This window comes from Campylobacter concisus (genome assembly GCF_002165775.1).
Taxonomy (GTDB): Bacteria; Campylobacterota; Campylobacteria; order Campylobacterales; family Campylobacteraceae; genus Campylobacter_A; species Campylobacter_A concisus_E.
This window is the reverse complement of the sequence record NZ_NDYP01000006.1, coordinates 1-56796: the sequence shown is the minus strand read 5'-3', so window position 1 is coordinate 56796 and position 56796 is coordinate 1. Positions and strand designations below refer to the sequence as shown.

Here is a 56796-nt window from a genome sequence, read left to right as displayed (position 1 = left end):
TAGAAAGTGAGCTAAAAATACCACTTTCTTACGCTAAATTTCTAAATTTCAAAGAAATTTTTGAAGCTAGGATAAATTTCCTACTTCGTGAAAAATATCTAAATTTTAAGCCAGCAGATCGCTTTTGTATTCCATCAAATATCATCATAAATGCTTATTTAAAAGGCAACTTTTCAAAGATAAAATTTATAGCAAAAGAGCCGAAAATGGCGACTGCAAAGATGATAAAAATGCTTTATGCAAGTGGAAAATTTGAGTTTTGTATCGATGCGGCACAGATGTTTTGTCAATTTGTTTATGATAAAATACGCCTCCGCCATCAAGATAAAGAGGTCGTGCTAAATGGTGGTGTCATCTCAGTCAAAAAAGATGGTAAAAATTTACTCAGTGTCATGCCAAGCTTTAAAAAAGTGAGCTTTGATGATATGAGAAATTTAAACGACGATATAGATAGAGCTGTCGGTGTGCTTGGGCAAGAGTGCGAGATGGTTTATATCGTTTTTCCTAGAAATGAGGAATTTAGGCGACACGTTGAGGTTAGGCACTGTTATGCGAGAGGTTTGATTAAGCTTGTGCCTTATACGATTATTAGTAAAATTTTTTAAAAAGGATAAAAATGATAGGTATAGTTTATGGAAGCAGCATGGGAAATACCGAAGATGCAGCGAAACTTATAAGTGAGGGTCTAGGCCTTGAAAATGAGCTTTTAAACGTTGCTGACGTAGATGCAGCGAAGCTAAATAGTTTTGATAAGCTCATCCTTGGTACATCAACCTGGGGCAGTGGTGATCTTCAAGATGACTGGGATGCGTTTAACTTTAAAGCGTTAAATTTAAACGGCAAAACGGTTGCTGTTTTTGGTATGGGCGATAGCGAGAGCTACTCTGATGAGTACTGTAACGGCATGGCAAAGCTCTATGATGAGGTCGTAAAAGCTGGCGCAAAGGTAGTTGGTGAGGTTAGCACCGATGGATATACATTTGATGGCTCTGATGCTGTAAGAAATGGAAAATTTGTAGGCCTAGCACTTGATGCTGATAACCAAAGTGACAAAACTGAGGGTAGAATTTCAGCTTGGATAGAGCAGATAAAACCTCACTTTGCTTAATGTAATTTTAGCTAGATTTTCTAGCTAAAATTTTCATATATCCATAGCTGAGATGAAGCTTTTTATTCTTTCGTTTTGGTTATTGAAAAACTCATCCACCAAGCCATCAAATGCGATCACACCTTTATCTAAAAACAAAATTCTATCAGCTATCTTTCTAGCAAAATTCATATTATGAGTGACAATGATCATAGACTTTTTCTCTTTTGCAAGAGATAAGATGACCTTTAAAACTTCAGCCTCAAGCTCTGGATCAAGCGCGCTTGTAGGCTCATCAAGCAGTAAAAAGTATGGGTTTACAGCCATGGCTCTAGCGATGGCTACACGCTGTGCTTGACCGCCAGAGAGCCTGTTTGGATAGGTATCTTCTTTGTGGCTAAGCCCCACTTTAGCTAAAAGCTCTTTTGCCTCTTTTATTGCTTCGTTTTTATCCTTTTTTTGAACGTAGATCGGAGCTTCTGTGACATTTTGAAGCGCTGTTAGGTGTGGAAAGAGGTTAAAGCTTTGAAAGACCATACCTGTTTTTTTGCGAATTTCTAAAAGCTCTTTTGAGCTAAGCTTATCTTTAAATTTTACACTCCTATCATCTACCTCTAAAGTACCACTTTGCGGGGTCTCAAGTAAATTTATGCATCTAAGAAGTGTTGATTTGCCACAACCTGATGAGCCAACTATCACGGTTGTTTGCCCCTCTTTGAAGCTTGTGTTTATGTTATCTAGCACCAAATGATCGCCGTAAGATTTGCTTATATTTTTAAAATTTATAGCCATTAGACATACCTTGAGACAGCTTTTTCAAGCCTTGATTGAAGATAGGTTAAGAGCGTGCAAACCACCAAATAGATAAGTGCTGCTAAGATGTAGAGGATGAGTGGCTCAAAGGTCCTTGCTGCGATCCTTTGAGCGACCATAAACATATCAACCATCGTTATAGAAGCTGCTAGTGAAGTGTCTTTAACAAGGCCTATAAATGTATTAGAAAGCGGTGGCAACGAGATCCTCACTGCTTGGGGTGCGATGATACGTTTTAAAATTTGATAGTGCGTCATGCCAAGCGATGTGGCAGCCTCCCACTGACCTTTTGGCACAGAAAGTATGGCGGCCCTTACGGACTCAGACGCATAAGCACCCACGTTTAGACTAAATGCAATAGTCGCCGCGCTCCAAGTATCAAGCGTGACGCCGATACTAGGAAGCCCATAAAATACGATAAAAAGCTGCACAAGAAGTGGCGTGCCGCGAAATATCCAAACGTAGGTGGCAAATATAAATTTTAAAATTTTTATATTTGAAAGCCTTGCTACTGCTGTGATAATGGCGATGACAAGCCCTAGCGAAAACGAGAGTAAAGTAAGCGGGATCGTCACTTTTAAAAGCGCGATGATCATCGGTAGTGTCGAGCTTGAAACAAGTTCGATCACTCTATCTAAATTTTCCATTTTTGCCTTGTTGGTTTATAATTTTATTTTGAGACGTCTTTGCCAAAGTAGCTTTTAGAGATAGCTTCTAGTTTGCCCTCTTTTGAAAGCTCAGTTAAAGCATTTGAAATTTGCTCTGCAAGCTCGGCGTTATCTTTTTTAACAGCTGCTGCTGTGTAGTCTTTCTCATCAAGTGAGGCGGCTATCTTTACAGGTGCGTTTGGACGCTCTTTTATGAAGTCGTAAAATACGATGTTATCTCTTACAACAGCATCTACACGTCTTGATATAAGAAGCTCCATACTTTTAGCAAAACTGTCTGTTACGACGTGCTCAGCACCGTATTTTACGGCGACTTTCGCCCAGTTGCTCGTAGCTGAGTCGGCATTTCTTTTGCCTTTTAGATCAGCAAAGCTTTTTATATTGTTATTATCTTTTCTAGTGATGATGGCACCAAATGTTACAGTATAAGGCACCGAAAAAGCATATTTTTTCTTTCTCTCATCAGTTATGCTTACTTGATTAAATACAACATCGGCCTTACCAGCGTCAAATGCTGCTAGCATCGCATCCCAAGGAGCTGTTAGAAACTCAACTTTTAAATTTAGCTTTTGCGCTACCGCTCTTGCGATATCTACATCGTATCCCACTAGCTCATTTTTGTCATTATAAAATGTAAAAGGAGCGTAAGTACCTTCAGTTGCTACTGTTAGCACGCCGTCTTTTATAGTTTTTGCCTGTAAATTTAAAGCCATCGCAAGCACGGCTACTACTTTTAATAAATTTGTAAATTTCATTTTAATCCTTTATTTTGAAATATCTTTTCCAAAATATTTCATCGAAATTTCACTTATCTTGCCCTCGGCTTTTAGTTCATCAAGCGCTTTGTTTATCGCTTCTAGTAGCTCAGTATTTCCTTTTTTAACGATTGCAGCTGTTGGCATCGGCTCGTTGCTTGTGTATGCGATTTTTAGTGGCGCATTTGGGCGTTGTTTGATATAGTCATAAAAAGTGACGTTGTCGTTTATCGTATCATCAGCTCTTTTTGAGATGATAAGCTCCACGCCTTTGCTAAAGCCATCAGCCACAACCACTGTTGCACCGTTTTTCTCGGCTATCGCCGCCCAGTTGCTAGTCGCAGAGTGTACGCTCTTTTTGCCCTTTAGATCAGCAAAACTTTTGATGTCGTTATTGTCTTTATGCACGACAATTACTGGATATGGCATAGTGTAAGGCACGCTCATACCATACTTTTTCTTTCTATCTTCGTTTATACTTACTTGATTAAATACAACATCGGCCTTACCAGCATCAAATGCTGCTAGCATCGCATCCCAAGGAGCTGTTAGAAACTCAACTTTTAAATTTAGCTTTTGCGCTACTGCTCTTGCAATATCTACGTCATATCCTACTAGCTCGCCCTTTTCATCGTAAAATGAGTAAGGCGAGTAAGTACCTTCAGTTGCGACGGTAAGTTCGCCTTTTTTGATAGTTGAAGCATTTAAATTTAAAGCTAAAAAAGCACCTGCGATCAAGCCAAAAATGGGCTTAAAATTCATTAATTCTCCTTATTTAAAATATCTTTACCGAAGTATTTAAGCGAAATTTCGCTTAAAGCTCCTTCCTTGCTAAGCTCATTTAGGGCAAGATTTATCTCATTTAGAAGTTTAGTGTTACCTTTTTTAACAATCGCAGCCGTATACATCGGCTCATCGCCAGCTTCGATTATCTTTATAGGGGCGTTTGGATGTTGCTTGATATAGTCATAAAACATCACCGCATCATCTATCGTATCATCTGCTCTTTTTGTGATGATCAAATTTATCTGATCGCTCAAGCTATCGGCCACAACTAGCTTGGCGCCATACTTTTCAACGGTTGGTATCCACATGCTATTTACTGAATGCACGCTTCTTTTGCCTTTTAGATCAGCAAAGCTTTTGATGTCGCTGTTATCTTTATGCACGACGATGGCTGAGTAAGAGAGCATATATGGCACGCTGTAGTCATACTTTTTCTTTCGCTCATCGGTTATGCTAACTTGGTTAAATACCACGTCAGCCTTGCCAGCATCAAATGCCGCAAGCATCGCATCCCACGAAGCTTCGATAAATTTTGGCTTTACGCCTAGTTTTTTAGCCACAGCTCTTGCTATCTCTACGTCATAGCCCATTAACTCATCTTTTTCATTGTGAAACGAAAATGGTGAATAAACACCCTCGGTCGCTATCCTTATGGCGCCATCTTTCTTGATCTGCTCGTAAGAATTTGCTAAGGCAGAATTTAAAGAGAACAAGCAGCCAACTACGAAGGTTGCACCAAATTTAAAAGCACTAGAAAATTTCATACAAAACTCCTTATTAAGAAAAATAAAATCAATAATGGAATTTGCAAAAAAATTTTAAGATTTATGCAAATGTCAGTCGCAACTGCGACCTAGGTAATATTTTGGCGCTATTTTATCACAAAAATAAGAGAGCGGCGGCTCACTCCGCTAAAAGTGAGACCGCTAGAGCTTTAACACCCTTAAAATCAACCTTGCCACTTGCAAGTGTTGGGATATCATCAACGATGAATATATAGCTTGGCATCATTATCGGAGCTAGGTTGCTCTCTTTTAAAATTTGCTCGATATTTTCAGGCTCTATGCCACTTTTTACTAAAAGCGCGATCGCTTCGCCCTTTTTACTATCTGGCACGTTTGCACTGCTAAAGACAACGTCGCTTCCAAGCACCTTTGCTAGCTCCTCTTCGACGCTTCCAAGGCTTATCATTTCGCCGCCTATCTTGGCAAATCTCGAATACCTATCGACGATAAAAACAAAACCATTTTCATCGATATGGCCTTTGTCACCTGTTTTATAGTATCTTACGCCGTCTATATGTGTGATGACGTCGTTTGTTTTAGTTTCGTCGTTTAGATAGCCCTTCATCACCTGCGATCCGCCGATCACTATGAGGCCGTCGGTGCCAGTTTCTAGCTCTTCAAGCGTTTCTGGATCAATTATCTTGATGATAGTGCCAGGCAGAGGCATACCAACGCTGCCAGGTCTATTAAATGTAAGCTCTTTTAGGCTCTCTTTTTCTAAGATATTTGGCATATTTACAGCAGCCACCGGCGCCGTTTCTGTTGCGCCATAACCTTCATAAATTTCTATGCCAAATTTGAGTCTAAACTCATCTTTTATCTCAGGTTTTAGCTTTTCAGCCCCAGCTACGACCATTCTGGCACTTTGAAACATCAGCGGATGAAGCTTTTTGTTTCTGGTGTAGAGCCTAAAGAAGGTCGAGGTACCAAAGATGATGCTGGCGCTGTGTCTTGCAGCCATTTTGCCGATAGCCGCTCCGTCTGTTGGGTCAGGCACGCTCACCATTTTTATCCCCTCGCAAAGTGGCATAAGCGTGGTGACTGTTAGGCCAAATGAGTGAAAAACTGGGAGCGAATTTAAGATCACGTCATCTTTTTTGAAATTTAGAAGTTCGCTTATTTGCTTAATGTTTGCGAGTAAATTTTTGTGGCTTAGCTCGATGCCTTTTGGTTCGCCTTCGCTGCCGCTACTAAATAAAATAGTAGCCGTATCTTCTAAGCTCACTGGCTTAAAATAGCAAAGCTTAATGAGCCAAGCTGGAGCAAAAAAGGCAGTTAAAAGCGCTAAAAATTTCTCTTTTTTTGAGACGCTAGCTGAGAGATCTTCTGCAAATTTTGCCCTGCCACTCATCGCATCTTTTAGATCAAAGCCTTTAAGTGCGAGCTTTTCAAGAAATTTGCTAGATGTGATAACTGTGTTTATATTTGCCTTTTTTAGGGCGTGATTTAGTGAGGTTTCATTAAGTGTGTAGTTTAAATTTACACTCACTTTGCCCATGGCAAGAAGCGCCATATTTACTATCGCTGCGATACTTGAGCTAGGTAATAAAATGCCTATATTTTTCTCATCTTTTATCTCGCGTTTAAAAATTTTGATAAAGACTAAAACGGCTGTTATAAATTTCAAGTTGCTTAAATTTAGCCCTGTGCTGTCGCTCACACACTCTTTAAATTTATCCTCTTTTGCGTTGCTTAGCCACTCCTCGGTTAGTGGTTTTTGTCTTGAGATAAAGCTCTCCCACGATGAAAAGCTAAGCTCAAGCACCTTTTGCTTCATCTTTGCAGCGTTTATAAATGTGGTTATTGGCTTGCCAAAGGCAACGATGATATCGCGTCTGCCGTTTTTAGAAGTGAGGTCTTTGTAAAATTTACTAGCTCTTGAAAAGCTCGAACCCCAAAGGCCACGAAGGTAAAATGGCACTATGCAAATTTCTTCTAGATCTCTGATGATAAGCTCAAAGCCCTTTTGAAACTCATTTATCTGGCCGTTGTAGCTGATGTGACCCTCTGGGAAAAGTGCGACTACTTCGCCATTTTTTAGGCACTCTCTAACTAGCTCGATCGACTCTTTGCTTGCCCCTGCGCCTATTGGGATCACTTTGAAAAATTTAAAAATTTGCTTTAGATACCATTTGTTATAGATCGTTCTATACATTACAAATCTTATGCCCCTTGGGCTTGCAGCTTGAAGTACGAGCCAGTCGATCCAGCTGATGTGATTGCCTAAAAGTAGCGCGCCACCACTTTGCGGTAAATTTTGAAGTCCTTCAACGAAAAAGCGGTACTTTGTCTTTAAAAATGGCAGCAAAAGTAGCCTTGTAAAAAGATGTGGAAGCTGCAAAATGGCGTAAAAACTACCGATCAAGCAAACAAGTGCTGTAAAGACAAAGAGTCCAGTGGTTGAAATTTTAAAATATACTAAGCCTATGCCAATAGCCAAAAATAGCAGCATTGAGACGTTTTGTAAGAAGTTGTTTGCCGCCATTATCTTGCCGGTGGTCTTTTGCGGGGCAAAGTACTGGATCATCGCATTTAGTGGCACTATAAAAATTCCACCAAAAAATCCAAATGCAAATGAACTAAGGCTCACTACGCCGATATTTGAGCCAAATGCGAAAAATAAAAGTGAGAAAAATATACCCATGGCACCCATTGGCACGATACCAAGCTCGATGTGTAGCTTTGACATAGAGCCAGCCACGTATGAGCCAAATGCGATGCCTATTGCGCTTGCTGCAAGTATGGCTTGCACCGCTAGCGAGCTGTCGTCGTTAAAAACAGCCTTATAGTGAGCTGGAAAAGCTGCGATGATGATTTGAGAAATTCCCCAAAATATGCTAAGTCCAGCAATGCTTAACCAGATATTTTTATCTGACCTTACTTCCTTTAAATTCTCTCTTAAATAGCTAAGGCTGATGTATTTTTTCAAATCAAATTTCTCGTTATCTTCGTTTATTTCGCTGATATATGGCAGCTTGTAGGCAAAGTAGGCTTCAAGCGCGCTAAAGATCACTAAAAAGATACCAATAGGATAGACGCTTTTTAAAATTTCTTCTGAGTTTCCACCTTGAATATATAAATTTTCAAATATAAATGAAAATAAAAAGGAGCTTGATAAGATGGCAACGATGGTTAGTGCTTGGATGACGCCGTTTGCTCTTCCAAGGCGCTCAGGGCCGACGAGAGCTTTGATGATTCCATATTTTGCTGGCGAGTAGATAGCACTTTGGGCTGCTAGTATGAGCGTTAAAGCAAAGGCTACGCCAAAAGCGCCCGCAAGATAGCTAAAAAGCACTGCGACACTAATGATAAGGCCAAAAATAGCACAAATTCTTATGACTTTTGTCTTTGAGAATTTATCATTTATAAAGCTTGATGGCGAGAATAAAAATATAAAAGGAAGCAAAATCATCGCATTTATAACTGCTGTTAATATAAAAAGTATGTCACCATCATATGTTTTTAAAAGAACATTTTGGATAGTGATTTTGTGTGCTAGATCGACGCTTGCATTTAAAAATGCGATCGCAAGGTAGGGCAAAAAGCCAGCAACTTTTAATAAACTCATCATAGAAAGACCTTTGTGATTTTAAAAATTTTGTAAATCTAACAGCAAAACATTTAAAATATTATTAATAAAAACTCTATATTTAAATTCAATAATAAATTTTTTAAGAAATTTAAATTTTATATGCTTTTGGATAAAATCACACAATCAAAAATTAGGAAAAATTTATCATGAACTATGAAATAATCGTCATTGGCGGCGGACATGCAGGCATTGAGGCAAGTCTTGCGGCTGCTAGAATGGGCAAGCAAACTTTACTTATCACGATCTTAGCCGAGCAAATAGGCGCTGCAAGCTGTAATCCGGCCATTGGAGGCCTTGCAAAGGGACATCTTGTAAAAGAGATCGATGCGCTTGGTGGTCAAATGGGTCTTACAACCGATGCTGTTGGCATCCAGTTTCGCGTGCTAAATGAGAGCAAAGGTCCAGCAGTACGTGGTAGCCGCGCTCAGATCGATATGGATAGATACCGTGTTTATATGAGAAATTTGCTTTTAAACACGCCAAATTTAGAAATTTCTCAAGAGATCGCCACTGAAATTTTAAGCGAAAATGGCGAAGTAACGGGCGTTAAAACCCACCTAAATAACACATATAACGCAAAAAAGGTGATAATCACAACAGGCACATTTTTAAACGGGCTAATTCACGTTGGATTTAACAAACTAGAAGCCGGACGTGTGGGCGAGCTAAGTGCAAAAGATCTAAGCTCTAGTCTAAGAGAGCTTGGGCTAAATTTAGGTAGGCTAAAGACTGGAACATGCCCAAGGATCGACGCGAAAACGATAAATTTTGAAATTTTAGAGAAGCAAGATGGCGACGCAAAGCCGGTTGCATTTAGCTTTAGAACTAAAAATTTCTCCCCAACGCAGCTACCATGCTACATCGCCTATACAAACGAAACCACGCATGAAATAATTCGCTCAAATTTCGACAAAGCACCACTTTTTACAGGCCAGATCGAGGGCATCGGACCAAGATATTGTCCAAGTATCGAGGATAAGATAAACCGCTTTGGCGACCGCGACAGACACCATCTTTTTATCGAGCCTCAGACTCTTGAAGCGACAGAGTATTATATAAACGGCTTTTCAACTAGCTTGCCTTATGAGGTGCAAGTGCAGATGTTACGCTCTGTAAAGGGGTTTGAAAATGCAAAAATCGTAAGACACGGATACGCCATCGAGTACGATTACGTCGAGCCAACACAGCTAAAACATAGTTTGGAGACTAAAAAGGTAAAAGGTCTTTATCTAGCTGGGCAGATAAACGGTACGACTGGATACGAGGAGGCTGGTGCTCAAGGGCTAATGGCTGGCATAAATGTAGCGCTTTCACTTGATAATAAAGAGCCACTTGTCTTGCGCCGCGATGAGGCGTATATTGGCGTTTTGATCGACGATCTTGTGACAAAAGGGACAAAAGAGCCATATAGGATGTTTACGAGTAGGGCGGAGTATCGCTTGCTTTTGCGTGAGGAAAATGCCATTTTAAGGCTTGGCGGATATGGCCATGAGCTTAGGCTGCTTGATGATGAGACTTTTAATAAAATTGAAGCTATTAGGCAAAATTTAAAAGATGGACTTGCATACCTCAACAATACTCAAATTACGCCGAGCAAGCAAAATTTAGAGCTTTTAGCTAGCCTTGATGAAGAGCCAATAAGTCAAAATGTGAGCCTTCAAAAGATTGTTGCACGCAAAAGCTTTACAGCTGAGAAACTAAGAAAGCTTGATCAGAAATTTGTAAATTTAGATGATGCGAGTGTGGATCAAATTTTAACCGAGTGTAAATATCAGCACTACATAAATGAGCAAAAAAATCAAATAGAAAAAATGAAAGATATGATGGATGTAAAAATTCCTGAAAATTTTGACTTTAGAGGTGTGAGTGGTCTTAGTAATGAAGTGGTCGAAAAGCTTGAGAAATTTACACCGCCTACGCTTTTTGCTGCGAGTGAAATCTCAGGTATCACGCCAGCTGCGATTGATATCTTACATATTTATATAAAGATGAATGAGAAAAGGCTTGGCTGATTTTGATTTTTGGTTTAGTTCAAAAAGCCATAAAGCTTAAAATTTTTATCTTAAAATCAAGATTTACGTTTAAGCTAAAATTAACATTATTTTTGCAGATTATATTTAGAAATTATACTTTTTTAATTTTTTGAGAGTATAATCGTTAAGAATTTATTTATAGAAAGGAATTTAATGTCAGTAAAGCAAGAAAGACGTAGCTTTATCGGCCTTGCGTTTGGTGCTGTGGCAGCTGTCGGCGGCGCTATGTCACTAGTGGCTGTTAAAAAGACTTGGGATCCGCTTCCAAGCGTAAAAGCTGCTGGTTTCACAACAGTTGATCTAAGTCCGATCAAAGATGGAGAAATGAGGCAGGTTGAGTGGCGTAAAAAGCCTATTTTCATACTCAAAAAAAGTCCTGATATGGCTAAAAATGACAAAAGAGATGTTGTCGTAGGGGATGCTAGATACGTAGTTCTTATCGGACTTTGCACGCATCTTGGTTGTATACCTGAGTATAAAGCAAGCAAACAAATGTTTGTATGTGCCTGTCATGGCGGCGAATTTAATGCCGACGGAATGCAAACATACGGACCTCCTCCAAGACCACTTGATATACCACCATTTAAGATCGATGGAACCAAGCTAGTTCTAGGCGAAACAAGCCCAGAATACGAAAAATTAGTAGCAAAAGCTTAGGAGGATAGCAATGTCTTTAGCTCATAAATCAACTGGCGTTATTGACTGGCTTGATCAACGCCTAGCTTTTACAAAACTTATAAAGGTTCTAGTTAGCGAATACTGGATTCCAAAAAATATAAATTTCCTTTGGGCAATGGGCGTTATTTTAACAACGCTTTTTATGCTCTTAATCGTTACCGGTTTTTTGCTTTTAATGTATTACAAACCAGATGTAAATTTGGCATTTGATAGTGTAAATTATACTATCATGCAAGAGGTCGAGTATGGCTGGCTTTGGCGTCACATTCACGCAGTTTCAGCTTCTACGATATTTCTTATTATGTATATTCACTTGCTTACTGGACTTTACTATGGTTCATACAAAAGAGGCAGAGAGGTCATTTGGATAAGTGGTATGGTGCTATTTATCTGTTTTTCAGCAGAGGCATTTAGTGGTTATATGCTCCCATGGGGACAGATGAGCTACTGGGCGGCGACTGTTATCACTCAGCTTTTTGGCGGTGTACCAGTTATTGGTGACGCTTTAGTTGAGTGGATTAGAGGTGATTACGCAGTTGGCGACTCAACACTTACTAGATTTTTTATGCTTCATGTTTGTTTATTGCCACTTGTAACGATAGCTGTTTTGGTTATTCACTTCTACTCTTTAAGAGTTCCGCACGTAAATAACCTAACAAGCGAAGATATAGACTTTGAAGTAGAGGCACAAGAGTATCTACACGGCGATAGAGCGAAATCTAAAGTTATACCATTTTGGCCAGGATTTTTAGCAAAAGACTTTATGTATGTATCATTCTTTATGATATTTGTCATCTATCTTGTTTGCTATCACTTCAACTTTGCGATGGATCCTATCAACTTTGAGCCAGCAAATCCGCTAAAAACTCCACCACACATCTATCCAGAGTGGTACTTCTTGTGGCAATATGAAATTTTACGTGGCTTCTTCTTTGATATAGCTGGAATTTCTGCTTATAACATCGGTCTTATCGCGTTTGCGTTTGCAGGTGTTGCATTTATGCTTATACCTCTTCTTGATAGAAGCGACCTTGTAGCTCCAGCTCACAAAAGACCACTATTTTTTATATGGTTTTGGGTCTTAGTTGTCGATCTTATCGTTTTATCTATATATGGTAAGCTCCCAACAGGTGGTTATAATGACTGGATAGGATTTTATTCATCATTGCTATTCTTGTTCTTATTTATAATTGCATTGCCAGTTATAACAATACTTGAAAGAAAGAGGGGCTAATCATGAAAGAGCTTAAAATTTTTGCCATTGTTGTTATTCTTTCAGGTGTTTTATATTGGGGTATCGAGCCTTATGCTCATACAAAGCTTCACCCTCATACTGCAAATGCTGAGTATAACTTCTCAAAAGAAGATACTGACTATGCAAAGCACTTTTTAGAGCAAAAAAAGACAGCACTTGAGACTGCTAAGGCTAGTGGAAATAAGGCAAGTATAGACGCGGCTACAAAAGATGTAGAAGTAGCACAAAAAATTCTTGATGACTATACAGCATTTTGGAATGACATTAACTCTATTGATCTTACAAAAGGTGACGCTACAAAGGGTGCTGACACTTTTGTAGCAGCAGGATGTACAGGATGCCACGGTATAGAAGCAGCAGGTATGCCAGCTGGTATGGATGCTGAGACAGCTAGTCAAAGCTTTGGTGTAGTGCCACCAGATCTTAGTACCGCTGGTAAAATTTATGATGATAAATTCTTAGCCGCACTCATTAAAAATCCAAATATAGCTTTAAAGCTAACTCATAAATTTAACGACGAGCATCCATTTCCGATGACCGCATTTATGGGTGCTGGTGGTGATATAAATGCTGAGACTGCCGATATAGTAGCTTATTTGAAAAAGGTATCTGCTGATTATGAAAAGGCAAATAAGATCACTGAAGAAAAGGTTTTCGCTGATGCATGTCAAAGATGTCATGATATAAAATATGATAAAAAATATGCATTTAGCAACAAAGTAAGCCTTGCTGCTTATATGGGCTCAAATCCACCTGATCTATCGATGATGATTCGTTCAAAAGGCGATGAGTATTTACATAAATTTATAAATGATACTCAAAAGATGCTACCAGGTACTGCAATGCCAAGAGTTGGTTTAAATAAAGCTGCTGAAGACGATGTGGTAGCTTATATCCAAAAAGTAGGTGACAAGAAGAAGGCTGAGCGCGAGAGCACAGGGCTTTATGTCATGATCTACTTCTTTATCTTAGGAATTTTTGCTTGGCTTTGGAAACGCAAAGTTTGGAGCGAACTACACTAAAATTTAAGAGCCTCTTTGGCTCTTAAATCCTCTCTGGTAAATTTATATATAAATAGGTATTCTTTAAATTTATTCTTTTACAAATTTAATCAAGCTGTCTTTGTAAATTTTAAAATTTCATTCACTCGTAAGAGCTGACTACTAAAATCTAGCTTCGCTTACCGCTTAGCTCAAATTTTAGAACCGAAATTACTCATTAAAGTTTGATTGAAATTAACAAAACTGCATGCAGTGCTTTAGCACTAGAGCATGCCCTTTGAACGTGTCAGGGAAGAGGGATTGTTAAGGGAGAAGGGAGTGACTTCGTAATTTAAGCTCCCTTCTCCCTTAATAAAAGAATAGGAGTTGTATGGTCTATATGCTTTGCAAATTTTAAAACTTTCATTCACTTGCAAGAATTGACTACTAAAATCTAGCTTCGCTTACTGCTTAGCTCAAATTTTAGAGCCGAAATTACTCGTTCATGAAATTTAAAAATTTGCCTAAAACCTAAAGCAGTAATATGCCTATGCCGCCATGTAAGCTATGAATACACAAGCGTTTCGGTAGAAAATAGAAATATATCTGAGTTTTAACGGTCGCTATTTAAATAAATTTATTTTAAGCAAATCACTCACTAAAACCCACCAAATTTTACAGAAATAGTAAAATTTAGCTCCACATCAAGCCTATTTAAATTAAATTTCCTTGGCGATCTTGCTCATTTTATTGAGCAGTTTTTCACGTTCATTTGGCTTTAGGTTGCCGTATTGAAGCTTTGTTATCATCTGCATGAAGTCAAATTGTTTAAACATTTGCGCATCGCTTTTTAGTTCTTTTTCTAGCTTTTTATAAATTTTTTCAGTCTCTTTATTTGCTTTTTCTAAATTTTGTAAAAAGCTTCCAGTTGCGCTCATATCAAGGTCGTTTTTTGCAGCTTTATCGATGGCATTTTTTAGATTTGCTAAATTTTCAGAAATTTTCATCAGCATTTCCTTTTGGATTTTAAAATTTAGAGCAAATTTTATTCCTAAATTTTCTCCCACCACTTTTTTCTAGGCGGATTTTGTGCGGTGAAAACTTCTCCAATCATCGGCATTGCGTAGTTTAGCTCAAGTTTTGTCGCTGCCTTTTCAAAACGCTTGATCGGCTCATCCCAAGCGTGATAAGATAGATCAAACTTGCCCCAGTGCATCGGCATACCAAGCTTAGCTCCAAGATCTTTTAGTGCTTGCGCTGACTCCTCTGGCTTCATATGCACGTAAGGCCAGCCATCGCCGTAAGCGCCATTTTCTATAAAAACTAGATCAAAGGCGCCAAATTTCTCATTTATCATCTTAAAGTGCTTGCCATATCCGCCATCTCCGCTAAAATAAAAGCTAAAGCCAGCCTCTTTAACCGCCCAGCCACCCCAAAGCGTCGTATTTCTTTTAAATGTGCGCCCACTAAAGTGCCTTGAAGGACAAAACGTGAAGTTTAAATTTCCTATTTTTTGATCACCAAACCAGTCAAACTCATAAATTTTGTCTTCATCAACGCCCCATTTTACAAGGTGAGCTTTTACGCCAAGCGGCACTAGAAATTTACAAATTCTATCCTTTAGCTCAAGTATCGTTTTATGATCAAGATGATCGTAGTGATCGTGCGAGATGAGGGCGATATCGATCGCATCTGGGTAGTCGCTAGCGGTGATAGCATGCTCGTAGGCAAAGGGCTTGCCGCCAAGTGGGAGTGGGAATGCTCGGTGCAAAACTGGGTCTGTGATGATGATTTTATCATCAAGCTTGCAGATGAGGCTAACGTGCCCAAGCCAGATAAACTCACCATTTTTGAGGGCATTTGCGTCAAATTTTAAATTTGGCAAAGGCTTAGTTGGTAGCTTGCCTTTTGGTGGAAAGAGTGCTTGCGGAATGTAATTTAACATAGATGCTTGTGGATTATTTTTTACCATATCAATCGTTGGCTCTAAATTTATAAAAACTTTGCCGTTAAAATTTGGCGAAGCCTTTATCAGCTTTTGGCTTTTAATATCTGGCACGCCACCAAAAACTGGGGCAAATCTCATAAAAAGAAATACTGCAACAATAAGCAAAAGTATAACTATAAAAATTCCCATAAAAAGCCTTTTAAATTTAAAGGTCGGATTATATTTTAGATTTTTAAATTTCAGCTTTATTTAATTAACCCGAGCTTAAATAATTAACTTGTAAATTTAAACTTAATTAAGATATTTTTACTCTTTATAGGAAAATTTTATTAATAAATATTATCCTTTAGCAGATAAATATATCTAAAAATCGACATTAAGTAGATAATCTTAAAGATATATAAAATAAAAATTTAATTTTAAAAATACAAAATTTGTCAGATAGATGACGGAATTTATTCATTGTAAGTTATAGAATTATTACAAAAATTAGGAAGGAGCGTTTGAGATGTTAAATAAAAATTTAACTATCTCTATTTTGGTGACTAACCATCACTTTAAAAGTGAGCAGGGCAGTTTAGCCTTGTTTAATGGGAGGAATTTATGAAAAAACATAAATTTGTAATTGCCGATTATAAACGCTGTATAGGATGTGCAACCTGCATGGCTGCATGTTTTAAGAGCGCTTATGAACGCGGCAAGCTGTCACGTGCAAGGCTAAGTGTGCTAAGAGAAGCTACTGGCGTTATGCCAACTCAGTGCAGACAATGCGACGATGGCCCTTGTGCGAATGTGTGTCCAACTGGAGCATTGCGATTTAATGATAATTGCATCGAGCTTCACGAGGAAATTTGTATAGGCTGTAAGATGTGCACGATCGCTTGTCCTTACGGTGCGATAAGCTCAAGTGCAGAGCTTATGCCTTCAGTAAATTACGCTGTCGAGCCAAAGTATAACCTTGAGATAGAGTCACAATCAGGTGCAAAAAATATCGCTGTTAAATGCGATATGTGCTTTGGTCGTGAGAACGGACCAGCCTGTGTTGATGTCTGTCCAACGAGTGCTCTTGTTATGATTGATCCAGAAGAGGGTAAACATAAACTTGGCAAGAGGATAGATTATGAAGCAGCGAATAAATTTGCTACTAAAATTTTAAACGGACAAGGAGCATAAGATGACTACGGTTTATATGCTATTTCTTGTAAGTGCCGTCGTTAGCATTTTGCTTTATTGTGCTCCAAAGGCCGCTGTAAAGGTTGGTTTTGGACTAAGCGCTTTAAGCTGTTTTTATGCGATGTGTCACTTTGTTGCAAATATGGGAGTAAGCGATAGCTTTGCTCTTATGGATGGCTTTTTGTATTCTCCAAAATTTGCTCTAAATCCACTTGGAAATTTCTTTAGCTTTGTCGTTGTTTTCATCGGATTTGCAAGCAGCGTTTATGGTATGAGCTATGCAGATGAGTACATCAAAAAAGCAAATGTTGGCGTGTTTGCATGTTTATTTAATACATTCATCCTTTCAATGCTTCTAGTAATTAGCGCTGATAATGTTTTTTGCTTTGTTGTTTTATGGGAGCTTATGACTCTTATCTCATCATTTCTTATCATCGTCAATGATGGTAAAAATACACTTAAAGCAGTTATGGTATATCTTGGCATCGCACAAATCGGTGCATTTTGTATCACCTGTGGCTTGCTTATCACAGCTTACTACGCAGGAAGCTTTGACTTTAGCGCATTTATGGGTGTTAAGATGCCATTTGGCGCTTCTGCTGCTGTATTTGCACTATTTTTGGTCGGCTTTGGTAGTAAAGCTGGTATGTGGCCATTTCACGTTTGGCTTCCGCAAGCTCACCCAGCAGCACCATCAAACGTTTCAGCCCTTATGTCAGGCGTTATGATTAAAGTTGCTCTATTTACACTAGTTAAATTTACACTTTACTTACCACTTAGTACATATTTTGGACTTACAATACTCGCTCTTGGTGCAGCTAGCTCACTATTTGGTGTTTTATACGCTCTTTGCCAACACGACTTTAAAGCCTTGCTTGCTTATCACTCAGTTGAGAACATAGGCATCATTTTACTAGGTCTTGGCACAGGAATTTACGGCGTTGCAGCTGGAAATTTAACACTTGCAGCAGTAGGTTTTCTAGCAGGTTGCTACCACGTAGTTAACCACGCTATATTTAAAGGTCTACTTTTCCTTTGCGCTGGATCAGTCATCCACGCTACTCATACGCAAAATATGGACATCCTTGGTGGTCTTGCTAAAAAGATGCCATGGACAAGCCTTGGTATGTTTATAGGTATCATGGGTATCGCAGCCTTGCCTCCAGTAAACGGTTTTGTTTCAGAGTGGTTTACATATCAAGGTATGCTTCAAGGTGCGATGGGCGAGGGAACATTAGTTAGATATGCATTTACGCTTGGTGTCGTAGCTCTTGCGCTAACTGGCGTTTTGGTCGGTATGCACCTCAAACTTTACGCTGTTATATTTGCAGGTACTCCAAGAGATCAAAAAATTTGGGAAAATGCTAAAGAGAGTCCAATAGGCATGGTTCTTGGCATGATCATCCTGATGATAGGCTGCGTTGGCTTTGGTCTTGGCGCAAACTATATAGTTGATTACATCATGCAAGCTGTAAATTCTATCGCTATAAGCGACTATAAAGCTAGTCTTGGTGCTATAAATGTAACTTCACCAATAGGCAGTATGATCTCAACTCCGCTTATCGCTTTAGTTCTATGTGCGACTATGATTTTGCCATTTATCATCCTTGCTGTTATGAAAGCAAATAGAGATAAACCACGCGAGACTGATCCTTGGGCATGCGGCTTTAAATATAGCTCACGTATGCAAATGACAGGTGGACCATTTACAGGCGATCTTAGAAAGATCATGCAATGGCTATTTAGAGCTGATAAAAAGATCGTTACTAGAAATTATTTTGACGCGGTTGAATATCACAACCATCCAAAAGATATCTGGTGGGGAATGTTTTATGAGCCAGTCATCAAATGGTGTATGAAATTTGCCGATAAACTAGGCATTGTTCAAAGCGGATATACAAACATATATACACTTTATATTCTAGTTTATTTATGTGCCATACTTGCTGTGGGCTACTTTTTAGTTTAGGAGACGAAAATGCAAACTATACTTTTAATGATATTTCAAGTAGTCGTTATCGTTTTGGTAGCTCCTTTGTTTGATGGTATGGCAAGAAAACTAAGGGCTAGACTTCAATCAAAACAAGGTAGCGATTTCTTTCAAACATATCGCGATATTATAAAACTCTTTAGAAGAGGAAGAACTGTGCCTGAGTGCTCACACTGGGTATTTAGATGGGCTCCATTTTTCCTTTTTGCAACTTCAGCTGCAGTTCTAGCTGCTATACCTATAACATATAGCAAAGATACTGTTTTTGGAGCATATTCAGATATATTTGTGATCCTTTATCTTGGCGCATTGCTTAGATTTGTATTTGGTGCAGCTTCAATGGATAGCGGCAACCCATTTGCAGCAACAGGCGGCGGCAGGGAGCAAATGCTGGGCGTATATGTTGAGCCAGTCATGATCATGTGTCTAATCGTCGTAATGCTTGCAGCTAAAACATCAAATTTAATTGAGATCCAAGAGATGGTAAAAACTGGCGTTATCGGATATCAGATCCCAAGCTTTGCCGTAGCTTCTATCGCATTTTTATGGTGTATGTATGTTGAGACTGGTAGAAAACCATTTGACGTAGCTGAAGCTGAGCAAGAGCTTCAAGAAGGCTTGCTTGGCGAGTACGCAGGTAGCGACCTTGGTTTGGTTCAAGCATCACTTATATTAAAACAGTTTGCTATGATCGGACTTTTCCTAACTATATTTGAGCCATGGAATTTTAGCAATCCTTTCTTAGCTATCATCATTTTTGTGATAAAAACTGGAGTATTTTACGTAGCGGCTGTCTTTATAGACAACTTTGGACCACGCTTTAAAATGACTTCATCTTTACGCAAAAATGCGCTTGGTGCACTTGCTATCTCGTTTGTTGCACTAACACTTTATGTAGTAGGAGTGTGAGATGCAAACACTTGATATTTTAGCCATTTGCATGATCGTAACTTCGCTTGCGGTTTTTGGTCTTAGAAGCTTGAAACTCTCAATCATCGCTTATGCGATTGAGACACTACTTTTAGTTAGCATATTTTTCTTGCTATCTGAGAAATTTAACGCTGAGCAGCTCAAAACTTGGGCGATCGTTGCCTTTTTTACCAAAGTTTTGCTTGTGCCAGGAATTTTATTCTGGCTTATCAAAAAACTTGGCGTAGTTAGCGAAGATGAGCCAGTTGGTGGATTTTTTGTAAGTCCTGTTATTGCTATGGGATTTTCTCTAGCTCTTTCAATGAGTATCTACCCTATATTTTTAAAATTCTCTCTTATCAAAGAAGAGATCATGCTAATCGCAGCTGGAACAGTCTTTATGATGGGAATTTTTGGCTTCATGCTAAGAAACTCATTTATAAAACAAATTCTAGCTTACTGCTTATTTGAAAACGGTATCCATCTAAGTCTTGCTCTAATGGCTTATAACTCACATGAGTTAGTCGAGCTTGGAATTTTAACAGATGCGATATTTGCCGTTATCATCATGAGCATTCTAGCGATTAGATTTTATAAAGCTTATGATAGCTTAGATACTTCTAAAGCTTCAAATTTAAGGGGTTAGAGATGGATAGTTTAGCTTTAATACTTATCTTACCGCTCCTTGGCGCTTTGGTCTTGTTTTTGAGTCCTAAAAATTATGCGGTATTAAGCGGACTTCATGTTTTGTTTTCTGCTGCGACATCGGTGGCTTTACTTAACAATGTTCTTAAAGTCTTAAGTAGCGGAACTTTTTATAGTTTTGATAAATTTTTATTTTTAGATAGCTTAGGCTGTGTTTTCTTGGTACTTATAGCAGTAACTGGATTTATAGTAAATTTCTACTCTATCCACTACATGAGATGGGAGCTTGAAGACGGACACATCCACCTAAGTGATCTTAAAAAATATTATGCACTAAGCCATGTATTTATCTTTACAATGACTTTAAGCGTTATTTGTAACAACGTTGCGTTTATGTGGGCTGCTATCGAGGCTACAACACTAGCTTCTGTGTTTCTTGTCGCTATCCACAAAGATCAAAAATCAACAGAGAGTGGCTATAAATACATCGTTCTTTGCTCAATCGGTCTAGCATTTGCACTTTATGCGACTGTTCTTTTATATTCAGCCACATTTAGCACTCTAGGAGATGGCGAAGCTTCTATGCTATTTTCTGGAATAATGGCAAATGCTAAAAATTTAAACCCAGATGCGGCAAAACTTATCTTTGTATTTGCTCTAATTGGTTTTGGTACAAAAGCTGGTCTTGCTCCAACTCACACTTGGCTACCTGACGTTCACGCTGAAGGTCCAGCGCCTATCTCAGCTTTGCTTTCAGGTGTGCTTTTAAAATGTGCGATGCTAGCACTTTTAAGATACTACGCTATCACAGCTCAAGCAGTTGGATTTAGCTTCGTTGAGGGCATAATGATCGTTTCAGGAACTATCACTCTTTTTGTAGCAGGATTTTTCCTAATCAGACAACACAACGTAAAAAGAATGTTTGCATACCACTCAATCGTTCACATGGGTGTTATCGCATTTGCACTTGGTGTTGGCGGTAAATTTGGTCTATTTGCAGCGATATTTCACTGCTTAGCTCACAGCTTTACAAAAGCTTTGGCATTTTGCTCAACAGGCAATATAGCAAGAATTTATGGCCACAAAGATATGAGTAAGATGGGCGGTATGGTTAAGATCGCACCGATTACCACTATAATGTTTGGCGCGGCTGTTTGTTCACTTGTTGGTGTTCCAGCGTTTGCTATATTTGTTAGTGAGTATAACGTCTTTGTAGGAGCTATCACAAGCGGTCAATACATCGCAGTTGCGCTATTTGCTATTGCACTTGCAGTTATTTTCATAGCTGACTTTGCACACTTTAACATGGCAAGCTTTGGTGAGCCAAAAGGTGTGGTTGTTCATAATAAAGAGATGAGTTTGTTAGAGAATTTACCTCTTATAGCACTTTGTGCCCTTATCATAATCTTTGGCGTATGGCACGTAGATAGCTTTTATACGCTAGTAGATAACGGTGTTAATATAATGATGGGAGCTTTAAAATGAGAGGCGATAAATTTATAGAAATCCTAAAAACCAAGGTAAAAATTTTAGAGGTAACTCGTCAAGCAGACGATCAGATCACTGTGTTAGTCGATAGAAATGACCTCCCTTTAGCTGTTAAAACGCTCTACTATGATATCGGTGGCTTTATAAGCACTATGATACCAAACGACGAGCGCCAGATAAATGGCAGCTATGCGCTTTACTACGCTATCTCAATGGAAGGTAGCAAGATGACTGAGGCGGATGATTTTGCGGCTGAGGATAAGTGCTTTATCACTGTTAAAACGCTTATTCCAGGAAGTGATCCGACATTTCCATCTGTTACTCCGCTAGTGCCAGCTTGTGTTTGGTACGAAAGAGAAGCTTATGATATGTTTGGTCTTGTAGCCGAAGGTTTGCCTGATAAAAGGCGTCTAGTTTTAAGTGATGACTGGCCAGACGGGCTTCACCCACTTAGAAAAGATGCGATGGATTATCGCTACCGACCTGATCCGGTTGATCATAGAGATGAGCCTGATTCTGAGTTTTTGTTTCCAACAGGCGATGCAGTAGTTGATGTGCCACTTGGACCACTACATATTACTTCAGATGAGCCAGGCCACTTTAGACTTTTCTGTGACGGCGACGAGATCATCGACGCTGACTACCGCCTCTTTTATCAACACCGCGGTATGGAAAAGCTAGCTGAAAACAGAATGAACTATGATCAAATGGGCTATCTTGCAGAGCGCGTTTGTGGAATTTGTGGTTATGCTCACGCTATTGCTTGTATCGAAGCAGCAGAAAAAGCTATCAAGCTTGAAATTCCGCTAAGAGCTCAAGCTATACGCGTCATCTGTCTTGAGATCGAGCGTCTTCACAGCCACCTTTTAAATATCGGTCTAGCTTGTGAGGTCACTGGTAACTACAACGCTTTTATGCACATCTTTAGGGTTCGTGAGTACTCTATGGAGCTAGCTCAGCTAGTAACTGGCGGACGTAAAACATACGGCAACGTCGTTATGGGTGGCTTAAGACGTGATATGACAAACCAAGAGATTAAAAAAGGTATCGAGATCATAAATAAACTTGACGTTCAAATTTCAGAAATTTGGGACGCAGTTATGGAGGATAAACGCCAAATCGGACGCTGGAAAGGTGTGGGTATCTTAGACCGCCAAATAGCACGTGACTTTAGCCCAGTTGGTCCAAATATGAGAGGCTCTGGCTTTAAACGTGATAACCGCTACGATCACCCATACGACTTTTTTAAACAGATAGAATTTGAAGTAGCAGTTGAGCATGGTTGCGACGTTTTTGCTCGCGAGATGGTTAGATATAAAGAGCTAAAAAGCTCTATCCACATCATCCGCCAATGCTTTGAGATGATGCCTCAAACACCTATCATGATCGATCCTGTGACTATGATCAAACCTGAAAATTTTGCACTTGGTCATGATGAAGCACCACGTGGCGAAAATGTTCACTGGATCATGCAAGGCAGTGCTCAAAAAGTATATCGCTGGAGATGCAGGGCAGCAACATATAACAACTGGCCAAGCCTAAGGTATCAATTTAGAGGAAACAACATAAGTGATGCTGCACTTATCGTTTGCTCACTTGACCCTTGCTACTCATGTACAGAGCGTGTTACATTAGTAGATGTAAGGACTAAAAAGAGCAAAATTTTAACAGAAAAAGACCTTAAAAAATTCTGTCAAGATGGCGGGGTTAGTAAGAAGGATTTAAGATGATGAAGTTATTTGACATCACAGAAAAATATGGAAAAGCGACATACGCCTATCCATTTGAGCCATATATTGTTCCTGAAAATTTCCGTGGTCAGCCAAACTATACATACGATCTCTGCATAGGTTGTGCAGCTTGCGGTATCGCTTGCCCTAGTAACGCAATAGAGCTTAAGATGAACGAGGAGCAAACAAAGCTCGTTTGGGAATTTGACTGCGGGCGCTGCATATTTTGCGGTCGCTGCGATGAGGTTTGCCCAACTGGAGCCGTAAGACTTAGCGATAGCTTTGAGCTTGCGGTTAAATTTGACAAGAGCGCTCTTATACAAAGAGGCGAGCTTGAGATGCAAACTTGCAAATGCTGCGGCAAGCCATTTACGCCAAAAAGGCTTATAAATTTTACTCTTGAAAAGCTTGGCACAGCAAATTTACTCCCAGGCAGACTTGAAGAGGCAAAAGACTACCTTTATATCTGCCCAGAGTGCAAGAAAAATCAATCTGCTGAAAGGCTAACAAAAGGCATTGAGGAGGCTATAAAATGAGTCTATATCAAGTCCCAGAGGACATAAAAACAGCAAATGATCTAACTGCAAAGCTAGAGCATCTAAAAAATATCAAAAGAAGCTTTAGCGTTTATAGGATCGACTGCGGAAGCTGTAACGGCTGTGAGATAGAAATTTTTGCAGCTATTACACCTATGTGGGATCCTGAGCGTTTTGGTTTTAAACTTGTTGCAAACCCAAGACACGCTGATATTTTACTTTGTACTGGTCCTGTAACAAGACAGATGTATTATCCACTCCTTCGTGCTTATGAAGCGACTCCAGATCCTAAGATCGTGGTTGCTCTTGGTGCGTGCGGAAGCAGTGGCGGAATTTTCCACGACGCCTATAGCGTTTGGGGCGGCATCGATAAGATAATCCCAGTTGATGTCTATATCCCAGGCTGTCCTCCACACCCAGCAAGCATTATTTATGGTCTTGGTATGGCTCTTGGTATCATCGATCAAAAACTTCATAAAAAAAGCTATGAGGAAGATAATACATTGCCACCTTCAGTTGAGAAGTCAGTCATAGGTGATATTTTGTTCGAGCGCGACTTGCAAGCTGAAAGCAGAAGGCTAATGAGCTATATCTTTGGTAGAATCCTTTTTGAAAAATATATGAGTGCTATCAAATGTTCAAAAGATGTCCATGACCCAAGCATTTCAAGAGAGGCTGTGCTTACAGCTATCAAAAAAGAGGAAGATCCTAGATATGCTGAGTGCATGGGACTTTTGCATAATGATGTCTATCTAAAATATGCAAAAGCTGATAAAAGCTTTGCGATAGATGTTGATAGCGAGGTTTGGAGTAAGAGATGATACAAGTTTATAAGCTTATAAAAAGGCATATGGACGACAACGATAAGCTTCCACGCGAGCTAAAGGAGATAAAAATTTTCTCCACTTGCGTGGGACATGGCGTTGGCACGATTGATTTTAGCGAGAAAATTTTAGAGCTAAGCGATGAGGAATTTGACGAGATGATCAAAAACTCAGGCGAATACGTGAAATTTAAGATCGGAAATTTAAGCAAATATTTTGAAGTTGAAATTTTTGCCGAGCATATCGCTAAACTCTTGCCGCAGCTTTGTGAGTGTAAGCTTAAAGAAATTTTGGCAAATTTAAAAGAGGGATATATCGTGCTTAGGAAGGACTTTTGATGAAAAAGGCCATCCTTTGCATCGGTAATCCTATGCGTGGCGATGATGATGTGGGCAATGAAGTAGGTCGCATCGTAGAAGCTGAGCTAAAAGAGTGGAAGGTCTTTTTTGGGCAAGATGTGCCTGAGAATGAATTCTCGGCCATTAGAGAATTTGCGCCTGATATCTTGATAGTAGTCGATGCGATGAGCGGCTTTGATAAGGATAAGATAGAGTTTTTTGACCTAAGTGACGATAGAGACTACATCTACTCGACTCACAATCTACCAACTCCAGTTCTTTTGAGCTATTTGCGTAAAATTTGTCCAAAGACGCTTTTTCTTGGCATTAGCGTCTTGCTCGAAAATGTCTTAAATTTTGAGGAAGGACTAAGTGAGCAGGCTAAAAAAAGTGCAAGAAAAGCATTTTTAAGAATTGTAGAGATTGATAAAAATTTAGTCGGTTAAATTTAGTAAATAGCTAAATTTAGTCTTTTTGGTTACTAAAGGCAAAATTTGCTTTTAACCGCAAGCAGTGATTTGACTTTAGTGATTTTGCAAAGTGTTAAACTTTGGTCGCAAAGATGAGCTTGGCTCATTTGCGAGATTGAAAATAAAAAGGAGAATGTGATGTTAAATCCGGCAGAAACCGCTCAAGCGGTCTCAAGCTCTATGGAGCATAAGGCTCATATGCCGCTTACTAGTATTGTTTTTCTTGCTATCATGTCTGGAGCTGCTATTGCTATGGGTGATATTTTTTGGGCTCACTCAACAGTTGGTATGGCTGAAAATCAGTCAATTGGTCTTTCAAATTTTATCGGCGGTATCACATTTAGCTGTGGCCTTATGATGGTTGTCTTTTATGGCGGACATCTTTTTACAAGCTCAGTTTTAAGTGGTGTTAGCGCATATGAAGGAAAGCTAAAACTAGGTAAGACTATCGGATACTGGGCTATCGTTTGGATATTTAACTTCGTTGGCGGCGCATTAATCGCTTATATGTACTACTACTCAGGCTTGCCACTAAAGTATGATGGCTACATCTTGCAGCACTTTATACCAGCTGGTATTGGCAAGATCACAGCACCATTTCATGAGCTATTTATCCGCGGAATTTTTTGTAACGTCTTTGTTTGTATGTCTATTTGGACTGCGACAAGTGAGAGCAATCTATCTGGTAAATTCTTTGCCATTATGTGGATGATAGGCGCATTTGTGGCTTGCTCCATGGAGCACTGCGTGGCAAATATGTTTATCATCACTGAAGCCATCATCTCAAAAGCTCACTATATAGCAGCAAACGGCGGAGATATCGCTGCTGCGGCTACGGCTCTAGGACATGGCATTACGGCTGAAAAACTAGAAGTTTTAAACTGGGGAAATTTTATCGGTAAAAACTTAGTTCCAGTTACACTTGGTAATATCTGTGGCGGACTTTTCTTTGTTGGTTTAGTTGGCTTTATGGCTAATAAATTTGATATGAAGAAAAAAGCTTAAAAATTTTTAGTCTTTGCTTCTTGGCAAAGACTAATCCTCTAAGACTACTCTTTGCTAGCTATTATAAAAATTTTTGATTTTTAGTTTGTGTAACTTTCAAGTTTTTCATAATCAATTATTAAAAACTCGTGTGGTGTGATCTTTCTTATGATGTCATCTTTTATAAGCTCATTAAAAGCAGTTGAAGCGCTTTGGCGTTTGAGCCCCACAAAGCTTGAAAGCACTTTTAGAGAAAATGGCAAAAATATGTAGTGATATCCATTTTGCTTTAGATCCTGCTCCTTTGCAAGCTCGATCAAAAAATTTGCAATCCTACCTTTTGCATCTTCAAAAAGTATGGATTTTATGATTTGGCGTTGCACGATGATGGCGTTTAACGCCGCTTTTAAAATTTCATCTACAACATTTACATTTGATAAAATTTCACTTATTTCGCTTAAGTTTATGGAGTAAATTTTTGCGTCTTCTAAAATTTCAAAAGCGCAGTTATCATCAAGAACAGCAATGTTATTTGCTTCCAAACGGTAAAGGATAAATTCTTCCCCGTCTTCAAAAAACGAAAGCTTTGCACAGCCACTTTTTAAAATGATGATTTTGATCTCTTCTGCGTAGATGATGCTTGTTTTTGGAAGGTTTTTGTACTCAAATTTATCAAGCTCGGATTGAGTTAGGATATCTAAAATTTGTGTTTGCAAAAGGCCTAAACGTGACTTTTTCATGATTCTCCCAAAAAATGTATAGGGCCTGATTTTACTTCACAAAGCATTTAAAGAAGTTGAAAAATATTGCTTTTAGTTTAAGAATCTCAATAATTTTTAAAAGTAGTATTAATTTTTTAATTTGGTTGCATAAATCGCAACCAAATTTTTAAAATCCATGAAGCTGTTTTAACTTCTCATCGATTGGCTTTTTAAGTCCATCTTTTGTTACGCTTACGTAAGTTGCTGTAGCGCTAGTAACGTGTATAGTTTCTCTAAAGCCACCGTCATTTAGCCTAAGAGCGGTTACTTCTATTTGCGTTGTTATTGAGGTTTTACCAACAGAGATGATTTTAGCGTAGCAGCTTAGCACATCGCCAACAAAGACAGGTTGCTTGAAAATGATCTCTTTCATAGAAATCGTCACAACGCGCTCGGGAGAAATTTCTCTTGCAGCTTGTGCACCTGCAAGGTCGATCTGACTCATTATCCAGCCACCAAAAATATTTCCAGCCGAGTTTGTGTCCTTTGGCAACATAACTTGTTTGATACGTGGCTCACCAAAATCCTTTAAAATATCCATTTTTTGCCTTTTAGATGTTAAAATTTTTGGTTGATTGTAGCAAATTTTAAGGCTTTATGCTAAAATCTTGCAACTTCAGGGGATGAAAAAATGAACGATTTTAAAAGATTAAATGAGCTTACAAAAGAGCAAAAAAATAAGTTAAATGCTATTTATAAAAATTTAGACGATGATATCATAAACGAGGCTGTTAAAATTTGTGGCCTTGCTGGCACACCAAGTCAGAAACTAGCCCTTACAAGAAGGATAGTAGATCTTAAAGTTGATCCGCTTCAAAATGAGCTAAAAAAGCTAAAATTAGGCGAAGATGAGCAAAAACGAGTACTAAATTTAATGTATGTCTACGTTAGAAATTTATATGAAAATCTGCACGCCAAGCTTTTAGAAAAGGCCAAAGAAGAGGAAATTTTAGATCAGTTTAATCAAGCTTTTGTGCAGGCTATGCACGAGCTTGGTCTAAGCCTAAATGCGTGGCAAATTTCATGGCAAGATAAGATAATAGACACTACAAACAAAGAGTTTGAGGCTAAATTTAAAGATTTAATCCAGGCAAATGGGTTTATCACTAAAAACGCTTTATTTCAGTGCGACGCTAGTGGCGCTAGGGCTGATAGAACGTATGGCGCAGTTTGCAAAGATGGCGAGAAATTTAGCTTTTTGCCTTACGCGCTTGCCTTTAAAGATGAGGTTAGTGAGCTTAAAAAAGTCTTTGCAAAAAATCTTGAAATTTTAAGAAATTTAGCCCAAAATGACGAGCAAAAATCCTACATAAAATACCTTGAAAAGCTGCAAAACGCCTTTTGTGAAGAGGACAATGCAAAGGTGATAAATGCATGGCAAGAGGCCGAGATAGCGTGGATGGATGTCAAAGGTCCGCTTCAGCCGGGCCATCCACTAGAGTACTATGAAGATGCCTATACACATGCAGTTGCGCTAGAGTGGGATATCAGGCTTGTTGATAGCGAGGGCATTGATGAGCTTAAATTTAAAGAAAAAATAACAAAAACTTATAAGAGCGTTTGCGAAAAGATCAAGTTTGATAATGCTGAAACAAACAAGGCAGTTAGCGAAAATATCGCTAGAACGCAGCTTTATATAAGTGTGCCAATGATCTATTATGGTGCTGAGCTAAACGGGCTTTTTAGCGCTCAAGTCGTGCCAAATGATGAGAGTGTGAGTGCAAAATGTGGTAAGAAAATTTTTGCCTTTGTAAATCATGTCTATGAGGGAGCAAAGGCAAAGCCTTTTATGAAGCTTGGGGCTGAAATTTTTAGCAAGGAATTTTTGGATTTTGGTAGGGAAATTTTATTTTTAAAGCCAAAAATTTGGAAAAAAGTATATGAAATCTCAACCATTGGCCATGAGTTTGGGCACATTTTATTTATCGGACTTGATACTGAGATGAGTATGAATAAAAGCGGTGTTTTCAAATTTATCGAAGAGTACAAGGCGACGACCGGCGGGCTAGTAAATTTTTTCTTGCATGAAGAGGCGGAGTATAAAATGGCCGTCTTTCATGAGCTAATAGCCCGTGCTGTTGGGCTTATCGCGTGGCGAAAGGTCGATGAGGTGAGGGCATATTACTGCGAGGGACTCATACATCTTAGCCTACTTTTTAGGGCTGGTGTGCTTAAATTTGACGGCAAGCTAAGCGTAGATATGAGCGAGCAAGCTTACGCTAAATTTAAAGAAATTTGCCTGCAAAACTACTACGATCTAGCGCAAACATATGCTAAAAAAGATGATGCGAGCACATTTTTAGAGAAATTTTGCCAAAAAGATGAGCAGAGCTATCTGCCGAAAGATGAAGAGACTAGAAAATTTGTTGAGCATTTTTACGCTAGATACGAAGCTATCGGCAACGATGTCGATGATAGTGGTGAGTGGCAAAGATGGCAAAGTTTAGCCAAAAAGGCAGAGAAAGATAGATAAAGACGAAATATGATAAGTAAAATAAGTAACGAAAATCAAGTATCTTTTTTATTTATGTTGATACTTTTTTGTGTATATGTTGTTAGTTATTTTATTGCTAGTGGTTTTTATGAAGACATAATTACTACCCTATTTGATTTTATGATCACATTATTTATCTTTTTAAAGCTAAAAGAGACAAGAAATTTAAAAACATATTGGATATATATATTACTAGGCCTTACTTGTTGGGTAGCATCAGACACTATGTGGATGCTATATGATAAGGTTGATTTTCTTAAACAATTTCTTTCTAAAGTCAATTTTATACAAATCTCATACGTGGTCTCATATTTTATGTTTGCATTTTCTGCTTTTTACATTTTGATCAAAAATTTGAAAAATTTATTTTTAATGCAAGTATTTGTGGACTCGGTCTCTATTTTTGCGATATATTTTAGCTTTATGTGGTTTATGATTTTTAATAGAAATTTAACCCAAGTTTTAAGCCAAAAAGATTTTTTTAATCTAAGTTACATTGCCATAGATTTATTTATGTTTTGTACCTCATTTGTTGCGTTTTTTTCACTTAAATTTTCAAAAAGAAGACTATCTATACTTTTATGCTTGATAGCGCTTATTGCAATAAGCACTTATGACATTTTTACCACTACAATGGATTTTTGGATAGATGAAATATCCTTTTCTGGATACGACATTGTATTTAAGAGTTCATTTTTTATGTTGTTTGTTGCTACGCTTCATTTAAGAGAGGGTGAGGCAAATCTAAAATTTAGGGCACTCAGAAACGATTTTGATAAAATTTTAATACAAAAGCTATTTGTTTTCGCCGTATTTTTGACGATCATGATCTTGTACTCTTGGAAGATAAATTTGACATGGTTATTTTCTATTTTAGTTACTTTGCTTGCATACGGGGCATTATCTTATACATTTTCTAATGTTAGAAAGATGGATATTTTAATTAAACGTGAAATACATATCAAAAAAGTGTTAAATAATCAGATAGAAAGTAAAGTAAAAGAGCTTGAAGAGACAAATAGGCACCTACAAAGGATCAGTAAATATGATTATCTAACGAATGCTCTAAATCGCCAGTATTTTATCGCAAGGCTTGAAGAGATGATAAAGTCAAAGGCGCTTGGCGAAAAGATAGATCTTTATAGTATTGATATAAACCATTTTAAGGCGATAAATGACTCGTACGGGCATTATATCGGCGATGATGTAATAGCAAAGTTTGCTTTAAATATTGAGTCAATATTGCCACCAAACGATTCCTTATTTGCAAGATCTGGCGGAGATGACTTTATCGTTGTTGTCAAGCAAAATGAAAATGTGCATTGCAGGGAATTTTTACGCTATCTACTAAAAGCTATTTCAGAGCCAATCGTTATAGATGATTATAAAATTGTACTTGATGCAAAAATAGGGATTAGCTCGACACAAACCAGTGAAATTTTGGCTGATGATTTTATCATGCAATCAGAAGCAGCACTAGAAGCAGCAAAGAAAGATGCATCTGAAAAGTATGTTTTTTATAGTGATATAAAAAGCATGATTCAGGATAGAAACTATATAGAAATATTGCTAAATAGCATAAGCTTTGATGAAGAATTTGAGCTAAAATTTCAGCCCCAATATCTAATAGAAGGTAAAAAAATAGTAGGAGCAGAGGCTCTTGTTAGGTGGAACTCTCCTATAAAAGGTCCGGTAGATCAATCAAAATTTATCCCAATAGCCGAACAAAGCTCTATTATCAATGCGATAGGAAAATGGGTGGCAAAAAACGCTATAAAACAAATGGCCTTTTGGAATGAAAAATATAATACAAACCTAAAAATAGGCATAAATATCTCACCAAAACAGATTGATAATATAAATTTTGCGTCTAAATTTTTAAGCTATATAGATAGATACGGCATCGATCCATCTTGTGTAGATGTTGAGATCACTGAGGCTAGCCTTGTAAATGCAGAAGAGATGATGCAAAGTGCGTTATCTGAGCTTTCAAATAGAGGAATTTGCATCTCTATAGATGATTTTGGTACTGGTTTTTCATCGATGAGTTATATTAAAAAATATCCTATGAGTCGTCTAAAGATCGCTAAAGAGCTGATAGACAATATTGCTAAAAATGATATAGATAAAGATGTGGTAAAAAGCGTTATAGCTTTGGCTAAAAATGTGGAGCTAAAGACTATTGCTGAAGGCGTCGAAGATGAAACCCAGCTTGAAATTTTAAGAGAGCTTGGATGCGATGAGGTGCAAGGGTATCTTTGGGGTAAGCCAATGAGTGCAGAGGATTTTGAAAAACTTATAATAAGTGCTATTTAAGCACACTCTTTGCGCTAAAATTTTCAAATTTTAAAATATCTTTATGGCAAAGTTTAGCCAGCTCATTTATCATTTTTGAGCTAGCTTCATCTTTTGGGATTATTAGATGAATCTTTTCTTCTAAAAAAATAATAAAGATATTTTTGAGTTCATAAATTTCACTAACTTCATTTAGGTCAAATTTTTCATTTTCTTTGGGTTCGCTTTCATAATAAGCTAGAAATTTCTCATTTACTTCAAAATTCATTTGCTTTTGAACGTCTGAAATTTCAATTCTTTTTAATGCAGCTATGCGACTTCTTTTTAAAAAGATAGGATAAAAAATGATCCAAAATATAGCAAAAACAGCTCCGATGACAGTAAAAATTTTACTTTTTAATAGCATATCAGCAACAAAACCAGCTATGATGGCTTCAGTAAATATCATAAAGGTATTTATAAAATATTGTTTCCTTGCTGCTTTTGATAGAAATAAGTTAAAAGATTTATAATCTATTAAATTTTGTCCATTTATGACGATATTGCACTTCATAAGATACCTTTGTGAATTTTAAAATTTTTTGGGAAATTATAACCAAAAGCAAAGTCAATTTTTGTATAATTTGGACTATTTCTTAGGAGAGGGACACTATTTTTTTAATATCAAAATCATCTATAACTGGCATGCGAAAATGGATCTTAGTTGCAGTTGTAGCGCTATTCGTATTTGCACTATTAGCATCTTTACTAGACTATAATCTAATTGGAAAAATATCTATTTTGCTTAGTTTCTTTATGATAACTTTTGGCATTTATACTTCAATGGATAAAGTAAAAACCAAAATAACGCATTGGCTTGCAATATGTTTTGGTGTTTTTTTATGGTCTATTTGCGATGCATTAATGGTGTTAAATCAAGATGTACTATTGCGGGCTCATAGTTCTTACGCGTATCTTGATGTGTTTTTTATGTTGCCAATGATATCTATTTTAACTGGTGTTAGTATATTTTTGTATTCAAAATTTGCAGCCAGTCAAGAAAAGCTAGCCATTATTATGGATAGCATAAGTGTCTTTTTTTTAATAGTAATTTTAATATATGGTATTTTTGATGAAGTAGATATCTTATCGATGATAAATAATAGATCAAATATCGTTTTTCTCTCTATTGTAGCCATAAATTTTCTTATACTTTTTATTACTTTAAGTGAGATTTTTACAAGCAGCTTGCTTCATATAAAAATTAGTGGCTTTTACCTCATATCAGCTAGTATTTTATTTACGATGCTAAATTTATTTATTTTTTATAGTCAGATCTCAAATGTAAATTTTGGCCATAAAATAGATTTTTTATATATCGTTCCTTTCTTCTTTTTGATGATAGGAGCTTTTCATTTAAAAGCTAAAAATGAATATGTTACAAATACCGATAAAGATATCTCAATAGGATCAAAATGGTTACCAATAATAATAGTTTTACCTTTGCTATTACAAGAAGATCTAACATCTTTTAGCGCACTTATCTCGTTATTTATCTTGGTTGTAAATGCTATTGTTAATTACTACGTTAAAAGCTCTATCGCAAGTAGAAAAATATTAGATTATGAGAAAAATCTTCATAGAGAGATGGAAAAGTCGATGCATGAGCGAACCAATGAACTTATGCTCGCAAATTTAAGACTTCAAGATATGTCCGAAAAAGACTATCTAACGGACCTTGGCAATAGAAATTTTATAGTAAATGAGCTTGAAAGAATGTGTAAAAGCATCTCTGAAGATGAGGAAATCGCGGTTTATTATATAAATTTAAGCCGTTTTAAAAGCATAAATACATCTTACGGGCACGAAATAGGCGATAGAATTTTAAAATTAGTTGCAAAAAGGATACTTGAAGTTTGCAATAGACAAGAGGCCATAGCAAGGATTAGCGCGGACGAATTTATCGTATTAGCAAAAATGGAGATAAATAGTCATACAAAACGCTTAAATCTTGGTATTGCCTTAAAAGACGCTATTGAAAAGCCAATTCAAATAGATAGATATCACTTTGGGCTTAAGTGCATAATAGGCATAGACGTAGCAACAAAAAATAGCACGGCAAATCCAAGAAATATTATAAAAAACGCAGATATGGCAATGTATTACGCCAAGAAAAATCCAGCTTTAAATCCTATGGTTTATAGCGATAAAATTAGCAATGAAATGCACCTAAGCTCAAGCATCGAGATCGCACTTAAAAAAGCTAATTTACAAGAAGACCTTCATGTATATTTTCAACCAATATTTGATCTAAAAATCGAAAAAATGATCTACGCAGAGGTTTTTTTATATTGGAAATCAGAAAAATTTGGCTTGATGGAAGCAAGCAAATTTATGAAAGAGGTCAACGTAAATAGCGATATCTTAAACGATATTTGCTCGCTTTTAGTTTCAAAGACCATAGAGTATGTAGATAGATGGCAAAAAGAAAAACTCTTGATACCAAAAATAAGCATAAATGTTGCACAGATTCAAAATAAATCAGAAAAATTTGTTTTAGATTTTGTTTCTAGCTTACGCTCTCACCATATAAATCTAGAGCTTTTTGAAATAGAATTTGGCGAAGAAATATGGACAAATAATTCTAAAACGCTTGATAAAATTTTTTCTATTCTTAAAGAAAATAATATAGACGTTTGTATAGATAATTTTGGCTCTGGATATACTTCATTTATTTATATTAGAAAGTACGGTGTTAAGCGTATAAAAATAGCAAGTGAATTTGTTGCTCAAGCATCAAATAGCAAAATAGATGCACAAATCGTATCCGCAATTATCGATTTAGCGAAGGCAATGAAGATAAAAGTTGGCGCAAAAGGTGTAGAAAAAGAAGAAGATATTCATTTCTTAAAAGAGCTTGATTGTAATGAAGTGCAAGGACTTTTCTTATCTCGGCCTATGAGTGCAGAAGAATTTGAAGACCTTGTAAGACAAGATCCTCAAATGATAGCTAGAGTTTAAATTTCAGCCTTTATCTCTTCGTTTGATTTTACGACCATGCCTGAGCCATGGATCACGCTTGGAACACAACTGGTGCAGATATCAACTTCTTCACCATTTTTATGAGCGTGGATAAAAACCGCATTTGTATCATCACTGCTTTTTAGTCCGCAAACATTGCAAACCACTAGATCTTTTTCTCTCATTTTTTCTCCTTTGAAATTTTTGCCTATTTTAGCTCCTAAATTTTATACATAAAATGATTTAAGTCAAGCTTATCTCGTGGCATTTAATAATTTTTTGTTATAATCCTTTAAAATTTTTAAAGGCCTAAAATGAATGAAAGAACGATTATTTTAGAGATGTTAAAGATGCAGCAAAGCCTAAATGATGAGACGAATGGGCTTGGCTGGGAAAATGGTTATACTAATAAAAATAAATTAATCAGCTGGAGGCGCTGCATATATATGGAGTGTGCTGAGCTAATCGATAGCTTTGCATGGAAGCACTGGAAGAGCATTGATGCAAAGACTGATGAGCAAAATTTACGCATAGAAGTTGTTGATATTTGGCACTTTATTATGAGCCTGGCTTTGCAAATTTATAAATCAAAACAGCTTGGAGATATAGAAACTTTAGCTGATGATATTTGCCAATCAAGCGGATTTAGTGAGTTTTGCAAAGAGCCACTAAAGATCGAAGACGAGAGCATTTATGAGATAATGAATGATGTTGAGATGCTTATACATGAGTGCAGCGGGTTTGACTACGATATATTTGATATTTTAAAAATTTACTTCTCTATGTCTTTAAAATGTGGCGTAAATTTATACTCACTTTATGAGTGCTATATCGCTAAAAACGTGCTAAATCGCTTCCGTCAAAATAATGGCTACAAAGAAGGCAGCTATAAGAAAAACTGGAACGGACGCGAAGATAATGAAGTGATGAGTGAAATTTTGTCAAATGGCGTTAGTAAGATAGGTGAAATTTACGCCACACTTGAGCTTGAATATAAAAAGGTGAAATGATAAACCTTCTTCGCCTTGGCTTTAAAGATTTTTTTACAGCCAAATTTATAGCGCTATCCATCTTGCCACTTTGTCTTAGCATTTTTAGTCTCACGTGGCTTACGATCTGGAGCGGCGGTGAGATATTTGATCTTTTAAGTGATAGCGCCAAAAACGAAAATTTTACCTTTTTAGAGCCAAACTCGGCGCTCTCTTTTATCGCTATTAAAATTTTAAGCTTTAGCGCCACAAAATGGATAGTTAGCATACTTTTTTATATTTTGAGCACCTTTTTAACGATCATCATTAGCATCGTGATCGCTCTAGTCGTAGCTGGCTTTTTAACGCCGGTTGTAGCCAAAGAGATAAACAAAAGGCACTACAACTACGTGCTTAAAAGCGAGGCTAGCACGGCTAGAGTGCTAAAGGTGATGATGATTGAGATCATGAAATTTCTTGGGATATTGCTCGTTTGCCTACCTCTTTTATTTGTACCAGTCTTAAATTTTTTCATCATCAACGTGCCATTTTTTTATATCTATTACAAACTTTTACTGATAGACGTTGGCTCAAACACTCTTGATAGTGATAAATTTGAGCTAGCACTGCTTGAAGGTGGCGGGATAAAATTTATAGCTTTTACACTTTTGTTTTATCTCATTTCGCTTGTGCCGCTTGTTGGGCTATTTTTTCAGCTTTATTTCGTGATAGTCTTGTCGCACCTCTTTTTTGAGAGAGAGGCACTTATAAAAATTTAGAGCCAAAAGGCCCTAAATTTATGCGTAGTAAGATACTTTGTTGCTCTCATCAAGCAATGTGTCAAATAGCCTTTTTGTGGCACTTAGTAGATTTTTGTTTGCATCATTTTTAGCTAGAAGCTCGTCAAACATCTTTAGCATATTGTCATTTATGAAATTTTTGTGATTTAGATCTTTTGCGTCAGGTAATATTTGCTTGATCTTGTTTGAAAGCTCACTTATGCTTTGGCTGCTACCAGCGATCTTGTCGCCCTCTTTGACGTTTTTCATAAATTCATCAACTTGTGGGCGAATTTGCTTCATCGCCTCTTCGATCTCTTTCATATCTTGCTCGTCTATGCCGTTTCCTTTATATAAAAACTCATAGCCGTATTCGTGCGTGAGAGTAAGGCTTCTTTGGCTTGAAGTGCCATTTTTATGGCTTGAAAACTCCAAACTTTTGTTGTCATACATCGAAAAGCTTATCTCATCGCCTGAGCTAGTTTTCATCGAAAAGCTCATGTTGTTGTAGCTTCCTTGAGAGTAAAAATTTGTTTGCATTTTTAAATCCTTTTGAGGCTAAATCGGCAAAATTTTAATTTCATAAAGCAAAATTTTGTAAAATGCGTCAAAAAAGGACGGGCGATGTGTTGTTTTGGGACTAGGATCTTTTTGCTGATGCTTATCACTGTTTTAAGCTTTGGCTTTGCTAGGCTCTACCCAGTTTTACCAGTCGTTGGCTACTACTTGATACTTGCAAATTTGCTCTCAATTTTGATGTTTTCATTATTTTTTAAAGGACTTTTGCCAAGCTTTGTAAAGGTTAATGCGATCCACTATTTTTCGCTAATTGGCGGCTTTTTAGGAGCATTTTTAACGATACTTGTTTTTAAAAGGGTCGCAAAAGATAAATTTACTCTAATAGAGCTCATTATTTTTACGCTTTGGGTGCTGATAATCGTCATAGTTATCTTTAAATTTCAAGTCATTCTTGACATTTTTAGAGGAATTTAGATGGATGAGAGAATAGTTAAATTTTTAAAAAAGATGCACCTTGCTAGCATTTGTGTCGTTGATGATGAGGAGCAGCCTTATGCTTTTAGTGCATTTTATACCTTTGATGAGCTAAATTTTAGCCTTTTGTTAGCTAGCTCTGATGAAAGCTCACATGTTAAATTTTTAAAAAATTCAAAGCTTGTTGCTGGTACGGTTGCTCTTGATACAAAGATCGTTGGCAAGATAGAGGGCGTACAGTTTCAAGGAGTGATGAGAGAGGCTAAAGAAAACGAAATAGAAATTTATTTCAAAAGATTTTTTTATGCAAAAGTAATGGATCCAAAAATTTGGTGCATAAATCTTGAAAAGCTTAAATTTACGAGCAATGTTCTTGGTTTTGGCAAAAAGATAAAGTGGGAAAAAAACGATAAAATTTAGACGTTAAGCTTATATAAGCTACAATCATTGAAAAATTAGAAAAAATAAGGAGAATCTATGAAATTTAGCGGAAAAAACGTGCTAATAACAGGTGCAAGCAGAGGTATCGGTGCACAAATCGCAAAGACGCTTGCAAATATGGGCTTAAAAGTGTGGATAAACTACCGCTCAAAGCCTGAGATAGCAGACGCTTTGCAAGCTGAAATCGAGAAAAATGGCGGCAAGGCTGCAGTGATAAAATTTGACGCGACAGACGAAGATGAATTTATAAAAGGTATAAATTTAATAGTTGATAGCGACGGCGAGCTAAGCTACCTCGTAAATAACGCTGGCATCACAAATGACAAGCTAGCGCTTCGCATGAAAACTAGCGAATTTACAGATGTGATAAATGCAAATTTAACTTCAGCTTTCATAGGATGTAGAGAGGCTTTGAAAGTGATGAGCAAAAAGCGCTTTGGAGCGGTCGTAAACGTCGCATCTATCGTTGGTGAGATGGGAAATGCAGGACAGGTAAACTATTCAGCCAGCAAAGGCGGACTAATCGCCATGAGCAAGAGCTTTGCAAAGGAGGGCGCAAGCAGAAATATCCGCTTTAATAGCGTAACTCCTGGTTTTATTGAGACTGATATGACGCATGGATTAAGCGATGAGGTGAAGAAAACTTATAGCGACAATATACCACTAAAACGCTTTGGTAGTGCTGGTGAAGTGGCCGAGGCAGTTGCATTTTTACTAAGTGATCACGCGAGCTACGTGACTGGTGAGACTCTAAAAATAAATGGCGGACTTTATATGTAGGTAAATTTCAGACAAGTTTTGAAATTTAAAATAAATAAAAGCGTAAATATTATAAGATAACAGACATTTTTTATAAGGAGACCTTAAAATGGCAGTATTTGAAGACGTAAGAGACGTAGTTGTAGAGCAACTAAGTGTAGATCCACAAGCAGTAAAATTAGAGTCTAAAATCATTGAGGATTTAGGCGCTGATTCACTTGACGTTGTAGAGCTAGTTATGGCTTTAGAAGAGAAATTTGAAGTAGAAATTCCTGATAGCGAAGCAGAGAAGTTAATAAGCATTCAAGACGTTGTTAATTATATAGAAAAACTAGGTAAATAATTAAAATTTACACAGTTTGATTTAAGGAGATGTATTGAAACGAGTCGTTGTAACTGGTATAGGCATGATAAACGCACTTGGCCTTGACAAAGAGAGTTCTTTTAAGGCTATTTGCGAGGGTAAAACAGGTGTGAAAGAGATCACAAGCTTTGATGTAAGTGACTTTCCTGTTAAAATTGCTGCCGAGATAACTGATTTTGATCCGAATAGCATTTTAGACGGCAAAGAGGTGAAAAAAGTAGATCGTTTCATACAGCTTGGCATAAAAGCATCTAATGAAGCTATGGCTGATGCGAATTTTAAAGAGTTTGATGCTCATAAATTTGGCGTTAGCTCGGCAGCTGGCATAGGTGGTTTGCCAAATATTGAGAAAAACTCGATTACATATTTTGAAAAAGGTGTAAAGAGAATTTCACCATTTTTTATTCCATCTGCACTTGTAAATATGCTAGGTGGTATAGTTTCTATAAATCACGGACTTAAGGGTCCAAATTTGTCTAGTGTAACAGCATGTGCAGCAAGCACTCATGCGATATCGCAAGCTGTAAAATGCATTATGATTGGTCAAGCTACAAATATGCTAGTTATCGGCGCTGAGTCTACTATTTGTGGTGTGGGTATAGGCGGCTTTGCAGCAATGAAAGCTCTCTCAACTAGAAATGATGAGCCAAGTAAGGCATCAAGGCCATTTGACGCAAATCGTGATGGTTTTGTAATGGGTGAAGGAGCCGGTGCGCTTGTACTTGAAGAGTATGAGTCAGCTATTGCAAGAGGTGCTAAAATTTATGCTGAAGTAGTTGGATTTGGCGAGAGTGGAGATGCTCATCATATCACGTCACCAACACTTGAAGGTCCATTAAGTGCGATGAAACAAGCACTTGATATGGCAAAAGGTGTAAAGATAGATTATGTCAATGCACATGGTACTTCAACACCTGTAAATGACAAGAATGAAACTGCGGCGTTAAAAGCAGTTTTTGGTGACAAATGTCCACCAGTTAGCTCAACAAAAGGTCAAACTGGACACTGCCTAGGTGGTGCTGGTGCGATCGAGGCTGTTATATCTATAATGGCAATGAGAGACGGTATTATACCTCCAACAATAAACTACGAAACTCCTGATCCAGAGTGTGATCTAGACTATGTTCCAAATAAAGCTAGAAAAGCTGATATAAAGGCTGTTATGAGCAATTCGTTTGGCTTTGGCGGCACGAATGGCGCCGTGATATTTAAAAAGTTGGATTAAGATGTCAAATTATTTAGATTTTGAAAAAAGCATAAAGCAAATTGATGAAGATATAGCAAATGCTAAGATCAGAGGCGATGAACATGCTGTTGAAATTTTAAATAAGAATTTATCTAAAGAGATATCAAAAATATATAAAAATTTAAACGAATATCAACGTTTGCAACTTGCTCGTCATCCAGATAGACCATATTCTATTGATTATATTAATGCGTTTTTGATTGATGGATATGAGATTCATGGAGATAGGGCATTTAGAGATGATCCAGCGATAGTTTGCTACATCGGCTATATCGGAGGCAAAAAGACTATTGTTATAGGCGAGCAAAAGGGCCGTGGTACTAAAAATAAGTTAAGAAGAAATTTTGGTATGCCTCATCCTGAGGGTTATCGCAAAGCTCTTAGAGTTGCAAAAATGGCTGAAAAATTTAATCTACCCATTTTATTTCTCATAGACACTCCAGGCGCATATCCAGGTGTTGGAGCTGAAGAGCGAGGACAAAGTGAAGCCATAGCTAGAAATTTATTCGAGTTTGCAAATTTAAAAACTCCAATAATTGCTGTTGTTATCGGCGAAGGTGGAAGTGGTGGCGCTTTAGCTATTGGTGTGGCTGATAGGCTTGCTATGATGAAAAATTCTGTGTTTTCAGTTATTTCACCAGAAGGCTGTGCGGCAATACTTTGGAATGACCCAGCTAAACAGGAACAAGCTACAAGATCTATGAAAATAACAGCTGATGATTTAAAAAGTCTATCACTGATTGATGCTGTTATAGATGAGCCGATAAATGGAGCCCATAGAGATAAAGATGGTGCTGCAAAAGCACTTGCAAATTATTTTATCTCAGAGCTAGCCGAGCTTGAAAAGTTTGATATAAATGATCTTGTAGCAAAAAGAATAGAAAAAATTCTCTCTATCGGAGCATTTGAAGAATAAATTTATAGTCACAACAATTTTATAAGAATACTTATCAAATTTGTTTGTGGCATCATCTACTAAAATACTAAAACAATTTAAAAATCTATATAAATTTAATCGATTTAACAACCATGATTTTACACTAGCTTTTTTATCTTTAAGATTTAAACACTAAAATTGTTAATGTCAAATCTACATAAAGAGTATTAATGGATAAATTTCAAGAAAAATATATCACTCTTTCAAAAGAATATTATAAAAATAATGGTAATGCTTCTAGTATTGAGGCACTCTATGAGTTTAAAGAAGAGTTGGAAAAATGTGATGACATTTGCGCAAAGTATGTTTTAGTCGATGTTTATCAGCTTTTATCTATGAGAAAGAGTGCTTACGACTTACTTTTAAAAATACACGACAAAAGTGATAAAAAACAGCTAAAGACACTTGGCTATCTAGTGCAATTCATTGACGAGAATGATAGATGGGCACTACCTCGCCCAAAAAGTAGAGATCAAATTTTAGCTCAAAAAGACAAAGCCATCACGTTACCAAAATTTATCTACCATCCTAATCCTTTAAGAACCGGTGTATTTAAAGATGATATGAACATAGTGTGTGAGTGTTGTGGCAAAGATACTGAAGTTTATTATAGCGGTAGCATTTATTGCGAGCAAGATATTTCGTATCTTTGTCCTACTTGTATTTCTAGCGGCAAGGCTGCCAAGAAATTTGATGCTACATTTGTACAAGATGCTGACAAACTAAATACAAGTGATGCTAAAAAGGATGATGAACTTTTTAGAAGAACCCCGGGCTACGAGAGCTGGCAGGGTGAGCATTGGATAGTTTGTTGTGATGATTATTGCGAATTTTTAGGTGACGTTGGTACAAGAGAGCTTGAAGAAAAGGGTATAGCAGACGAGGTCTTTGAGGACTACGCAAAAAGAGCCGAATACGACGATAAAATGCTACGCGAACATCTTGTTAAAGCTGGCGATATTGCTGGGTATTTGTTTAGATGTTTGCATTGTAAGAAGTATCATATATACGTTGATGCTTGTTAAAGAGGAAAATATGGATATTGCAAAAATTTCTAAAGGTTGTAAAGAGCGTGGACTGGATGAACTTTTTAGGCTTTTATTGCCACTAGCAAGAAATGCCATAAGGATAGATGCGCAAGCTAAAAATGACGATTATATCGCCGTTGGAGCGTCTAAATTCGGTGGCTTGCCAGATCTGCCAGATGGTTTATCGTGGCCGTTAAATGAAAATGGCGCTTTAAGTTTTGTGGCACAGATAAATTTTGCTGAAGCTAGCAAATTTGACATTGACTCACTACTGCCAAAAAGCGGAATGCTCTATCTCTTTTATGATAGAAATTTGCGTGTTTGGGGCTATGATCCTGCCGATAAAAACGGCTTTGCAGTGATCTTTTCTGATGTAAATCATGGGCCACTTTCTCGTAGGAGAGCGGAGAGCTTAGAAGGAGAGAATTCTACGTTTAACGCACGCTTGCTTAGCTTTGAAAATGAGATAAATTTGCCAAATTTACAAAGCTCGATTGTGCCATTTAGTAAAATTAGTGAAGCTGAGTGGGAGGCCTATCATGAGGTTATTGAGCCAAGCTGGCAGGCTAAAGAAAATAAGCTCCTTGGACACTCTGATAATGTCCAAGATGGTATGGAGCTAGAGTGTGAGCTAGTTACAAATGGGCTTAGCTCTGGTGATGGTAGCGCTTATCACCACCCAAGAATAGCGGAATTTGAGAAAAATTCTGCCCAGTGGCAACTACTTTTACAGATAGATAGTGATGATGAGGGCGACATGGACTGGGACGGAGAGGGCAGAATTTATCTGTGGATAAAAAAGGATGATCTTTTGGCGCGCGATTTTAGCAAGGCGTGGCTAGTTTTACAGACAAGCTAAGGCTGCTAAATTTATAAAAAATAAAAAACTAAAATTTGTAGAGAATTTATACTAGAGTTACCCAATAAATTTTTATTAGCATTCTTGGTGCGATTACCAAAAATTTACTGCCATTTATGCAATTATCTACTTAAATATATAAAATAATCAAAGATGGCAATGCCCAAATTTAGGCAAAATTTAGTAAAATCCTTAAAAATTTTAAAGGCAAAATATGTTTAATGGCTTGATCCATGAGATCGCACAGGTTGTTAGTTATTCACAAAATATTTTAAGACTAAAGACAAATTTTCGTCCAAATTTAGGCGATAGCATTGCTGTAAATGGCGCTTGCCTGAGCGTAATAAAACTACATGAAAATGGCTTTAGTGTGGAGCTAAGCGCAGAGAGTAGGGCAAATATCGCGGTTGAAAATTTAAAAGAAAGAGTGCATATCGAGCCAGCTATGAAGTTAGGAGACCGAGTAGATGGGCATTTGATGCAAGGACACATCGATTTTATCGGTAAAATTTCAAATATCAAAAAGAATGAGAATGGGGTTGATTTTTACATCGACTTGCCGCGCGAGGCTATGAGTTTGATGTCAAATAAAGGCTCGGTGGGCGTCGAGGGAGTGAGCCTAACCATAAATGAAATTTTGCCAAAGGGTATAAGGCTGACGATCATACCGATTACATTTAGAGATAGCCTTTTTGGTACTTTTAAGGTTGGCAGGCGCGTAAATATCGAAAGTGATCTTTTGGCTCGATACGTAGCTAGGCAGCTTTTTTGTAAGCAAGATAATGGCCTTAGCTGGGACGATGTTGAGCGAATTTCTAGCCTTTACTAGGTGGATAAAATGCGTAAAAATTTAGAGATCGTCTTTGATAAAAATGGCGTATTAGCTGGCTTTACAAATAGATTTGGCGGTGTGAGCGAGGGAGCTTTTGAGAGCTTAAATTTAGCAGATCATGTTGGCGATGATCCGCTAAAGGTCGCACAAAATCGTGAAATTTTAGCAACGGCGCTTGGTATTATGCCTGTTAATTTAAAATTTATGAACCAAATCCACTCAAATAGAGTGGAAATTTTGCAAGATTTTAACGACGATCTACCTCCGTGTGATGGTGTGATAACATCATTAAAAGGTGTGGCGCTTTGCGTCTTAGTCGCTGACTGTGCGCCTGTTTTGATAATAGATGAATATCTTGGCGTAGTCGCAGCTGTGCATGCGGGACGTGCAGGTGTTACTAGTAAAATTTGCACAAATGCGGTAGGACTGATGACAAGTAAGTTTGGTTGCCGCACTAGTAATTTACGCGTATTTATAGGCGCAAATATCAAAGTGCAAAACTACGAAGTAGGCAAGCTAGATCTTGGTAAATTTAACCGATATAAAAATGATGGAAAATTTGATATAAACACAGCTTTATTAGACGAATTTGCTAAGCTTGGGGTAGAGCAAATATCGCTAGATCCTCGTTGTACTTTTGAGACAGATGAATTATTCTCATACCGCAAACAAAGTAGGACTGGGCGTTTTTGCGGATTTGTGATGAATAGAGCTACATCAATAAATACTAAAAAATAAAAGCAAATTTTTAGCTTCATTACTTGCCTGTTAAAATTTGCCAGCTAAATTGTATTGAACGTTTTGATATTTAATTTGATCTAAAAAATGGCTAAATATAATAATTTTTAGCTACAATTTGACATTAAATATCAAAAATAACAATAAGGAAAATCATGAAAATAGGTAAAATTTTTGACTGCCATTATGCTAACAGGAGCCTTTTATATGGCGCAAGCACACATGTTTTGGGTAGATGGAGCTAATGATGAAAAGCTAGGAAAATTTATCGCAAACATGGGTTATAGCGACGATTTTCCAAAGCTAGAGCCTATTATGGCCGAACGCGTCCATCTTTCTGCGCCAATTACTGTAATAAGTAAAGATGGTAGCAAAAAGAAGCTTACGCAAAGTGGCGAGAACTACCGCTATGAGGGCGAAAGATTAGACAAAGGCACATATATCTTACTAGCACAGCAAAATCCTATGTATTCGCTTAAAAAACGTAGTGATGGCAAGTGGTTAATAGACAAAACTAAGCTTGATCTAAAGGATCTAAGCGATATACAGATTTGCCGGCTGATGACGATAACGTCTAAGAGAGTCTTAAATTTAGGTGAAACAAACGACTTCGTAACTAAACCTATTGGAGTTAAAATCGAGATCGTACCGCTACAAAACCCAGCGGAATTTAGAGTAGATAAGCCTTTTAAATTGCAGGTTTTTGCTGACGGAAAGCCACTAGGGCGAGCTAAGCTAACTGGTACTTTTGCTGGATTTTTAGACCATAAGCACGCGTTTTATGGTGTGACTGATGAGCAAGGCATCACTGAAGTGTTAGCTCTAAGGCCAGGATTTTGGGTATTTGAAGTGATTTATGAAAGACCTTATCCAGACGCTGCGAAGTGCGATAAAGAGACATTAAAAACGACGCTTAGTTTTGAGATAAAAGAATAAAAGTTTGATATAAATTTGAGTCCGAATTTATTATAAATTTTTTATAATCGCTTTGTAATTTTGAAAAGTAGAGAAAGAATGCCTTACGAAAACTTTAAATCAAAAAATCCTCTTGTGCTAAAAATCACTACAAATGCAAGAAAATTTGGCGTAGAAACGATTCAAAATGAGGAGTTTGTAAGCATTCTTTTAAATGTTAAGAAGCTTGAAATTTCATCCGAACAAAGGCAAGCATTGGCAGAAATTTTTGCTAAGTTAATAAAAATTGAAGAAGACTCACAATTAAGTAAATAAACTTTAGTTTAAATTCATATTACTTTAAGTATAATCCCCCTTTATTTCACACACGACAATCCTAAATTTGGTTGTGCAAAAGCATTAATGGTCGTGGAGGATAAAACTAAATTCAAGGCAAAATGCCTAAAACAAGGAGAAACTCATGGTAACTATGAGAGATTTATTAGAGTGTGGCGTACATTTTGGTCACCAAACACGCCGCTGGAACCCAAAGATGAAAAAATTTATCTTTGGCGAGAGAAAAGGTATCTATATTATAGATCTACAAAAGACTATCCGCTACTTCCGCTACACTTACAACATCGTTCGTGACGCAGCTGCTGAAGGTAAGTCAGTGCTATTTGTTGGTACTAAAAAACAAGCTATCGACGCTATCAAAGAGTACGCTGAAAAATGTGGAATGCCTTATGTAAATCACCGCTGGTTAGGTGGTATGATGACAAACTTTGGTACTATCCGTCAGTCTATCCGCAAACTAGAAGTTATCGAAACTATGGAAGAAGATGGTTCGATAAATTTACTAACTAAAAAAGAGGCTTTGATGCTTCGCCGCAAAAAAGAGAAGCTTATCGCAACTCTTGGCGGTATCCGCAATATGAAAAGTCTACCTGATATGATATTTGTTGTTGACACAGTTAAAGAAAAGATCGCTGTTCAAGAGGCAAATCGTTTAAAAATCCCAGTTGTAGCACCTATTGATACAAACTGCGATCCTGACGTTGTTGACTATCCGATCCCAGGGAATGACGATGCTATCCGCTCTGTTCAGCTTTTCTGCCAAGAGATGGCTGAAGCGATCAACGAAGGCAAATCACTTCTTGAGCAAGATGGTGGCGAGCAAGCTGCTGGCGAAGAAGTAAGCCAAGATGAGAAAGATGCAGTTGTAGCTGAGGCTATGAGTGAAGAAGACTTTGGTGAGGACGAAGAGTAATGGAAATAACTGCACAAATGGTAAAAGAGCTCCGTGAATCAACCGGAGCTGGTATGATGGACTGCAAAAAGGCACTTGGCGAAGCAAATGGCGACATGGAAAAAGCTGTTGACATCCTTCGTGAAAAAGGCCTAGGTCAAGCTGCTAAAAAGGCTGACCGCCTTGCAAGCGAGGGCTTAGTAAGCGTTGAAGTTTGCTCAAAATGCAAGAAAGCAACTATCAGTGAGATCAACTCTGAGACTGACTTCGTTGCTAGAAACCCACAGTTTCAAGCACTTGCAAAAGACGCAACAGCTCACATCCAATCAAGCGGCATAAAAACAGTTGAAGAGCTAAATGCGAGCACTTTAAATGGTGTTAAGTTTGAAGATTACTTCAAAACTCAGATCGCAACTATAGGTGAGAACCTTGTAGTTCGTCGCTTTGAGACTATTATTGCTGATGATAAAGGTGTGGTAAATGGCTATGTTCACTCAAATGGCCGTGTTGGCGTACTTATCGGTGCAGCTTGCGAAAGCGTAGAAGTTGCAAATAAAGCAGCTGATTTTATAAGAAATTTATGTATGCATGCAGCTGCTATGAAGCCAAGCGTTATAAGCTATAAAGACCTTGATAAAGATTTTGTTGAGAAAGAATTTATCGCACTTCGTGCTGAGCTTGAAAAAGAAAATGAAGAGCTAAAACGCTTAGGCAAGCCACTTCATCACATCCCTGAGTATGCTAGCCGCTGCCAGATAGGCGAGGCAGAGCTTGCAAAAGCTACAAAAGCGATCGAAGAAGAGCTAAAAGCTGAGGGCAAACCTGAGAAAATTTGGGACAAGATCATCCCTGGTAAGATCGAGAGATTTTATGCTGACAACACAGTGCTTGACCAACGCCTCACACTTTTAGGCCAGTTTTATGTAATGGACGATAAAAAGACTATTGAACAAGTTATTGAAGAAAAAAGCAAAGAGCTTGGTGGCAAGATCGAGATCGTAAAATACGTTCGTTTTGAACTTGGCGAAGGCTTAGAGAAAAAAGTAGATGACTTTGCTGCAGAAGTTGCTGCTCAAATAGGCTAATGGAAATTTTAAGAGCGTCTAATCTAGGCTTTGCGTATGATTATACGCTCTTTAATAATATAAATTTAACTCTCAATCAAAAACAAAGCATCGCGATAACAGGCGTTAGCGGTTGTGGCAAATCAACACTTTTACACATACTTTCGACACTTTTAAAGCCAAATTTTGGTGAGGTCATCTATCAAGATAGATCAATCTATGAGCTTTCACAAAACGAGCTTTTGGCTATTAGAAGGCTTCATTTTGGCATCATTTTCCAGTCACACTATCTTTTTAAAGGTTTTAGCGCTTATGAAAATATCGAGCTCGCAAGTATCTTATCTGGCGAAAAAATAGAAGAAAAAGAGCTTGAGTCGCTTAAAATTTCAAATGTGATAAATCAAAAAGTTGGTGAGCTAAGCGGTGGTCAGCAGCAACGCGTAAGTATCGCTAGAGTACTTACCAAGAAGCCAAAGATTATCTTTGCAGATGAGCCAACGGGTAACCTTGACAAACAAACAGCAAATGAAGTGATGCAAGTTTTATTTGACTATGTAAATGAAAATAGCGCTGCCCTTGTGCTAGTTACTCATGACAACGATCTAGCCGCAAAATGCGATAGCTCATACAAGCTTGTGAACAAAGAGCTTGTGCAAATTTCTTAAATTTTAAAAACTAAAATTTATTATTTTATCTTTAATATTTTTATAAATTTTTCCAATTTAGATTTATCTCTATCTTTATAATATAAATTTGTATTAAAAGATTTATACAAGAAGTAAAACTTTACCTAGCCAACCCATTAACTGGTTTTGTATTATTCTTATCAAAACTTTTTGTTTTAAAAATTCCTTTTCTTCTTTTGTAGGTTTATATTTATCTTTGAAGATTTTTTCTTAGCATCAATCTTTTGCTCTAATATAATCTTCTCATAAATTTTATATGTTAGCTTTCGGTATTCAAGGTAATTTCTAAACCATACCCATGTCCTACATCATATTGGTAGCTTGCACATTTTAACTCTTTAAGTTGTTGATGGTGAGCATGCATCTTTTGAATTTGTGCTGAAGTGTTGTTATCTATTACATTTGTATGGAGCTAGTGTCGCTATTATCAAATACGAAATACTCGTGGTTTTTGAGATTCTTGTACCAATCAATCACATCAGGATCACTAAAGAAATATACTCAGCCCTCTAAAATACCATTTTTGCCTTTATTGCTATGAATATCATCATTGTAAGCAATTGCCATAGGATCCATCTCATGACAAACTATACAGAAATTTATCTCCGCTTGTATCATAAAGTGCATAATGAACTGGCAAAACAACTAAAAATCCAAAATTTTACTTATAAAGATTATAGGCACTAATAGTTTTTGAAATTTTCAAGGTGTTACCCTCCCCATTCATTGTGGAATTTTATGCTCGTGCACTCATCGCAGTATAAAGTCGGACCATCATAAACTGAGTTGTGAGGATTTGCTTTTAGAGTATCCATAAATTTTAGTCCATCAGCTAAGAGCTTTTACTCTTATGACAGGATAAGAAGCCATTATCACTGGTCGCTGTGCTAATGTGCGCCAATAGCTACCAATGAATTATTCTAAAAGAATTTATAAGCGAATAGTCGGACTTTATAATTAGAGAAATTTTGTGCTTTATGATAAGAGAAAAGGATTTTAAATCTCTTCTTTGATTTTTTTGTAAAGCTCTAAAATCTCATCTTTTTTAATGATAAAGCTATTTTTATTTGCTATTAGATAAGCTGAGCTTTGCATGATATCACCAGCGATCTTTAGTCCGTTTTGTTTCATAGTTGAGCCAGTCTCGACTACATCAACTATTGCATCGCTTAAGCCAACTAGTGGTGCAAGTTCGATCGAGCCATAAAGTTTGATGATCTTTACAGCTACAGCTTGTTTTGTAAAATAATTTCTTGTTATATTTGGCATTTTTGTGGCTATTTTTAGCTCTGGCTGGTTTAGATCTAATTCAGAGTTATTTTTTATACCAATGCAAACTTTGCATTGTCCGATTTTTAAATCCAGTAGCCTTACAACATTTGGCTTGTGCTCTTCAAGTACGTCAAGTCCCACCACACCGATATCAGCTGCACCTTCAGTGACATAAGTTGGGATATCTTGGTTGCGAACCATTAAAAATCTAAAATTTCCTTCTTCAAGGATTAGTTTTCTATCTTCAAATAAAAAACTTGAACCAAAAATTTTTCTAAAAATTTCTAGTGTTGCCTCAGCTATTCTTCCCTTCGGTAGTGCTACTGTTATCATATTATCATATCTTTCTTTTCAGTTATTAGCTTTTGCATGGCACGAAAAACTAGCATCTTGTCGCAAATAGCATTTTTAAAAAATTTTGACAAAAAGTCGCCATCTCCACCAGTAAAATAGACTTTTTTGTCACCGGCTAGCTTATCTAGTAGAGTTATTATTGGTTTAATAATGCCATAACTCACAGCATCGGCTGTTTTTTGTGGTAGTGCATCTATGTCAATTTGTGAATTTATAGTAATATCAAGTCGTGGAGAGATACTTTTGTAGGCGTTTAGCATACTTGAAATGCCTGGCAAGATATATCCTCCAAGATGGATAGAATTTGCCATAATGTCAACTGTTATGGCGCTTCCAGCATCAACGATTACGCCATTATTTATAGAGTAACATGCTGCGATTCTATCTACACCTAGACCCTGATATATCGTATCAATAGTAAAAAATGGTTCTAGATCCACAAACATCTTATTATCTTTTAAAATATTTAAAATTTCATCATTTACGGATATAAAATATACTTTTTTTTCTGGCTTATAGCTTTTAAACTCAGAAATTTTCATACGTGAGATTTTGCCATCTTCTAAAAATGTAGCGTTAGTATTGCCTATATTACACAAAATCATAACATCGCCAATTATTGTCTTGTAGTTCTTTTAAGGCTTTAGAACAAATTTCTGAGCTATAAAATATAGTTTTTTTTCTTAAGCTTGTTTGGAATTTCGTCTCTATTTTTTTAGAAATTTCTTCAAGCTCCAAAGCCTCTTTGCGTAGTAATCTACTTTTTGCTGTTCTTAAAAAGATAAGATTATAAAAGCTCTTATTGTCCACTCCCCAAAAGATATCAAGCGTCTTTTTTGTGCTAAATTCACTTGTATTAAGTGCTTTGATATCTTTTAAAAGGATTTTTTTGGCTTCAAAAAGCTCCCAAATTTTTTGGTTCATTGCCCTAAATTAACAAGTTCATTATCATAATAAAAGGCACCACTGCCCATAAAGCTTTTATCTTTTATCTCATCGCTAAATTCATAAATTTCAGCTCCACTGAGGTCTAAATTTGTTTTTATAACGTAGCCTGTTTTTTCGATTACGTAGAGCTTATTATTGATAATAGTGGCTGCTGAGAAGATGGCAAATTTGAAATTAACTTTATTTTGCTCTTTTAACATAAGATTTGTTCTTACGATCGTACCATCTTTTTTAAAGATATAAATTTCATCGTTATTAACTAATACATCTTTGATCTCGCCGTCATAATAGACCGTTTGGCTTGGGTTAATGACGATAAGTTTTTTAGCTGTTGCTGCGATTAGATTATCGCCCTCAACGCCTAAGAATATGATGTTATTAAAGAAATTTTCAGAACTTACGACCACGTCACGTAAAATTCTACCAGTCTCTTTTTGTACTATATAAATTTTGCCATCTAATGCCGGATAAACGATAAGCGAGCTCATAAAAAATGGTGCTACGACCCTTGAATCAACTGCTGCTATATTAGACGAGCTATATTCCATTATTGTTGTTGCGGTATTTATGTCTATTAGATAGATGTGGTTTGCCGCGCTGATAGCTGCTAATAGGTTTTGATCAAGAGAGGCAGCAACGATTGCTGTTGAAAATTTATTACTATAAACGCTGTGTCCGCTAGGATCTGTCACATTTAGATCGCCATTTATACTAGCTGAAATGATAAAGCCGTTGTTTTCATTTAAGAAATTAAAATTTTCAGGCAACTTAATGTTTGTATTTAGGCCGTTTTTGGTGATAATATTGCCGTTATCAAGAGTGGCACCATTTGCATTTGCTGATTTGATATAAGATGGCATATCTTTTGACAAAGAAATTTTGCCAGAGGTTTGAGCTGGCTCGAAATATTGTCTTTTTGTGCCACATCCGCTTAAAACTAAAGCCAAGGCAAAAGCCAAGAAAAGAGTAATTTTTTTCATTATTTTATTCCCTGATAGTGTTTTAAATTTTTAACTAAAGTTTGAAGTTGAGAGTCGAGTGAAATTTTATTAAACTCATCATTTGCTTCTTTGATTTTGTTTTGTTTTAAAAGCTCAAAACCTTTTAAGAGTGTGCTATATTCGCTTAAAATTTGAGTGTTTGCATTACCATTTTGTGAAAGAATGATATCTTTTACTATAGGATTTACTTTTAAATTTGCAAGCTCGCTAATGCCATTTGTCTCATTTTTATCAAGCTTTTGCTGAAGCGAAAAAAGTGCATATAAATTTGGTTCTTTTTCTTTTAAAATGCTTAAGGCATTTGCATCGTTTGGATTTAAAATGAGCTTTGAGTAAGCCAAATTTGCATCTTCAATTCTATTATCATTTATTATTTTGTTCGAATAAAATCCAATAATTGCAATGACAGCAACAATAATGGCAATTATCATAAATTTTTTATACTTTCTAAAGAAACGCTCACCTTTGATCATGCTTTCTAAAAACTGTTCTTGAGCACCAATCTCTTGTTTTATCTGTGTTAGATCTTCTTTTATAGCCAACGCTTTTCCTTTATTTTTAAAAAATTTTAATTCGCAGATTTTAACATAATTAAATTAAAACTATCCCAAAATTAAAGCTTGAATGTGATATAATGGCTCAAAACTAATTAATAAGGTTACTTATATAATGCAAATAGATGATACTCTTTTAAATAAATTAGAAAAACTTTCTGCCTTACAAATCAGTGATGAAAAAAGAGAAGAAGTAAAAAAACAACTAAGTGAGATTGTATCTTTTGTTGATATTTTAAATGAACTTGATCTAAGCAGCGACGAAGCTGTAGTTAGCTCTATAAAAGGTGGCACGCCTTTAAGAGAAGATAAGCCAAGACCAAGTGATGTGATTGATACGATCTTGAAATACGCTCCTTCACGTGAAGGGCATTTTTTTGCTGTACCAAAAATAATAGAATAATGGTAAAGATATGGATCTAATCGAACAGCTTCAGGCAAAGAATTTAAGTGTAAAAATACCAGAAGATAATAGCCTTAATAATCTTGCTGGCGATATAAAAACACTTTTAAAAACTGTTGTGAGTAATAAGGCAAGCGATCTTCACCTTGTTTCAAGATCTGAGCCACAAATAAGAGTAGATGGTGCTTTAAAGCCTATTGATTTTGGCGTATTAAGAGGCAAGGATATAGAGAATTTATGTTTTGCTTTGATTACTGATGAACAAAAAAGTGAACTTGAGAATAATAAAGAGCTTGACTTTGCGATCGAGCTTCCAGATATTGGTCGCTTTCGTGGCAACTATTACTATACCATGAATGGTGATTTAGCTGCTGCTTTTCGTATAATCCCAATCAATATCCCATCTCTTGATGAGTTAAATGCTCCACAAATTTTTAAACACATTATTAAGCGTGAAAAAGGTCTTATTTTGGTTACTGGACCGACAGGAAGTGGTAAATCAACAACTCTTGCAGCTATGCTTAATGAGATAAATTTAAATTATAGAAAGCATATTATTACAATTGAGGATCCAGTCGAGTTTGTGCATAACAATAAAAAAGCTCTATTTTCTCACAGAAATATCGGTACTGACGCAACTTCTTATTCAAGGGCTCTAAAATCAGCGGTTCGTGAAGATCCAGATATCATACTTGTAGGCGAGATGAGAGATAGAGAGACGATTTCAACGGCTATTACGGCGGCTGAGACCGGACACTTAGTCTTTGGTACGCTTCACACAAATTCAGCCATTCAAACTATAAATAGGATCGTTGATAGTTTCGATGGGAGCGAGCAATTACAAGTAAGAAATATGCTTAGCGTTTCGCTAACTGCTGTCGTTTCACAAAGTCTAATCCCAAAGATAGGCGGTGGAAGGTGCGCAGTGCATGAAATTTTAATAAACAATATGGCTATCTCAAACTTGATACGTGAAAACAAAATACATCAAATTTACTCTCAGATGCAGCTAAATCAACAACAAACTGGCATGAGTACGCAAACTCAGGCTTTGATGAAAGTACTAAAAGAGGGTAAGATTACAAAAGAAAATGCACTAGCTTATTCAACTAGCCAGCAAGAACTTCAAAATTTAATAGGAACTATATAATGGATTTAGTAACGTGGTTTGATATTATTATTATCGCTCTTGTCTTGATGCTTGGCATAAAAGGCATATTAAATGGACTTATCAAAGAAGCTTTCGGACTTATCGGACTTATCGGCGGCTTAATTATAGCTAGCAGGTTTTCAGATCTATCTGGTGAGTTTATAACTAAAAATATATATAAATTTGAAAATCCTTCATTTTTACAGTTTGTCGCATTTATCTCTCTTTGGCTAGTTTTTTGGATAGTTTGCTTGCTAGTTGGTAAATTTTTATCAAAAATAGTTTCGGTAAGCGGACTTGGTTTTTTGGATAGACTTGGTGGATTTGTTATGGGAAGTGGAAAAATTTTCTTAACATTTTCGGCAGTAGTTGCTGTAATATCTGGCACCTCGCTAAATAATATAATTGCACCTTATTTCGCGAATAGTAAAGTCTATCCGGTTTTGATAGAAACTGGCAAATGGATAACAAATCTTGATGTGAAAAATATCAAAAGTGAGTTAGATGAGATAGTGGCAAGACCAATGGATACAAATAAAACTGACGCATTTATCTCAACGGATGCAAATGCTAGTGTAAATACTGACTCTAATATCACAAAAGGGGAATAAGATGATAGAAAATTTAGAATATGATGCGTTGCTTGAGAAATTCAAAAGAGTGCTTCGCGACAATGGTTTAAAATACACGAAACAGCGTGAAATTTTACTAAAAACGCTATACAACAATGGTGAACACTTTACTCCGGAAAGACTTTATCTTTTTATAAAAGAAACGCACCCTGAGCTAAATATTGGTATCGCAACTGTTTATAGAACACTAAATCTACTTGAAGAATCAGAAATGGTGACATCAATCAGCTTTGGTTCACAAGGCAAAAAATTTGAGCTTGCCACAAAGCCACATCACGATCATATGATATGCAGAAAGTGCGGCCTTATCATAGAATTTGAAGATCCAATGATAGAAAAAAGACAAATCAGTATCGCAAAAGATCATGGCTTTAAACTAACTGGTCACATGATGCAGCTTTATGGAATTTGTGAAAAATGCTCAAAAAATAATATAAAGGGAAAGTAAGGTGATATTTGACAACCAACATGAGATTCAACGACTACAAAGCATAGACGAACTAAGAAATTTAGGCATTAATCCATATCCGCATTTTCTTAGAAGAGATATGAATATCTCTAAATTTAGACTAAAATTTAACTACATTAATGATACAGAAGAAAAAAAAGCCGAGGGTCAGCTAGTAGGTCTTGCAGGTAGAATAAAACTAATTCGTGATGCTGGAAAAGCGGTTTTTGCAAATATCGAAGATGAAGATGGAAATTTACAAATTTACTTTAGCAATAAAACGCTTGATCCAGAGTGGTTTAAAATCGTTAAAAAATACGTAGAGATAGGCGATATCGTCTATGTTAGAGGTTATGCATTTATAACAAGAACTGGCGAATTTTCCATGCATGTAAGCGAGCTTAGCCTTGCTTCAAAGTCGATAAGCCCACTTCCTGAGAAGTATCATGGTCTAGTTGATGTTGAGACAAGATATCGCCAAAGATATCTTGATATGATAATGAATCCTGAAGTTAGAGCAGATTTTAAAAGACGCTCAGTGATTATTAGCACGATTAGAAGATTTTTTGAAGAAAAAGGCTTTTTAGAAGTTGAAACACCGATGCTGCACCCAATAGCAGGCGGTGCAAACGCCAAGCCATTTATCACTTTTCACAATGCACTTGGAGTCGAGAGATACCTAAGGATCGCACCTGAATTATACCTCAAACGTCTTATAGTAGGTGGTTTTGAAGCTGTTTATGAGATGAATAGAAATTTTAGAAACGAAGGCATGGATCTTACTCATAATCCTGAGTTTACAAGTATAGAGTTTTACTGGGCATACCACAACTACCACGATTTAATGGGCATTACAGAGGATCTTTTTAATGTCATTTTAGACAAGCTAGATATGGAAAAAGTTGTAAATTTTGACGGTATGGAGATTGATTTTAGTAAGCCATTTAAGCGAATAAGCTACAAAAAAGCTCTCGTTGAGATCGGTGGACTAGATGAGAACATAATAAATGACAAAGATAAAATTTTAGTAAAACTAAGAGCTGATGGCCTTGAAGCAAATGAGAAGCTTGATCTTGGTCACTTGCAGGCTGAGCTATTTGATAACTATGTAGAGAGCAAACTAATCCACCCAACTTTTGTTATTGAATATCCGATTTCGATCAGTCCACTTTCAAGAAGA

General features: G+C 36.9%; 61 protein-coding genes (1 of these 61 only partly in view). 42 read left to right on the top strand and 19 right to left on the bottom strand.

What is annotated here, in order from left to right; translation table 11 throughout:
• Together B9N66_RS06430 and fldA are read left to right on the top strand one after the other, a co-directional pair.
• On the top strand, positions 1-605 hold the 3' portion of the coding sequence (locus B9N66_RS06430) for a UDP-N-acetylmuramate--alanine ligase (RefSeq protein WP_087580387.1). The gene continues 109 nt to the left of window position 1, outside the view; the window shows 605 of its 714 coding nt (coding positions 110-714); the start codon falls outside the window, past its left edge; it ends in the stop codon at positions 603-605.
• Positions 606-616: 11 nt separating this feature from the next.
• Entirely contained in the window at positions 617-1108 is a 492-nt protein-coding gene (gene fldA, locus B9N66_RS06425; RefSeq protein ID WP_087580386.1) for a flavodoxin FldA, read from the top strand.
• A gap of 33 nt (positions 1109-1141) precedes the next feature.
• On the opposite strand, the gene B9N66_RS06420 is transcribed toward fldA, so the two are convergent.
• The 6 genes from B9N66_RS06420 to B9N66_RS06395 all read right to left on the bottom strand — a co-directional run bounded on the left by B9N66_RS06420 (position 1142) and on the right by B9N66_RS06395 (position 8465).
• Positions 1142-1879, bottom strand: coding sequence for an amino acid ABC transporter ATP-binding protein (locus tag B9N66_RS06420; RefSeq protein WP_087580385.1), 738 nt, complete (start codon positions 1877-1879; stop codon positions 1142-1144).
• Complete coding sequence (locus B9N66_RS06415; RefSeq protein WP_021089366.1) at positions 1879-2547, bottom strand: amino acid ABC transporter permease; 669 nt, start codon at positions 2545-2547, stop codon at positions 1879-1881. Before B9N66_RS06415 ends, B9N66_RS06420 begins: the two co-directional genes overlap by 1 nt.
• 23 nt (positions 2548-2570) lie before the next feature.
• Entirely contained in the window at positions 2571-3323 is a 753-nt protein-coding gene (locus B9N66_RS06410; protein WP_087580384.1) for an amino acid ABC transporter substrate-binding protein, read from the bottom strand.
• A 9-nt stretch (positions 3324-3332) separates the two neighbouring features.
• Positions 3333-4085 (bottom strand): amino acid ABC transporter substrate-binding protein, encoded by a 753-nt coding sequence (locus B9N66_RS06405; protein WP_087580383.1) that lies wholly within the window; start codon positions 4083-4085, stop codon positions 3333-3335.
• Positions 4085-4873, bottom strand: a complete 789-nt coding sequence (locus B9N66_RS06400; protein ID WP_087580382.1) for an amino acid ABC transporter substrate-binding protein — start codon at positions 4871-4873, stop codon at positions 4085-4087. The genes B9N66_RS06405 and B9N66_RS06400 overlap by 1 nt, the downstream gene beginning before the upstream one ends.
• 139 nt (positions 4874-5012) lie before the next feature.
• Entirely contained in the window at positions 5013-8465 is a 3453-nt protein-coding gene (locus B9N66_RS06395) for an acyl-[ACP]--phospholipid O-acyltransferase (RefSeq protein ID WP_087580381.1), read from the bottom strand.
• A 167-nt stretch (positions 8466-8632) separates the two neighbouring features.
• On the opposite strand from B9N66_RS06395, the gene mnmG reads away from it, so the two are divergent.
• The 4 genes from mnmG to B9N66_RS06375 all read left to right on the top strand — a co-directional run bounded on the left by mnmG (position 8633) and on the right by B9N66_RS06375 (position 13474).
• The gene (mnmG, locus tag B9N66_RS06390) at positions 8633-10498 is read left to right on the top strand and encodes a tRNA uridine-5-carboxymethylaminomethyl(34) synthesis enzyme MnmG (protein ID WP_087580380.1); all 1866 of its coding nucleotides are present in this window, start codon (positions 8633-8635) and stop codon (positions 10496-10498) included.
• Between the two features lie 174 nt (positions 10499-10672).
• Complete coding sequence (gene petA / locus B9N66_RS06385) at positions 10673-11176, top strand: ubiquinol-cytochrome c reductase iron-sulfur subunit (RefSeq protein ID WP_021091707.1); 504 nt, start codon at positions 10673-10675, stop codon at positions 11174-11176.
• Between the two features lie 10 nt (positions 11177-11186).
• Positions 11187-12431, top strand: coding sequence for a cytochrome b (locus B9N66_RS06380; RefSeq protein ID WP_021091658.1), 1245 nt, complete (start codon positions 11187-11189; stop codon positions 12429-12431).
• Between the two features lie 2 nt (positions 12432-12433).
• Entirely contained in the window at positions 12434-13474 is a 1041-nt protein-coding gene (locus B9N66_RS06375) for a c-type cytochrome (protein ID WP_087580379.1), read from the top strand.
• A 677-nt stretch (positions 13475-14151) separates the two neighbouring features.
• On the opposite strand, the gene B9N66_RS06370 is transcribed toward B9N66_RS06375, so the two are convergent.
• Together B9N66_RS06370 and B9N66_RS06365 are read right to left on the bottom strand one after the other, a co-directional pair.
• Positions 14152-14439 carry a hypothetical protein gene (locus B9N66_RS06370; RefSeq protein WP_087580378.1) on the bottom strand — a complete coding sequence of 96 codons (288 nt, stop codon included), beginning with the start codon at positions 14437-14439 and terminating at the stop codon, positions 14152-14154.
• Between the two features lie 44 nt (positions 14440-14483).
• Positions 14484-15569, bottom strand: a complete 1086-nt coding sequence (locus B9N66_RS06365) for an MBL fold metallo-hydrolase (protein WP_087580377.1) — start codon at positions 15567-15569, stop codon at positions 14484-14486.
• A 414-nt stretch (positions 15570-15983) separates the two neighbouring features.
• Here B9N66_RS06365 and B9N66_RS06360 point away from each other — a divergent pair, with 414 nt between their 5' ends.
• The 11 genes from B9N66_RS06360 to B9N66_RS06310 all read left to right on the top strand — a co-directional run bounded on the left by B9N66_RS06360 (position 15984) and on the right by B9N66_RS06310 (position 26488).
• On the top strand, positions 15984-16553 hold the full coding sequence (locus B9N66_RS06360) for a 4Fe-4S dicluster domain-containing protein (RefSeq protein ID WP_021091760.1): 570 nt from the start codon (positions 15984-15986) through the stop codon (positions 16551-16553).
• A gap of 1 nt (position 16554) precedes the next feature.
• A complete protein-coding gene (locus B9N66_RS06355) occupies positions 16555-18522 on the top strand; it encodes a proton-conducting transporter transmembrane domain-containing protein (RefSeq protein ID WP_087580376.1) in 1968 nt (655 codons plus the stop codon).
• A gap of 9 nt (positions 18523-18531) precedes the next feature.
• The gene (locus B9N66_RS06350; protein WP_072594545.1) at positions 18532-19452 is read left to right on the top strand and encodes a respiratory chain complex I subunit 1 family protein; all 921 of its coding nucleotides are present in this window, start codon (positions 18532-18534) and stop codon (positions 19450-19452) included.
• Position 19453: 1 nt separating this feature from the next.
• Positions 19454-20098, top strand: a complete 645-nt coding sequence (gene hyfE, locus B9N66_RS06345) for a hydrogenase 4 membrane subunit (protein ID WP_087580375.1) — start codon at positions 19454-19456, stop codon at positions 20096-20098.
• A 2-nt stretch (positions 20099-20100) separates the two neighbouring features.
• On the top strand, positions 20101-21582 hold the full coding sequence (locus B9N66_RS06340; RefSeq protein WP_087577837.1) for a hydrogenase 4 subunit F: 1482 nt from the start codon (positions 20101-20103) through the stop codon (positions 21580-21582).
• Positions 21579-23315 carry a hydrogenase large subunit gene (locus B9N66_RS06335; RefSeq protein ID WP_087580374.1) on the top strand — a complete coding sequence of 579 codons (1737 nt, stop codon included), beginning with the start codon at positions 21579-21581 and terminating at the stop codon, positions 23313-23315. Before B9N66_RS06340 ends, B9N66_RS06335 begins: the two co-directional genes overlap by 4 nt.
• Positions 23312-23851 carry a formate hydrogenlyase complex iron-sulfur subunit gene (locus B9N66_RS06330; protein WP_054197155.1) on the top strand — a complete coding sequence of 180 codons (540 nt, stop codon included), beginning with the start codon at positions 23312-23314 and terminating at the stop codon, positions 23849-23851. The genes B9N66_RS06335 and B9N66_RS06330 overlap by 4 nt, the downstream gene beginning before the upstream one ends.
• Positions 23848-24672 (top strand): NADH-quinone oxidoreductase subunit B family protein, encoded by an 825-nt coding sequence (locus B9N66_RS06325; RefSeq protein ID WP_087580373.1) that lies wholly within the window; start codon positions 23848-23850, stop codon positions 24670-24672. Before B9N66_RS06330 ends, B9N66_RS06325 begins: the two co-directional genes overlap by 4 nt.
• Positions 24669-25013 carry a formate hydrogenlyase maturation HycH family protein gene (locus B9N66_RS06320; RefSeq protein WP_087580372.1) on the top strand — a complete coding sequence of 115 codons (345 nt, stop codon included), beginning with the start codon at positions 24669-24671 and terminating at the stop codon, positions 25011-25013. Before B9N66_RS06325 ends, B9N66_RS06320 begins: the two co-directional genes overlap by 4 nt.
• Positions 25013-25459: a hydrogenase 3 maturation endopeptidase HyCI gene (locus B9N66_RS06315; RefSeq protein ID WP_087580371.1), complete on the top strand. Its 447-nt coding sequence runs from the start codon at positions 25013-25015 to the stop codon at positions 25457-25459. Before B9N66_RS06320 ends, B9N66_RS06315 begins: the two co-directional genes overlap by 1 nt.
• Before the next feature lie 162 nt (positions 25460-25621).
• A complete protein-coding gene (locus B9N66_RS06310; RefSeq protein ID WP_087580370.1) occupies positions 25622-26488 on the top strand; it encodes a formate/nitrite transporter family protein in 867 nt (288 codons plus the stop codon).
• A gap of 80 nt (positions 26489-26568) precedes the next feature.
• Here the strand turns inward: B9N66_RS06310 and B9N66_RS06305 are convergent, their stop codons facing one another.
• Both B9N66_RS06305 and B9N66_RS06300 read right to left on the bottom strand, forming a co-directional pair.
• Positions 26569-27207 (bottom strand): Crp/Fnr family transcriptional regulator, encoded by a 639-nt coding sequence (locus B9N66_RS06305; protein ID WP_087580369.1) that lies wholly within the window; start codon positions 27205-27207, stop codon positions 26569-26571.
• 148 nt (positions 27208-27355) lie between these two features.
• A complete protein-coding gene (locus B9N66_RS06300; protein ID WP_087580368.1) occupies positions 27356-27769 on the bottom strand; it encodes an acyl-CoA thioesterase in 414 nt (137 codons plus the stop codon).
• 90 nt (positions 27770-27859) lie between these two features.
• On the opposite strand from B9N66_RS06300, the gene ciaB reads away from it, so the two are divergent.
• Both ciaB and B9N66_RS06290 read left to right on the top strand, forming a co-directional pair.
• Positions 27860-29701, top strand: coding sequence for an invasion protein CiaB (gene ciaB / locus B9N66_RS06295; RefSeq protein WP_087580367.1), 1842 nt, complete (start codon positions 27860-27862; stop codon positions 29699-29701).
• A 654-nt stretch (positions 29702-30355) separates the two neighbouring features.
• Positions 30356-32038: a putative bifunctional diguanylate cyclase/phosphodiesterase gene (locus B9N66_RS06290; RefSeq protein ID WP_257639792.1), complete on the top strand. Its 1683-nt coding sequence runs from the start codon at positions 30356-30358 to the stop codon at positions 32036-32038.
• Here the strand turns inward: B9N66_RS06290 and B9N66_RS06285 are convergent.
• Positions 32031-32570 (bottom strand): hypothetical protein, encoded by a 540-nt coding sequence (locus B9N66_RS06285; protein ID WP_087580365.1) that lies wholly within the window; start codon positions 32568-32570, stop codon positions 32031-32033. The two genes, B9N66_RS06290 and B9N66_RS06285, sit on opposite strands and share 8 nt — an antisense overlap.
• Before the next feature lie 242 nt (positions 32571-32812).
• Between B9N66_RS06285 and B9N66_RS06280 the strand changes: the two genes are divergently transcribed.
• Positions 32813-35017 carry a bifunctional diguanylate cyclase/phosphodiesterase gene (locus B9N66_RS06280; protein WP_257639791.1) on the top strand — a complete coding sequence of 735 codons (2205 nt, stop codon included), beginning with the start codon at positions 32813-32815 and terminating at the stop codon, positions 35015-35017.
• Here the strand turns inward: B9N66_RS06280 and B9N66_RS06275 are convergent.
• Complete coding sequence (locus B9N66_RS06275; protein WP_021091806.1) at positions 35014-35202, bottom strand: hypothetical protein; 189 nt, start codon at positions 35200-35202, stop codon at positions 35014-35016. The two genes, B9N66_RS06280 and B9N66_RS06275, sit on opposite strands and share 4 nt — an antisense overlap.
• Positions 35203-35331: 129 nt before the next feature.
• Between B9N66_RS06275 and dut the strand changes: the two genes are divergently transcribed.
• Complete coding sequence (gene dut, locus B9N66_RS06270; RefSeq protein WP_087580363.1) at positions 35332-36027, top strand: dUTPase; 696 nt, start codon at positions 35332-35334, stop codon at positions 36025-36027.
• A complete protein-coding gene (locus tag B9N66_RS06265; protein ID WP_087580362.1) occupies positions 36024-36764 on the top strand; it encodes an EI24 domain-containing protein in 741 nt (246 codons plus the stop codon). Before dut ends, B9N66_RS06265 begins: the two co-directional genes overlap by 4 nt.
• A gap of 18 nt (positions 36765-36782) precedes the next feature.
• Here the strand turns inward: B9N66_RS06265 and B9N66_RS06260 are convergent, their stop codons facing one another.
• Positions 36783-37304 carry an ATP/GTP-binding protein gene (locus B9N66_RS06260; protein WP_087580361.1) on the bottom strand — a complete coding sequence of 174 codons (522 nt, stop codon included), beginning with the start codon at positions 37302-37304 and terminating at the stop codon, positions 36783-36785.
• 84 nt (positions 37305-37388) lie between these two features.
• Between B9N66_RS06260 and B9N66_RS06255 the strand changes: the two genes are divergently transcribed.
• The 15 genes from B9N66_RS06255 (at position 37389) to B9N66_RS06185 (ending at position 48833) form a co-directional block, all read left to right on the top strand.
• Positions 37389-37757, top strand: a complete 369-nt coding sequence (locus B9N66_RS06255) for an L-arabinose ABC transporter (RefSeq protein WP_257639790.1) — start codon at positions 37389-37391, stop codon at positions 37755-37757.
• A complete protein-coding gene (locus tag B9N66_RS06250; protein WP_087580360.1) occupies positions 37758-38177 on the top strand; it encodes a hypothetical protein in 420 nt (139 codons plus the stop codon).
• Positions 38178-38234: 57 nt separating this feature from the next.
• Positions 38235-38978, top strand: a complete 744-nt coding sequence (fabG, locus tag B9N66_RS06245) for a 3-oxoacyl-ACP reductase FabG (RefSeq protein WP_087580359.1) — start codon at positions 38235-38237, stop codon at positions 38976-38978.
• 88 nt (positions 38979-39066) lie between these two features.
• A complete protein-coding gene (gene acpP / locus B9N66_RS06240; RefSeq protein ID WP_021091725.1) occupies positions 39067-39300 on the top strand; it encodes an acyl carrier protein in 234 nt (77 codons plus the stop codon).
• 34 nt (positions 39301-39334) lie between these two features.
• Positions 39335-40546, top strand: a complete 1212-nt coding sequence (locus B9N66_RS06235) for a beta-ketoacyl-ACP synthase II (RefSeq protein WP_087580358.1) — start codon at positions 39335-39337, stop codon at positions 40544-40546.
• A 1-nt stretch (position 40547) separates the two neighbouring features.
• Positions 40548-41483: an acetyl-CoA carboxylase carboxyl transferase subunit alpha gene (gene accA, locus B9N66_RS06230; RefSeq protein ID WP_087580357.1), complete on the top strand. Its 936-nt coding sequence runs from the start codon at positions 40548-40550 to the stop codon at positions 41481-41483.
• Positions 41484-41674: 191 nt separating this feature from the next.
• On the top strand, positions 41675-42529 hold the full coding sequence (locus tag B9N66_RS06225) for a CbrC family protein (RefSeq protein WP_087580356.1): 855 nt from the start codon (positions 41675-41677) through the stop codon (positions 42527-42529).
• Positions 42519-43391, top strand: a complete 873-nt coding sequence (locus B9N66_RS06220; RefSeq protein WP_180382076.1) for a YwqG family protein — start codon at positions 42519-42521, stop codon at positions 43389-43391. The genes B9N66_RS06225 and B9N66_RS06220 overlap by 11 nt, the downstream gene beginning before the upstream one ends.
• Positions 43392-43605: 214 nt before the next feature.
• Positions 43606-44220, top strand: a complete 615-nt coding sequence (gene ribE, locus B9N66_RS06215; RefSeq protein WP_087580354.1) for a riboflavin synthase — start codon at positions 43606-43608, stop codon at positions 44218-44220.
• Positions 44221-44229: 9 nt separating this feature from the next.
• Entirely contained in the window at positions 44230-44961 is a 732-nt protein-coding gene (gene pgeF, locus B9N66_RS06210; RefSeq protein ID WP_087580353.1) for a peptidoglycan editing factor PgeF, read from the top strand.
• A 207-nt stretch (positions 44962-45168) separates the two neighbouring features.
• Positions 45169-45897 carry a DUF4198 domain-containing protein gene (locus B9N66_RS06205; RefSeq protein ID WP_180382075.1) on the top strand — a complete coding sequence of 243 codons (729 nt, stop codon included), beginning with the start codon at positions 45169-45171 and terminating at the stop codon, positions 45895-45897.
• Between the two features lie 78 nt (positions 45898-45975).
• Positions 45976-46191, top strand: coding sequence for an acetyltransferase (locus B9N66_RS06200; RefSeq protein WP_087580351.1), 216 nt, complete (start codon positions 45976-45978; stop codon positions 46189-46191).
• A gap of 145 nt (positions 46192-46336) precedes the next feature.
• On the top strand, positions 46337-47125 hold the full coding sequence (gene rpsB / locus B9N66_RS06195) for a 30S ribosomal protein S2 (protein ID WP_002941277.1): 789 nt from the start codon (positions 46337-46339) through the stop codon (positions 47123-47125).
• On the top strand, positions 47125-48189 hold the full coding sequence (gene tsf, locus B9N66_RS06190) for a translation elongation factor Ts (RefSeq protein ID WP_087580350.1): 1065 nt from the start codon (positions 47125-47127) through the stop codon (positions 48187-48189). Before rpsB ends, tsf begins: the two co-directional genes overlap by 1 nt.
• The gene (locus B9N66_RS06185) at positions 48189-48833 is read left to right on the top strand and encodes an ABC transporter ATP-binding protein (protein ID WP_087580349.1); all 645 of its coding nucleotides are present in this window, start codon (positions 48189-48191) and stop codon (positions 48831-48833) included. The genes tsf and B9N66_RS06185 overlap by 1 nt, the downstream gene beginning before the upstream one ends.
• 522 nt (positions 48834-49355) lie before the next feature.
• On the opposite strand, the gene B9N66_RS09935 is transcribed toward B9N66_RS06185, so the two are convergent.
• The 6 genes from B9N66_RS09935 to B9N66_RS06155 form a co-directional block, all read right to left on the bottom strand.
• Positions 49356-49472 (bottom strand): NapC/NirT family cytochrome c, encoded by a 117-nt coding sequence (locus B9N66_RS09935; protein WP_257639789.1) that lies wholly within the window; start codon positions 49470-49472, stop codon positions 49356-49358.
• 378 nt (positions 49473-49850) lie between these two features.
• A complete protein-coding gene (gene hisG / locus B9N66_RS06175; RefSeq protein ID WP_087580348.1) occupies positions 49851-50459 on the bottom strand; it encodes an ATP phosphoribosyltransferase in 609 nt (202 codons plus the stop codon).
• Positions 50456-51085, bottom strand: coding sequence for a type III pantothenate kinase (locus B9N66_RS06170; protein WP_084041953.1), 630 nt, complete (start codon positions 51083-51085; stop codon positions 50456-50458). The genes hisG and B9N66_RS06170 overlap by 4 nt, the downstream gene beginning before the upstream one ends.
• The gene (locus B9N66_RS06165) at positions 51072-51404 is read right to left on the bottom strand and encodes a hypothetical protein (RefSeq protein ID WP_087580347.1); all 333 of its coding nucleotides are present in this window, start codon (positions 51402-51404) and stop codon (positions 51072-51074) included. Before B9N66_RS06165 ends, B9N66_RS06170 begins: the two co-directional genes overlap by 14 nt.
• Positions 51401-52408, bottom strand: a complete 1008-nt coding sequence (locus B9N66_RS06160; RefSeq protein WP_087580346.1) for an L-seryl-tRNA selenium transferase — start codon at positions 52406-52408, stop codon at positions 51401-51403. Before B9N66_RS06160 ends, B9N66_RS06165 begins: the two co-directional genes overlap by 4 nt.
• Positions 52408-52971 (bottom strand): hypothetical protein, encoded by a 564-nt coding sequence (locus B9N66_RS06155; RefSeq protein ID WP_087580345.1) that lies wholly within the window; start codon positions 52969-52971, stop codon positions 52408-52410. The genes B9N66_RS06160 and B9N66_RS06155 overlap by 1 nt, the downstream gene beginning before the upstream one ends.
• A gap of 127 nt (positions 52972-53098) precedes the next feature.
• On the opposite strand from B9N66_RS06155, the gene gatC reads away from it, so the two are divergent.
• From gatC to lysS, 5 genes are all read left to right on the top strand, one after another.
• Entirely contained in the window at positions 53099-53386 is a 288-nt protein-coding gene (gatC, locus tag B9N66_RS06150) for an Asp-tRNA(Asn)/Glu-tRNA(Gln) amidotransferase subunit GatC (RefSeq protein WP_087580344.1), read from the top strand.
• Positions 53387-53396: 10 nt separating this feature from the next.
• Complete coding sequence (locus tag B9N66_RS06145) at positions 53397-54536, top strand: type IV pilus twitching motility protein PilT (protein WP_087580343.1); 1140 nt, start codon at positions 53397-53399, stop codon at positions 54534-54536.
• Positions 54536-55147, top strand: coding sequence for a CvpA family protein (locus B9N66_RS06140; RefSeq protein WP_087580342.1), 612 nt, complete (start codon positions 54536-54538; stop codon positions 55145-55147). The genes B9N66_RS06145 and B9N66_RS06140 overlap by 1 nt, the downstream gene beginning before the upstream one ends.
• Before the next feature lies 1 nt (position 55148).
• Positions 55149-55616 carry a Fur family transcriptional regulator gene (locus B9N66_RS06135; RefSeq protein WP_021091630.1) on the top strand — a complete coding sequence of 156 codons (468 nt, stop codon included), beginning with the start codon at positions 55149-55151 and terminating at the stop codon, positions 55614-55616.
• Between the two features lie 4 nt (positions 55617-55620).
• Positions 55621-56796 (top strand): lysine--tRNA ligase (lysS, locus tag B9N66_RS06130; RefSeq protein ID WP_257639793.1); only part of this gene is annotated, 1176 nt, incomplete at its 3' end.

What these genes read in the sequence shown, in the direction of transcription:
- fldA (WP_087580386.1), top strand. Translation starts at nt 617, where the DNA reads ATGATAGGTATAGTTTATGGAAGCAGCATGGGAAATACCGAAGATGCA.
- B9N66_RS06420 (WP_087580385.1), bottom strand. Translation starts at nt 1,879, where the DNA reads ATGGCTATAAATTTTAAAAATATAAGCAAATCTTACGGCGATCATTTG.
- B9N66_RS06415 (WP_021089366.1), bottom strand. Translation starts at nt 2,547, where the DNA reads ATGGAAAATTTAGATAGAGTGATCGAACTTGTTTCAAGCTCGACACTA.
- B9N66_RS06410 (WP_087580384.1), bottom strand. Translation starts at nt 3,323, where the DNA reads ATGAAATTTACAAATTTATTAAAAGTAGTAGCCGTGCTTGCGATGGCT.
- B9N66_RS06405 (WP_087580383.1), bottom strand. Translation starts at nt 4,085, where the DNA reads ATGAATTTTAAGCCCATTTTTGGCTTGATCGCAGGTGCTTTTTTAGCT.
- B9N66_RS06400 (WP_087580382.1), bottom strand. Translation starts at nt 4,873, where the DNA reads ATGAAATTTTCTAGTGCTTTTAAATTTGGTGCAACCTTCGTAGTTGGC.
- B9N66_RS06395 (WP_087580381.1), bottom strand. Translation starts at nt 8,465, where the DNA reads ATGATGAGTTTATTAAAAGTTGCTGGCTTTTTGCCCTACCTTGCGATC.
- mnmG (WP_087580380.1), top strand. Translation starts at nt 8,633, where the DNA reads ATGAACTATGAAATAATCGTCATTGGCGGCGGACATGCAGGCATTGAG.
- petA (WP_021091707.1), top strand. Translation starts at nt 10,673, where the DNA reads ATGTCAGTAAAGCAAGAAAGACGTAGCTTTATCGGCCTTGCGTTTGGT.
- B9N66_RS06380 (WP_021091658.1), top strand. Translation starts at nt 11,187, where the DNA reads ATGTCTTTAGCTCATAAATCAACTGGCGTTATTGACTGGCTTGATCAA.
- B9N66_RS06375 (WP_087580379.1), top strand. Translation starts at nt 12,434, where the DNA reads ATGAAAGAGCTTAAAATTTTTGCCATTGTTGTTATTCTTTCAGGTGTT.
- B9N66_RS06370 (WP_087580378.1), bottom strand. Translation starts at nt 14,439, where the DNA reads ATGAAAATTTCTGAAAATTTAGCAAATCTAAAAAATGCCATCGATAAA.
- B9N66_RS06365 (WP_087580377.1), bottom strand. Translation starts at nt 15,569, where the DNA reads ATGGGAATTTTTATAGTTATACTTTTGCTTATTGTTGCAGTATTTCTT.
- B9N66_RS06360 (WP_021091760.1), top strand. Translation starts at nt 15,984, where the DNA reads ATGAAAAAACATAAATTTGTAATTGCCGATTATAAACGCTGTATAGGA.
- B9N66_RS06355 (WP_087580376.1), top strand. Translation starts at nt 16,555, where the DNA reads ATGACTACGGTTTATATGCTATTTCTTGTAAGTGCCGTCGTTAGCATT.
- B9N66_RS06350 (WP_072594545.1), top strand. Translation starts at nt 18,532, where the DNA reads ATGCAAACTATACTTTTAATGATATTTCAAGTAGTCGTTATCGTTTTG.
- hyfE (WP_087580375.1), top strand. Translation starts at nt 19,454, where the DNA reads ATGCAAACACTTGATATTTTAGCCATTTGCATGATCGTAACTTCGCTT.
- B9N66_RS06340 (WP_087577837.1), top strand. Translation starts at nt 20,101, where the DNA reads ATGGATAGTTTAGCTTTAATACTTATCTTACCGCTCCTTGGCGCTTTG.
- B9N66_RS06335 (WP_087580374.1), top strand. Translation starts at nt 21,579, where the DNA reads ATGAGAGGCGATAAATTTATAGAAATCCTAAAAACCAAGGTAAAAATT.
- B9N66_RS06330 (WP_054197155.1), top strand. Translation starts at nt 23,312, where the DNA reads ATGATGAAGTTATTTGACATCACAGAAAAATATGGAAAAGCGACATAC.
- B9N66_RS06325 (WP_087580373.1), top strand. Translation starts at nt 23,848, where the DNA reads ATGAGTCTATATCAAGTCCCAGAGGACATAAAAACAGCAAATGATCTA.
- B9N66_RS06320 (WP_087580372.1), top strand. Translation starts at nt 24,669, where the DNA reads ATGATACAAGTTTATAAGCTTATAAAAAGGCATATGGACGACAACGAT.
- B9N66_RS06315 (WP_087580371.1), top strand. Translation starts at nt 25,013, where the DNA reads ATGAAAAAGGCCATCCTTTGCATCGGTAATCCTATGCGTGGCGATGAT.
- B9N66_RS06310 (WP_087580370.1), top strand. Translation starts at nt 25,622, where the DNA reads ATGTTAAATCCGGCAGAAACCGCTCAAGCGGTCTCAAGCTCTATGGAG.
- B9N66_RS06305 (WP_087580369.1), bottom strand. Translation starts at nt 27,207, where the DNA reads ATGAAAAAGTCACGTTTAGGCCTTTTGCAAACACAAATTTTAGATATC.
- B9N66_RS06300 (WP_087580368.1), bottom strand. Translation starts at nt 27,769, where the DNA reads ATGGATATTTTAAAGGATTTTGGTGAGCCACGTATCAAACAAGTTATG.
- ciaB (WP_087580367.1), top strand. Translation starts at nt 27,860, where the DNA reads ATGAACGATTTTAAAAGATTAAATGAGCTTACAAAAGAGCAAAAAAAT.
- B9N66_RS06290 (WP_257639792.1), top strand. Translation starts at nt 30,356, where the DNA reads ATGGATTTTTGGATAGATGAAATATCCTTTTCTGGATACGACATTGTA.
- B9N66_RS06285 (WP_087580365.1), bottom strand. Translation starts at nt 32,570, where the DNA reads ATGAAGTGCAATATCGTCATAAATGGACAAAATTTAATAGATTATAAA.
- B9N66_RS06280 (WP_257639791.1), top strand. Translation starts at nt 32,813, where the DNA reads ATGATAACTTTTGGCATTTATACTTCAATGGATAAAGTAAAAACCAAA.
- B9N66_RS06275 (WP_021091806.1), bottom strand. Translation starts at nt 35,202, where the DNA reads ATGAGAGAAAAAGATCTAGTGGTTTGCAATGTTTGCGGACTAAAAAGC.
- dut (WP_087580363.1), top strand. Translation starts at nt 35,332, where the DNA reads ATGAATGAAAGAACGATTATTTTAGAGATGTTAAAGATGCAGCAAAGC.
- B9N66_RS06265 (WP_087580362.1), top strand. Translation starts at nt 36,024, where the DNA reads ATGATAAACCTTCTTCGCCTTGGCTTTAAAGATTTTTTTACAGCCAAA.
- B9N66_RS06260 (WP_087580361.1), bottom strand. Translation starts at nt 37,304, where the DNA reads ATGCAAACAAATTTTTACTCTCAAGGAAGCTACAACAACATGAGCTTT.
- B9N66_RS06255 (WP_257639790.1), top strand. Translation starts at nt 37,389, where the DNA reads ATGTGTTGTTTTGGGACTAGGATCTTTTTGCTGATGCTTATCACTGTT.
- B9N66_RS06250 (WP_087580360.1), top strand. Translation starts at nt 37,758, where the DNA reads ATGGATGAGAGAATAGTTAAATTTTTAAAAAAGATGCACCTTGCTAGC.
- fabG (WP_087580359.1), top strand. Translation starts at nt 38,235, where the DNA reads ATGAAATTTAGCGGAAAAAACGTGCTAATAACAGGTGCAAGCAGAGGT.
- acpP (WP_021091725.1), top strand. Translation starts at nt 39,067, where the DNA reads ATGGCAGTATTTGAAGACGTAAGAGACGTAGTTGTAGAGCAACTAAGT.
- accA (WP_087580357.1), top strand. Translation starts at nt 40,548, where the DNA reads ATGTCAAATTATTTAGATTTTGAAAAAAGCATAAAGCAAATTGATGAA.
- B9N66_RS06225 (WP_087580356.1), top strand. Translation starts at nt 41,675, where the DNA reads ATGGATAAATTTCAAGAAAAATATATCACTCTTTCAAAAGAATATTAT.
- B9N66_RS06220 (WP_180382076.1), top strand. Translation starts at nt 42,519, where the DNA reads ATGCTTGTTAAAGAGGAAAATATGGATATTGCAAAAATTTCTAAAGGT.
- ribE (WP_087580354.1), top strand. Translation starts at nt 43,606, where the DNA reads ATGTTTAATGGCTTGATCCATGAGATCGCACAGGTTGTTAGTTATTCA.
- pgeF (WP_087580353.1), top strand. Translation starts at nt 44,230, where the DNA reads ATGCGTAAAAATTTAGAGATCGTCTTTGATAAAAATGGCGTATTAGCT.
- B9N66_RS06205 (WP_180382075.1), top strand. Translation starts at nt 45,169, where the DNA reads ATGGCGCAAGCACACATGTTTTGGGTAGATGGAGCTAATGATGAAAAG.
- B9N66_RS06200 (WP_087580351.1), top strand. Translation starts at nt 45,976, where the DNA reads ATGCCTTACGAAAACTTTAAATCAAAAAATCCTCTTGTGCTAAAAATC.
- rpsB (WP_002941277.1), top strand. Translation starts at nt 46,337, where the DNA reads ATGGTAACTATGAGAGATTTATTAGAGTGTGGCGTACATTTTGGTCAC.
- tsf (WP_087580350.1), top strand. Translation starts at nt 47,125, where the DNA reads ATGGAAATAACTGCACAAATGGTAAAAGAGCTCCGTGAATCAACCGGA.
- B9N66_RS06185 (WP_087580349.1), top strand. Translation starts at nt 48,189, where the DNA reads ATGGAAATTTTAAGAGCGTCTAATCTAGGCTTTGCGTATGATTATACG.
- B9N66_RS09935 (WP_257639789.1), bottom strand. Translation starts at nt 49,472, where the DNA reads ATGATACAAGCGGAGATAAATTTCTGTATAGTTTGTCATGAGATGGAT.
- hisG (WP_087580348.1), bottom strand. Translation starts at nt 50,459, where the DNA reads ATGATAACAGTAGCACTACCGAAGGGAAGAATAGCTGAGGCAACACTA.
- B9N66_RS06170 (WP_084041953.1), bottom strand. Translation starts at nt 51,085, where the DNA reads ATGATTTTGTGTAATATAGGCAATACTAACGCTACATTTTTAGAAGAT.
- B9N66_RS06165 (WP_087580347.1), bottom strand. Translation starts at nt 51,404, where the DNA reads ATGAACCAAAAAATTTGGGAGCTTTTTGAAGCCAAAAAAATCCTTTTA.
- B9N66_RS06160 (WP_087580346.1), bottom strand. Translation starts at nt 52,408, where the DNA reads ATGAAAAAAATTACTCTTTTCTTGGCTTTTGCCTTGGCTTTAGTTTTA.
- gatC (WP_087580344.1), top strand. Translation starts at nt 53,099, where the DNA reads ATGCAAATAGATGATACTCTTTTAAATAAATTAGAAAAACTTTCTGCC.
- B9N66_RS06145 (WP_087580343.1), top strand. Translation starts at nt 53,397, where the DNA reads ATGGATCTAATCGAACAGCTTCAGGCAAAGAATTTAAGTGTAAAAATA.
- B9N66_RS06140 (WP_087580342.1), top strand. Translation starts at nt 54,536, where the DNA reads ATGGATTTAGTAACGTGGTTTGATATTATTATTATCGCTCTTGTCTTG.
- B9N66_RS06135 (WP_021091630.1), top strand. Translation starts at nt 55,149, where the DNA reads ATGATAGAAAATTTAGAATATGATGCGTTGCTTGAGAAATTCAAAAGA.